The following is a 57,671-nucleotide window of genomic DNA, read 5'->3' as shown; positions in this document are numbered from 1 at the left end:
TATCCTTCCACAATCCTTCATAGGGGCAATTGTGGAAATAGTAATATTCAAGATGCTTGAACTCGGTTTTGATCGCGGAAAACAGTTCTTCGCAGACTTTGATATGGTCATCCATCGACCCACCAATATCGAACAGCATCAAGACCTTGACCGCATTATGCCGTTCGGGGCGCATCTGCACATCAAGCCAGCCCTGGCGTGCGGTTGATGTGATGGTGCCCGGCAAATCAAGCTCGTCTGCCGCCCCGGTGCGGGCCCATTTACGCAGGCGACGCAGGGCAACCTTAATATTGCGCGTGCCAATTTCGACACTGTCATCAAGGTTCTTAAACTCGCGCTTGTCCCACACCTTGACCGCGCGGCGATGACGCGATTTATCCTGTCCGATCCGCACCCCTTCGGGGTTATAGCCATAGGCCCCAAACGGCGATGTTCCGGCGGTGCCGATCCATTTATTACCGCCCTGATGACGGCCTTTTTGGTCCTCAAGCCGCTGCTTTAGGGTTTCCATCAGCTTTTCCCAACCGCCAAGGGCCTCGATCTCGGCCTTTTCGGCGTCGGTCAGGAATTTTTCGGCAAGCTTGGCGAGCCATTCTTCGGGGATATCGGCCTTGGCAACTTCATCCATGCCCTCGGCCAGATCAACCACGCCCTTGAAATGTTCGGAAAAGACCCGATCAAACTTATCAAGGTTGCGCTCATCCTTCACCAGTGCCGCCCGGGCAAGGTAATAGAAATCCTCGACCGCGTAACCGGCCAGACCCTTTTCCACCGCCTCGATCAAGGTCAGATATTCGCGCAAACTGACCGGAACACGGGCGTCTTTCAGCTTATAGAAAAAGCCGGTGAACATGATGGTTTAACGCCCTTCGCGCCGGGCCATAAAGGCAAGCCGTTCAAACAGATGCACATCCTGTTCGTTTTTAAGCAACGCCCCATGTAGGGGCGGCACGGCGGTTTTGGCATCCTTGGCGCGCAGGATTTCGGGCGAAAGGTCTTCGGCCATCAAAAGCTTAAGCCAATCGAGAAGTTCCGAGGTTGATGGCTTTTTCTTCAATCCACCGACGTCGCGGATGTCGTAGAACAGGTTCAGGGCCTCGCTCACCAGACGTTTCTGGATATCGGGGAAATGAACATCGACGATTGCCGCCATGGTTTCCGCATCCGGGAAGCGGATGTAATGGAAGAAACAGCGGCGCAAGAACGCATCAGGCAGTTCTTTTTCATTATTCGAGGTGATGATCACAATCGGACGGTTGACCGCCTTGACGGTTTGCTGCGTTTCGTAAACAAAGAATTCCATCCGGTCGAGTTCTTGAAGCAGGTCATTGGGGAATTCGATATCGGCCTTGTCGATCTCGTCGATCAGCAAGACCGGGGCGCTTTCATCCTCGAACGCTTCCCACATCTTGCCCTTGACGATGTAATTGGCAATGTCATGCACGCGCGCGTCACCAAGCTGGCTATCGCGCAAACGCGAAACCGCGTCATATTCATAAAGACCCTGCTGGGCGCGGGTGGTGGATTTAATCGACCAGGTGATCAGTTTCTTGCCAAGTGATTTTGCAATTTCTTCGGCCAGAACCGTCTTGCCGGTACCGGGTTCACCCTTAACCAAAAGCGGCCTTTGCAAGGTGATTGCGGCATTTACGGCCACCATCAAATCCTCGGTCGCGATGTAATTTTCCGTACCCTGAAATTTCATTTTGCCCTGCAATAGAGGTTGACGTTTACGTCAAGTTAAGGGCAGGAACCGTCCGGGGCAAGGGGTGATTGGTATTAGACCGTAATCAAGGATGCCAAGGGCGCATTTTGGCGGGCAACGGCACTTTTTAGCCCCGCAATGTCCAATTCTTCGTCCTTTACGAACTCGATAAACATCATATTGACGTTGTTAAACACCATTTCCCCCACCGCATCGCAATCAACATCCTTGCGAACAATCCCGCGTGTTTGAAGGTTTCGCACCAGATCACAGACCTGTTTGGACAGGCGATGATCAAGGGCAGTATAGCGCTTTGAAAACGGGGAATCGGGCTGAGCAATTGAAAGCGACATCGCCGTTCGCCACATTTCCTTGGAAAGATAAGTCAGCGAGTGATCATAATATTTGCCGATCAAATCGGCGAATGCCCGGCCAACATCAAGATGATTATGGGCGATGAGGGTTGCACCAGATGTCAGCACCTCCTCGACCTCCATCGAGACGGTCGCCATCAGCATGTCACCCTTGTTTTTATAATAGTTATAGAAGGTCCCGACCGATACACCGGCCATATCGGCAATGTCTTCGATCCGGGCACTGTCGTAACCGACATCGCGAAACAAACTGGTCGCGGCCGCAAGAATGCGGCGGTTCTTATCCGCTTTTTTTTGGGCGCGCAAACCGGTCATTGGGCCTCCGAAAACTGAACGGGTTCAAAATTTACATTGACTCAAAAAATGAACCCATTCAATATTTTTCTCAAGGCGCCGTCATGAGTGCCACCAAGACCCATAAGGGAGGCCTCAACATGTATTCAGGGAGAGCCGAATGTTTCGTCACGTTTCCACGGGAATTACCCGGAAAAAGTTACTGACCGGTGCCGCAACCATTATTGTTGGTGCCGTTGCCGTCGCAACGCAGCCCAACCCGGCACAGGCCACCGAAGAACTGAACGCACTTGTCTGGTGCGACCATACCGACCCGGCCTTGCTGGCGCCGTTCGAAGAAAAATACGACGTCAAAGTCAATCTGAAAGAATACGAAGGCACGGGGGCGGGTCTTTCGATTATCGAACAATCACGCCCCGGCGACTGGGATGTATTTGTGATTGACGGTGTTGATGTGCACCGCGCGGTCGACATGGGATTGCTGGCCGAAATTCCGGCCGATGCCCTGCCGACTTCCGATATCTTTCCCGAAGTTGTGATGGCAGAAAACAACGTGGTTGATGGCAAAACCTATGCCGTGACCGAAAAGTTTGGCTACAACACGATTTCGTTCGACAAGACCAAAGTCGATCCCAAGGACATGGAAGACATGTCGGTGATCTGGTCGGATAAATATACAGGGCGCATTGCGGTTTATGACTATTACCTGCCGGTGATCGGCTTGGTCGGGCTGGGCCTTGGCATTGATACCGCCGATTTGGGCACGGATGATATGCCCGCGATTAAGGAAAAACTGTTTGCGATGAAAAAAGTTGCCAAACAGGTTGGTGAAGTCGTGTCATCGCAAACCGCCCTTGCCACCGGCGAGGTTGATATTCTGGTTGGCGGCGGCGAATGGATTACGGCGGTACTTTCCGAAGACAAACCGAACCTTGACTGGATTATCCCCAAACAGGGGGCGCTTCGCTGGGCACAGTCGATTGGTGTGATGAAAGACAGCGCCAAGCCCGATCTGGCACTTAAATTCGTGCAATATATCCTAAGCCCGGAAGGCCAGTCGAAGCTTGCAACATCGTCTTGTTATTGGGGGATGCCCGCCAATGCCAAAGCGGGTGAACACCTTAATGATGCGCAAAAAGCCGCCCTTCGCTGGAACGATCAGGCGGGTTATCTTAAAAACTCGCAGCTTTATCCGATCCCGGATGAAAATCTGGATGCCCAGATGCAAGATGCCTGGGTCGAGATGCTGCAACAATAATCCGTCCGACACCCCACAGCTTTTGCAAGCCGGAATACTTTGCCTTGCCCCGCTTTGCGCTAAGCTTTGTGATCACCACCGCGTCAATGCCCCCGCGTATGAATGCAGGCGCCAAAGGATAGTGCGATGGCTGCTGCCAGTCTTGAAGATCAGGAAAACCGCAAGGCATGGGGATTTGTCACCCCGGCCCTGTTATGGACGATCTGCTTTTTCGTGATCCCGTTTATTGTCATGACCGCGATCAGCCTTGCGACCCGCACAGGGCGCGAGATCGTCATGGCGTGGAACTTTGACAATTACATCACCTTTTTCGAAAAGGCCCACTTGCTTAAGGGGCTTTTTGTCTCGCTTGAGATCACCTTTACCGTCACGATCATATCAATTCTTCTGGCCTATCCACTGGCATGGATTATTGCCGAACGGGTACCGCAGAAATGGCAACGCATGGCACTTATCCTTGCGGTTTTGCCATTCTGGACCAGCTATGTCGTGCGGTCCTATTCCTGGTTGCTGGTGCTGGCGAAAAACGGGGTGATCAACAATACGCTGATCTGGATCGGTGTCATTGCCGAACCGCTTGAAATGGCAAGTACCCGATCCGCAACAATCATCGGGTTTGTGCATTTCTTTGTGATGCTTTTAACCCTTACGATCTATGCCAATCTGGTTCAGATGCCGCCAAATTATCGTCGTGCAGCGGCTGATCTTGGTGCCAATGGTTTTCAGGTATTTTGGCATATTGTCTTGCCGCTGACATTGCCCGGCATCATGGTCGGGGCGTTTTTGACCTTTGTGCTATGCATCGGGGATTATATCACCCCGCAAATCCTTGGCGGCAATAACGAATTGGCCCTGCCACAGATCATCATGCTGCAACTGGGACGCCGGGCCGATTTCCCGATGGCCGCCACCCTGTCGATTGTGCTGATGGGAGCCGTAACCCTAGCCTATATCGCCTGTGCACGCTGGCTTAAGATGGAAAGGACGTGACATGATTTCATCACGGTTTTCCAAGGTTATTTCCTGGGCCTATCTGATCGCGCTTTATGGCTTTATCTTTCTGCCGGTCATTGTTCTGGTGCTGTTTTCATTTCAGGATGGTCGCCTGCCCGTACCACCCTTTAACGGCGCGACCCTTAAATGGTATGGCGAGGTTTTTGCCGATAACCGCCTGATGGCGGCCCTTGGCAATTCGTTGATGGTTGCGATTGGATCGTCACTCGTAGCCTGCGTTCTGGGATTTTGCGCGGCATATGGATTGGCGCGGTTTGTCCTGCCAGCATCGCGGTTGCAGCGTGGCATCCTGATTGCGCCGATGACGGTCAGCTATCTGATCATCGCCCTTGGCCTATTATCGACGTTTAACTGGATCGGAATTTCACTGTCACTTTGGACGGTCGGCATCGGCCATGTGGTGATCAATCTGCCGTTATGCTTTGCGATTATCTATGCCTCGATGGGGGACCATCAGAAAAACATCGAACGGGCCGCGCGTGACCTTGGCGCCAAGGAATGGCAGGTGATGACACAGGTCACGGCCCCGATGCTGATGCCATCAATCCTTGCGGCATTTTTCCTATCGGTCACGTTTAGCTGGGATGAATTCATCATCGCATTTTTGCTGTCGCGCTTTGACGTGACGCTTCCGGTGGAAATCTGGAGCCTCCTTCGATCCGGGCTTAATCCCAAAACCAATGCGATTGGCAGCGTTGTTTTCTTGTTTTCGATTGCGCTGCTGCTTGTTCTTGAACTGCTTGTTTTCAGAAGGACGGCCAAGAAATGACCGCACCTGTTTCCATCCGCAATGCGACAAAAACCTTTGGCGAGTTTACGGCCCTTAATGATGTCAGTCTGGAAATCGAGGCGGGCGAGTTTATCGTTCTTCTGGGGCCATCAGGCTGCGGCAAAACGACATTGCTGTCGCTTTTGGGCGGGTTTCTGTCACCGACCCGTGGCACCATTGCGATCAATGGCCGGGATATGGGCGATGTTTCGCCGTCCAAACGCCCAACCACGACAATGTTTCAAGATTACGCCCTGTTCCCGCATATGACATTGCGCGACAATGTCGCCTTTGGCCTGAAGATGCGCAAAATTGGCAAGACCGAACGCCATGCCAAGGCCTGCGAACTTCTTGACATGGTCGGGCTTAAGGCATCTGCGCTGAAAAAGCCGCACGAACTTTCAGGCGGCCAGCGCCAGCGTGTTGCCCTTGCCCGTGCATTGGCCGTTGAACCCGATGTTTTATTGCTTGATGAACCGCTTGGCGCGCTTGACCTTAAACTGCGCCGCCAGATGCAGGACGAACTTAAAGCCATCCAAAAACGAGTGGGCACCACATTTGTTCATGTTACCCACGATCAGGAAGAAGCCATGGCAATTGCGGATCGGATCGTGGTGATGAATGCCGGAAAGATCGAAGATGTCGGGCGGCCTGAAGATATCTATATGCGGCCCAAAACCCTGTTTGCCGCCAGTTTCATGGGCGAGGTCAATTTTATCCCCGCCACTCTGAAAGGACGCGACAACGGCATGGCAGAAATTGACAGCATGCTGGGCTCGATTAGCCTGCCTGAAACGATACTTGCCAATGATGCCCTGCCCGATCAGGGCCCCATGACCCTTGCCATCCGCCCCGAACATTTTCGCGGGGTCAGCACCGGGGCGGAACGCATGACACTGGGATCGGCAAAGATTGCAGACGGGGCGTTTTTCGGAACGCATTATCGTGCCCATCTGGCCCCGATTGCAGCACCAGATATGGTCATCACCGCCCATATGCCGCAATCGGCCAATATTGAACCGGGCACCATGGTTGAACTTTCCATTGATCTGGCATCTATCATTGCCCTGCCCGGTCATCCGCAAACGCCCGCTGATCCGGCAACACAGGGATAAGATATGGAACGCGCCAAAGCTCAGGACTGGTATCGCGTCAAACGTCTTGATGACGATATCACCGCGATTTCAGAACCGTTTATCGAAGAATTTTACCGCTGCAATATCTGGCATGTGCGGGGGCGTGATTGCGACATGCTGGTCGATAGCGGCATGGGGGTTGTGTCTCTGACGGAATGGGTGCCTCTTGTCACCGAGAAATCGGTTCAGGCCGTTGCCAGCCATACCCATTTCGATCACATCGGTTGCCATCACGAATTTGATCATCGCCTGTGCCACCGCGAAGAAGCCGAAATTCTGGCCCATCCGAGCCGCAAAAACACACTGGCCGATCCCTATGTTACCGATGATATCTTTAACCGCCTGCCGCCTGAACCCTATTGTGCAAGTTGCTATTCGGTCAAAGGGGCAGCGGCAACACGGATCGTTGACGATGGTGATGTGATTGATCTTGGCGACCGGGTGTTTGAAGTCATCCATACACCGGGTCATTCGCCGGGCGGCATCGCCCTTTGGGAAGCCAAAACCGGCATCCTGTTTTCTGGTGATATCGTTTATGACGGTCCCTTGATCGAAGACACCTATCACGCCAATGCCGCAGATTACCTGTCATCAATGAAACGACTTTATGACTTGCCGGTGCGCATCGTACATGGCGGACATTTTCCAAGCTACGGCGCCAAAAGGCACCGCGAAATCATTGAAAACTGGCTAAAAGACAAGGCCTGAGGCCCGAGAAAGGACGCAATCATCATGCAAGACGCCACCAAATTCTATATCGACGGCCAATGGGTCACGCCGCTTTCATCGGAACGCATGGAAGTCATCAACCCGGCCACCGAAGGCGTGATTGCGAAAATCGCGCTGGGCAATGAAGATGATATCAACCGTGCCGTTGCCGCCGCCAAGCGCGCCTTTGAAACCTATAGCCAAACCAGCCTTGATGACCGTCTTGCCCTGCTGGAAAAACTTCTGCTGATCTATAAGCGCCGCTATGACGAAATCGCCGCCACCATCACAGCCGAACTTGGCGCACCGATCACCATGTCACGCGAACAACAGGCCGATGTCGGTGTCAGCCATCTTGAAGATTTTATCACTGCGCTTAAGAAGTTAAAGACCCGGGATACGCTTTATAACGGTGAAACCCTGTTGCGCGAGCCCATCGGGGTTTGTGGCCTGATCACGCCATGGAACTGGCCGATCAACCAGATCGTGCTTAAAGTCATTCCGGCATTGGCAACCGGGTGCACCTGTGTGTTGAAACCCAGCGAATTCACCCCGCTTAATGCAATACTTTACGCCGAAATGATTGACGAGGCAGGGTTTCCGGCCGGCACATTCAACCTTGTAAACGGGGCCGGGCCGGTGGCAGGATCGGCCATGTCCAAACATCCCGACATTGCCATGATGTCGTTTACCGGATCAACACGCGCAGGCAAGGCAATCACTCGTGATGCGGCCGAAAACGTCAAACGCGTCACGCTGGAACTTGGCGGGAAATCGCCCAATATCGTTTTCGATGATGTCGATATCAAAGATCGGATCACCTATAGCGTCCTTGATGTGTTTAACAATTCCGGCCAAACCTGTGATGCACCAACTCGCATGCTGGTTCAAAAGTCGATCTATGGCGATGCAGTTGCGATGGCCAAACAGGTTGGTGATACTGCGCGCGTCGGTGATCCGACACTTGAAGGCGATCATATCGGCCCACTGGTCAGCCATATCCAGTTTGACCGGGTGCAAAGCCTGATTAAAGCCGGGATCGACGAAGGCGCGACCCTTTTGGTTGGCGGCACGGGCAAGCCCGATGGCATCAACGAAGGATATTTCACCAAACCGACAATCTTTGCCGATGTCAGCCCGGATATGCGCATCGCGCGCGAGGAAATCTTTGGCCCGGTGATCTGCATGATCCCGTTCGAGACCGAGGAAGACGCCATCGCGATGGCCAATGATACGCCATACGGCCTTGCGGCCTATATCCAGACCCAAGATGATGCCAAGGCCGAACGTGTTGCATCAAAACTGCGCGCCGGCATGATCCGCATCAATGGTGCCTTCCCACGCCCGGGCAGCCCGTTTGGCGGATACAAGCAATCTGGCAATGGTCGTGAAGGCGGGCTTTTCGGGCTTGAAGATTTCATGGAAATCAAAATGATCCATCGCCCGTAACGGATTAATCGGGGCGGCAGGAAGATGTCGCCCCACCCCATTGCATAAGCTACCCCCACTATGGATAGTTCCCCCTTTCGAAACAACGCCCTAGAACATTAAGGGGACATTTGAAAAGGGGAACTCGATGATTAAGAAACTGGTCGCAATGGCCGCCCTGATGCTGCTCGCAGGATGCGTGACAGCCACAAGCAAATTTGAAGAAGAAATGCCAGTTGGCACCGTTTTGACCGGTGTTGCCAGTGCGCCGCAGGGGGATATTCTGTTACCACCGGGCAATTGGACCGTTGTCGGGAAGAATATTACGCGCAACAACAGCTATCAGGCGTTCGGCCATGTCGTATTGGCCCGCATCGGCAACGATAAACACCTTGATGGTCTGATCATGTATATGACCGCACTGGAAACCGGCATGGGATATGCGTTTTATTCCTCGTCCTATTGTGATCCGGATAGTGACACGATCTATCACCATAAAAGTTCTAATCAGGAACTCGGCAACCAGAAGTGCTTTTTCATTGAAGACTGGAACTTGAATGTCTCATCACAGGCCAGTCCCGAGATATTACAAGCGGAAGTCTATTTCGACTTACATGATATTAAAAAACCAAGCTCGATGCTGTTCACAAGCTATCGGGTTGCGCGGCGTAACAAACTTCTGATCGCGCAATATGGCTTTAACTATCGCCAAACCGGCGATGAAATGTTGCCGGGTTATACGCCTGCATCTGTTGAAGATTACGGCAAACCGTTCGGTACCGCGCTTTGGAAAGAAAACCTTGAAACCGTGATTGCATGGTCCAAGGAAAACGAAGACCTGATCGCAACAACCTTCCTTGACTAGAACATGTTGCCCAGAATCATATCAAAGCCCCCGGAAATTCACGGGGGCTTTTTTGTGTAACCTTCCCCTGTGATAGCAGTCATTCACAGGTATGGATCAGGGGTGGTAATGAATGGCCCACGGCCTATAATCCCATCGCCATTCGATAGAACCAAAAATTTGGACGTGAAATGACCACCACATCAGGAGACTTTGCATGACCACGATGTCCTTTGCGGATATGGGTCTTGCCGCGCTTAAGAGGCGCCAATACGACGCCGCAATCAATATGTTACGTCAGGCTTTGGGCGAAGATGAAGATAACGCCAAGGCCCGGTTCGGGCTGGCCCGTGCCCTTCATGAAAAAGGATCACTGACCGAAGCACTGAATGAATATCGCACGGTGCTGCAATCTGATGCCGGTCACGAAGAATGCCTGCATCACATTGCACGCGCCTTGCTTGAATATGGCGATGCCCGTTCTGCGTTGAACCATGTCGATATTATCCTGCGCAATCACCCAACCGATCCGGATTTACTGGTGCTGCGCGGACAGGCCTTGCTGGAACTTGGTCAGCCCGACTATGCGCTTAGCGCATTTCAAAATGCGTCCCATCACAACCCGGGCAGCGCAATTATCCACCGCCTGATCGCACGTACGCATCGTGCGAATGACGACATCGAAAGTGAACGCCGCGCCATCGAACAACTTTTGCGGATTAACCCATCATCGTTAATTGCATCAAACGATATTGGGGTAATCAATCTGCGCGAAGGCCATCTGATCGCAGCGTTTGAAGCGTTCGAACTAATCCTGAGCCAGGCCCCCGACAATGCCGAGGCCGCCCTTAACCGGGCGATCACCCTGACCCTGATGGGGGATATGGATGACAAGGCGATCTGGGACCGGGTGATGGAAATTTGTGCTGATCTGGACGGGATTGATGAAACCCGCGCCTTGGCCGACGAATTGGCCAAACTGCCGGGCAAGGACCGCAAAGACAGCAAAAAAGCCCCGGCATTGATTGCGCGTGCGGCCCTTGCACCGATTGATATCTGACCCAGTCAGTTATGCCAGACGTTCCTGTGGTTTTATGCCGTGGGAACGTCTGCTTAAACCTCTGCTGAAACCTCTGCTGCCTTGCGGTCATCAAAACCGGCTGAAGCCTGACGCACGCGTAACCATCCCAAGATGCCAATCACGCACAGCATGGCCGCAATGAAGCCAAGGAAAAATGGCGCATAGCTTGCAATACCGGCCAAAACCCCACCGATCAAAACTGCCACCGCCTCGGCCAGAACATGGGCGGAGCGATACACGCCAAGCGCCTGCCCCTGTTCATGTTTTCCCGCCGCGTTCGAAATAAACAGGCTGGTTGTGACCTCGCACCAGGCAATGCCAAATGCCGCCAGACACATCGGCACGAAAATCCAAACCAATCCATCCGGGATCAGGAAAGTAACAAGGCCGATCCCCAGAAACAAATGCCCAAGCGCCCCGACACCGATCAAACCGCAAATCTTTTGCGCCCGATCCACCGTCAGTCCGGCCAGGATCAGCGGGATCGAAATGATGGCCGAACACATGCCAAGGAAACTGCTGGTGACGTCGTAATTTTGCACCAGATAGACACCGAAAAAGGCAAAGAAGATATAAACCGCGATGTAACTGAAAAACGAAATCACGTAACCGGGCAATAATTCCGGGTCCTTGATCGTTGCCCAGACCGTGCGGGTCACAGGTGCTGTCATGCCCTTTTCCGTCCCCCGTCGACGCGCATATTCGGGAATGCGCAAGACCACAAAAACCACCAGCAAGTTAAAGCCATACATGCCTGCGGCAAAAAAGAATGGCCAGGATACGTTAAAGGATGGGTGAATGGTCGGGTCCGAGAAAAAGCCCCCCATCAGCGGACCAATGATCCACCCCACATTGATCGCCACTGTGATCAGGCCAAAATTGCGCACCTTGGTTTCCGGGCGGCTGATATCGGATGCAATGGATTGGGCAATCGCCATATTGCCCTCGCACAGGCCCGACACAAATCGCCCGGCCAGAACCAGCGGAAGGTTTGCCGTGGCGACACCCCATGCCGTGACCAGATACCCGCTGGCTGCACCAAAAAGCGACGCCATCAAAACCGGACGACGCCCGATCCGATCCGACACCCGGCCCAGCCAGGGCGCCCCGATAAACTGCCCGATGGGATAAAGCGCCATGGCAACGCCAAGCAACATCGTGCGGTACTCGGTCGGCACCGACGGATCCAGAAACCCCAATTCGGGTTTCAGGAACATCGGGCTGAACACCGGATAGGGCAGACTGAAACCGGCAAAACCGAACAGCACGGTCAAAAAGACCGCCGACATGGTTTTGGTTTCCTGGGACATCGGGTGTGAACTCCGTAGGGCGTTTTGGCTGGCGATTATGACGAGTTTAAAAACCGGAATTTATGGCTGATGATCTGCATAGCGTTGGGCAAGGTCGTGCACGATCTGACGGGCATTATCCACATGCCACCCGGCCCCAAAAAGCAAATCAGCCAGACTGTCACAGAAAATATCAATCGCATTCCCGCGCAGTTCGGCACCGTAATGGCGATCGGTAATTTCCGACAGCACCAGCGCATTCATGCCAAATGAAAGCCCCCAACTGCCAAGATTCAGGTTCCGCGTTCGGGCGATTTCTTGGTAGGAAATACCAAGTTCGGCCGCAGCATCGGACAAAAAGCTTTGGAACATTTCGGTAATCCGTCCGATCCCGGCCAGTTGGCTTTGATGATGCGATGGTGTCGCGCGTTTCCAGATCGATGGGGCAAGGGCCAGATATTCTGCCTCAAACAATTGCGGATGCTCGATGGAGAACCGGATATCAAGCAGGCTGGCGACAATGAATTTTTCCATCGCACTGCCATCGTGGGCGCGCGCATGATCGAAAAACACAGCACGTTTTTGCCCTGCCATAATCGCCAGACCCAGCAACAAATCTTCCTTACTGGCGAAATGAACATAAAGCGTGCCGACCGAAATCTCACATTCCCGCGCCAAATCAGACATTTTCAATTCGAAAAAGCCATATTCCGCAATCAATTCACCTGCGCGTTCAAGGATCATCTCCTCGCGCTTTTGGCGCTTTTCGATGCGGTTTATCCGTTGTTTAACGGGCCGGAAATCCGGCTGTTTTTCCGGGGGACTTTGCGGGGGCATATCCCTGCTTTCTTTATTTAATGACGAAAAATCGAATTTGGTTCATTATTTAGAAAAGAGCAATCACCTTTCATGCATGGGTGCCATCCCTGACTTTCTATGCGACAGTCAAGACGCCATTTTTTGGGGAAAAGATGACCGAATTAATCAATCCCGGCCGGAACTGTTAAGCACGAAACACGTTTCCATCATGAGATCACGTACCGCGCCCCGTCATATAAGCCAAGACCAGCAATCGTTACCCACAAAAGGCCACAACCAATATGTTTCAGCGTTTTATCCGCATATGGGAATTTCTGGCCTATAGTCTGTGGCTGTCACCGTTGCTTTTTGCCGCAGGCGGGGCGGTGCTTGCCGTATTGCTGATCCAAATTCCCAATGAGGCTGCAAATAGCATTCTGCCGGTATTTTGGCCCCGTTTTGATCAGTTAGCGACCGTACGTGACCTGCTGGGTACCTTATTGGCAACCCTTGTCACGGTGACGACTTTTGCGCTGTCCATCACCATGGTGGTCCTGACATTGGCGGCCGGGTCGCTTGGCCCGCGCATGATCCGAAATTTCATGGGCGACAGTAAAACCCAAAATGCGCTTGGGATATTTGTCGGCAGTATCCTGTTTTTGATCACATCCCTGATGTTGATGGGGGATGCGTCGGAAATCGCCCCGGCCCTGCAAGTTGTAACAACAGCTGGCATTGCGCTGTTTGTGGTCTGTGTTTTCGTCCTGATCCTGTTTGTTCATCATCTGGGGCGATCCATCGTCGCAGATGAAGTCATCCAGCGGGTTGGAAACAACCTTGAAAAAACAATCGCATCGGCCAGCAACACCTTGAATGATCCAATAAGGGCGGCGGAAAAGGCGCAGATCACCTTACCTGACACATTGGACATTCCGGATCAGGAAGCCCTTTACGCGAACCATTCGGGGTATGTGCAGGGAATTGATTACGAAAAACTGCGTGACGTTGCGCAGATGCAAGATATCTGTGTGTCATTGATGGTGCGCGCCGGACAACACGTGATCAAAGGTGAAATTATCGGTCAGATTTCCACGACATCAACTGCTGAAACACCCCAGACAGCCCCAGCGACCTGCCAATCCAAGATTGGCGACCATATCCTGATCGGCAATTACCGCACCGCCATGCTTGATATTGAATTCGCCCTGCGACAATTGGTCGAGCTTGCCTTGCGGGCATTATCGCCGGGCGTCAATGATCCATTTACGGCCATTGCCGTGATCTATCGGTTGGGCCGGACCCTGCCCCACGCCATGGCATTTCGCTATCCGGTTGGTATTTGGCGTGACGGTGATGACACCATCCGCATTCAGGCCTTGTTATCGGATTTCACCGGTATGCTTGGCGCAGCATTTGATCAAATCCGCCAATCGGCAAGTGCCAAGCCCGATGTGCTGTTGCCGATGGCCGAAATCATTGAAAGCCTTCTGAAACTGGCAAAAACCGACCATCAACGCATCATGTTACGCGATCATGCACGTATGATCCTGCGGGCGGCAAACCGCGACATTCCCGAAAAAGCCGACCGTAACGCGGTTGAAACCGCCATTAACCGTATCCTGCGTTGCCAAGGCAATACGCCCCCCTCGCAATAGCAACGACCATGTCGGTTTTACATGGCAAAACAGCAATATCGTCAGGTTACCTTTTGTGGGTTCTGCCAGAGTAATACCGCCCCCGAACACCGTGTGGGGCGGGGCTTGAACCTTGACTGGCAATTAATCAAACCAAAACCAGATCCGCCTATGCGCAAGCATGCATATTGGCCTCCACACCAAAACAAAAGGAGACCCGAAGGTCCCCTTTTTAAAATTCCATGTCCAATGGATCAGCCCGCAAAAGTTGCCTCGATCGCGGCAAGTGCCGCATCGGCCTGATCGGCATCAGGGCCACCGCCCTGTGCCATATCCGGGCGACCACCGCCACCCTTGCCGCCGAGTTTTTCAACGCCGACACGGACCAGATCAACCGCGCTGAATTTACCCGCAATATCCTGGGTCAAGCCAACCACGATGGATGCCTTGCCACCATCGGTCGAAATCAGGGCGACAACGCCCGATCCCATCTGATTGCGAAGTTCGTCAACCATGCCTTTAAGTTCTTTGGCCGGAATACCGTCCAGAACACGCAGGGCAAGCTTGGTGCCATTGACTTCCTTAAACGCATCCGCGCCCGACGTTCCGCCCGAACCCGCCGTTGCCAGCTTCTTGCGCAGGTCGGAAACTTCGCGTTCAAGCTTGCGACGTTCTTCCTGCAACGATTTGACACGTGCCGGAACGTCTTCGGGGGCTGCTTTCAGATCCGCCGCAATAGTTTGCAGCACACGATCACGGCCAGCCATATAATTGGCGGCATCCGGCCCGGTCAGGGCTTCGATACGGCGTACACCGCTTGAAACAGCGCCTTCGGACACGATCTTGAACATGCCGATATCGCCGGTACGTTTGACATGGGTACCACCGCAAAGTTCCAGCGAATAGGCATGTTCTTTGGCCTCTGGCAGGCCCATCGATACAACACGGACTTCATTACCGTATTTTTCGCCAAACAACGCCATTGCGCCCAGTTCAATCGCTTCGTCCGGGGTCATCAAACGGGTACTGACTTCGCTATTTTCGCGGATCAAACGGTTGACATCAGCCTCGATCACAGCGGCTTCTTCGGCCGTTACGGGCTTGGGATGCGATACGTCAAAGCGCAGGCGATCCTTGGCCACCAACGAGCCCTTTTGGGTGACGTGATCGCCCAGGTGCTTGCGCATCACCGCATGCAAAAGATGGGTTGCCGAATGGTTGGCACGAAGTGCGGAACGGCGCACATTATCAACGCGAAATTCAGCCGCATCACCAACCGAAACTTCGCCCTCGACAATTTTGCCAAGATGAACATGCAGCGCGCCGAGTTTCTTTTGGGTGTCCGTGATGTTAATCACGGCACCCTTTTCGGTTTTGATCACGCCAGAATCGCCTTGCTGACCACCAGATTCGCCAAAGAACGGGGTCTGATTGGCAACAATGGCCACCTCGTCGCCCTTGGAGGCGGTTTTGGCTTCGGCACCGTCCTTGATCAGGGCGGTGATCACACCTTCGGCGGTTTCCGTTTCATAGCCAAGGAACTCGGTCGCACCGTCGCGGTCATTGATATCAAACCAGACTTCTTCGGTGGCGGCTTCGCCCGAACCGGACCAAGCGGCACGCGCCTTGGCTTTTTGTTGTTCCATCGCGGATGTAAAGCCGTCTTCATCAATCGCAATTTTGCGCGGTTTAAGCGCATCCTGCGTCAGATCAAGCGGGAAGCCATAGGTATCATAAAGTTTGAACGCCACGTCACCCGAAAGGGTCGCGCCCTCGTCCATACCATCGGTCGCGTCGTCAAGCATCTTAAGCCCGCGATCAAGCATGGTTTTAAAGCCATGTTCCTCAAGCTTCAGTGTTTCTTCGATCAAGGCCTGAGCGCGGAGCAATTCCGGAAAGGCACCGCCCATTTTACGAACCAGTGCAGGAACCAGTTTGTACATCACCGGATCTTGGCTTCCGATCATGTGCAAATGGCGCATCGCGCGGCGCATGATACGGCGCAACACGTTACCGCGACCGGCATTGGACGGCAAAACGCCATCCGCAATCAGGAAACTGGTTGATCGCAGATGATCGGCAACCACGCGGTGCGACACATTATGCGGACCATCCGGATCGGTATTGGTGGCATCGGCCGATGCTTCGATCAGCGCCCGCATCAGATCAATGTCATAGTTGTCGTGCTTGCCCTGCAAGACAGCAGCAACACGTTCAAGCCCCATGCCGGTATCAATCGACGGCTTTGGCAAATCAACGCGTTCGCCACTGGCCATCTGTTCGTACTGCATAAAGACGAGGTTCCAGATTTCAATGAACCGGTCGCCATCTTCGTCTTTGCTGCCCGGGGGGCCGCCCCAGATTTTGTCACCATGATCAAAGAAGATTTCCGAACATGGGCCACAAGGACCGGTATCGCCCATCGACCAGAAATTGTCCGATGTCGGGATACGGATGATGCGATCATCGGAAAGACCGGCGATCTTTTTCCAAAGACCGTGCGCCTCGTCATCGGTGTGATAGACGGTCACCAGCAGCTTGTCGGCTGACAGGCCGTATTCCTTGGTCATCAGGTTCCAGGCGAATTCAATCGCATTTTCCTTGAAATAATCGCCAAACGAAAAGTTGCCAAGCATTTCAAAGAAGGTGTGGTGGCGGGCGGTATGCCCGACATTTTCAAGATCGTTATGCTTGCCCCCGGCACGCACGCATTTCTGCGAGGTGGTCGCACGTGAATAATCACGGTGCTCCTGGCCGGTGAAAACGTTCTTGAACTGCACCATCCCTGCGTTGGTGAACATCAAGGTCGGATCATTGCGTGGCACCAGCGGGCTGGAAGACACGACCTCGTGGCCGTTCTTGCCAAAGAATTCCAGAAACGTGGTGCGAATATCGTTAACGGTCTGCATCTCTCTCCAACCCGGAAAACGCGGAACAAACACAATCGGCCTTCGACCGATGCGACTGCCCTATTTAGCGGCTCGGCCCTGCTCTGTCCAGTCGGGCTGCGGGGTTCGATGCCTAAAAGACGCGTTTAAAGCGATATCTGTTCATGCTTTTGACGAAATCGCACATCGCAAACCCGTATTTTTCAAGCAATCGGCGTGACGGAATATTCTCGGGATGGGCAAAGGCGGTTAGTTCGGGCAACGCATATTGATGTTCTGCCTGCCAAAGTGCCGTCGTGACCAATTCACCGCCAAATCCACGCCCCCAAACATCGGGATGGAAATAATAACCGATTTCCGGCCCCCATCCTGGATCAAACGGATCGGTATAAATACCGCCCCATCCCACAATCTGATGATCGGATTTCTGTCGGATCACCCATGGGACAAAGCCATCCCGACGACGAAACCATTCATGGACCAAAATACGCTTGCGACAAGCCGCATATGACGGATCAACATGGGTATATCGCATCGCCTGCCGGTCACCCAGAAAGGCATAAAGCCCATCAATATCACCGCCCCGCGATGCGCCCAGCAACAGGTTTTTTGTTTCAATGATCTGTGATGCGGAGGCCTGATATCGCTTTGTCACAAGGCGGCTTTCATCCCGACACGCATTATTTTCAGGGCTTAGTCCAGCACCGGGCGCATGAAGCTCCGGTCATAACTGATGATGCTGCGATTACGCTTTTCAAAGTCCAGCGTTGCGACACAATCGGGGTCATCGGCCATACGGTTGCGGTAATCTTCATAGGCCGCAAGACTTGGAAAACTGAACAGCGCATAGGCGATGTTGCTTGTCCCTTCGTGAGGCAGGAAATACCCATGATGGGTGCCGCCCATGCGGTTAACAATCGGGATCCAGCGCCGGGCATAATCCTCGAACTCGGGGATTTTATGCGCGTCGATGACATATTTCAGATAGCACGTGATCACGTCAGTATCCCTTTAGCCCGATAACACACGCGAAGGCGCACAAAGGGGCGGATGTTCAGTCAGCGCCTTTTTGGATCGTCTTGCCAAGTTTTTCAACATCGCGGCCAAAACCGTCGGCGGTTTCACATGCTGCCAGTGAAAGACCAAAGCCCGCGATCAGGGCCAGTGCCAGAATACGTTTTACATGGGTCGACATTATCAGGTGTCCTTCTGCCTTTAACGACATGTTGATATTAAAGCCCGCCGCTTGCGTGCCGTAACCTGCTGCAACAAAGCAGCGAAAATCAGATGCTATCTTGTCCGGCCCCGATAGTACTGGCAACTGTTTCCTTGTCTATTTGATCATGACAGGACCACAAACAGCAAAACGGGCGCGCCGCAGCACGCCCGTTCCGTTTGCTCGTATTATATATGTCTGCCAATCAAACCGGTGGACGACGGCCACGCAATGCGTTGACCAAAAGCGAGATCACAAACAGCACGATAAAGACAAAGAACAAGATCTTTGCGATCCCGACAAACGTCCCCGCCAAGCCGCCAAAACCAAGGACAGCAGCGGCTAACGCCAAAATGAGACAAAATACAGCCCAACCCAACATGGTGTTATCTCCTTAATTTCAGTTTTGGCCGCTTGGCAGTGGCGAAAACCAGCCTCGCCGTGCCCGCGACAAGCAGAAATACCGTTTAAACTTACTCGTCGGCTTCGTCCTGAATGGCTTCACCGGCATTTTCCATATCCTTGCCAAAACCTTCAGCGGTTTCACAAGCAGCCAGACCAAGGCCCATGCCCGAAATAAGGGCAACAGCAAAAAGCTTTTTCAAAATATCAGACATTTCGGTTTCTCCTGTTTACACAATTTCATTTTGATTACACCAGTATAACGGGAGAACACCAAGCTTGTTCCATACACCATCAGACAAACATCTGATTCGACACGATTAAGGCAGCCGACACGCCTTGTATTTCAAAGGAATTTTGGCAATCGTGATCATTTTGGGGCACTTGCAATTCCCGACTCAAAACACAAAAAAGCGGGCCCCAAATGGGACCCGCTTGATCGTTTAGCCGATACGGTTTTACCGCAAGCAGCAATTATGCATCGTCATTTGACGGTCCATCGTCGCTCATCTTCGTCATCGCCTCGGAAATCAGCCCCGCACTTTCGCGGATGCTGTGTTCGATCTCGGTGGCCATTTCAACATTTTCGCGCAGGAAATTCTTGGCATTCTCGCGGCCTTGACCGATCCGGGTCGAGTTATAAGAGAACCACGAACCTGATTTTTCAACGATGCCTGCCTTAACCCCAAGGTCAAGGATTTCACCCATCTTGGAAATGCCTTCGCCATACATGATGTCGAATTCAACCTGTTTGAACGGCGGGGCCATCTTGTTTTTGACGACCTTGACGCGGGTCTGGTTGCCAACAACTTCATCACGATCTTTAATCTGACCGATGCGGCGGATATCAAGACGCACAGAGGCATAGAATTTAAGCGCATTACCACCAGATGTGGTTTCGGGACTTCCGAACATCACACCGATTTTCATGCGGATTTGGTTGATGAAAATTACCATGCAGTTCGACCGCGAAACCGAACTGGTCAGTTTGCGCAAAGCCTGGCTCATCAAACGGGCCTGCAGGCCAACATGGGTGTCGCCCATTTCGCCTTCAAGCTCGGCACGCGGCACAAGGGCAGCAACCGAATCAACCACCAGAACGTCAATCGCACCAGAACGAACCAGTGTATCGGCAATTTCAAGCGCCTGTTCACCGGCATCGGGCTGGGATATCAGAAGTTCATCGGTATTCACGCCCAGTTTACGGGCATACCCGGGATCAAGTGCGTGTTCAGCATCGACAAAGGCACAGGTGCCGCCCAGTTTCTGGGCCTCGGCAATGGTGTGCAGCGCCAGGGTCGTTTTACCGGAACTTTCCGGGCCATAAATCTCGACGATACGGCCACGCGGCAAACCGCCAATACCAATCCCGATATCAAGGCCGAGCGATCCGGTTGAAATGGCTGAGATATCAACCGCACTATCGCGCTGGCCGAGCTTCATAATCGAACCCTTGCCAAATGCGCGTTCGATCTGCCCAAGGGCGGCTTCTAGTGCTTTCTGCTTATCCATCGTATCCTTATCCACCAAATGCAGCGCGGTCTGAATCATTTTTCGAACTCTCTTATTCCACAGGGCCGGGTCGGATGCAACGCAGGCGGTTCCCCGGTCCAAAATGCGGAACGCCACCGCTAGGTGCCCCGCCGGATAACTGACATCACGCCAACCATTTTCCGGCAAACGCATTGAGAACATAATGCGAACACTGCCACATGAAAACGGATGTTGCAAGTTTGTTCTCATTCCCAAACACAAGAATTCCTGTCCTTTCCGGCAAAGAAAAGGCTGTGCAATCATCAAACCATTGAAATAATTTGGTTTAGGTCGTGATTTTCAAATGTTCGTGCCGATGGGCATGCCCATGGTCATCATCGCCATGACGATGGGTCTCGACGCGCAATTCACCGGGCACGGAATATAACTGACCGTGGCGCACACCGGGCTGGGCCAGAACCTGATCGGCGAATTTGCGAATATCGGAAAGCTTGCCGCGCAGGGTCACGCTTTCAAGACAGGTATCGTGATCGATATGAAAATGCACGGTTGAGACCGTCAGGTCATGATGTTCGTGCTGCACACTCATCAGGCGCGACGCCAGCATGCGTTCTTCATGGTCATAGACATAATTCAGAACCGCAATCCCAACCCCGCCAGTGTCTTCGTCAAGTTTGGTATTCTGAAGCTTTTCACGGATCAGATCCCGAAAACCTTCGGACCGGTTGGTATAGCCACGCGTGTCGAGAAAGGCATCGAAGGCCTCCATCAAATCGTCTTCAATCGATACGGTTACGCGGCTCATGGCATTATCCTGAATAAGGTCTTGATCATCTGTCCGTCCGCCCCAAAGGCAATCGCGGTAGTCTAGCGCATTGGCCCGACAGGCAAAAGGCCGCTATGTCAAAAACAGCAATGCCACCCCACCAAAGGCCATGGCCGTACCGATGACGGCCTGAAGACCAACCGGGCGCCGCAAAACCAAACCTTCATAAACAATCAACAAAACCGGCGGCAACGCCATCAGGGTCGATGCGATCCCGACATTGGCATTTTGAACTGCCACCATAGAGAGCCACACACCGAGTGCCGGGCCAATAAAGGCGCCAAGCATAAGCCATTTGCCTACATCGCGCGCCGTGCAGGCGACAATCGTTCGCCGGGCACGCCCCATGGCAATGGCAATCCCCCACATCACCACAACCGCGACAAGGGTTCTGATCCATGTTGCCGACAGCGCGGAATAACCGCCAATCAGAGCGTATTTCGCCGTGATCAGATTGGCAACCTGCCCGATGGCGCCGCCAAGACCGAACAGAATGCCAATGACATAATTGCGTCCCTCAAGCCCGACCGGCCGCCCCTTTTTCATCAGGATTACCAACAAGATGCCCCCAACACCAAGCGCAATACCTGACATTTCCTGAAGGCTCAGAACCTCGTCAAACAGGAACCACGCCAAAACCGTTCCCATGATCGGAACCGTCGACATCAAAAGCATCGATAACCGCGCGCCCAGCATGACGAACGCCTGAAACAACATGGCATCGCCGATGACCAGCCCCAAGACCGAGGATAACGACAACCAGCCAAACTGTTCCCAAGTGACAGAACTTGGCCAAGGTTGCCCTTCGATGACCCAATGCAGAATTGTCAGACAGGTGATTGAACAGGCTAAACGCCCGCGATTAACCGTCTGCGCACCAACTTTTCCGCCGATATTGGAAAAAATCATGCTCGACATTGCCCATGCAAAGGCAGCAGTAAAGGCGGCGGCTTCGCCGAAGAACGGGATCATGCGGGGCTCTTGTTTGGACGTTATATGGATGATGGATGATTGATCATTTGCCGGATGGTTGCGCAAACCAACCGCGGATCATATTCCCGGTTTTTGATATTTTGGCAATCTCAATCCCCATTGCAGGTAAAGCCTGTATCGGTTTCACCCGGCATTAAACGAACTTTTAGTTTTGAAGCCTAGCCTGCGGCTTTCCCCTATGGTGAAAGGACAATGCCGTGAAATTTACCTATCTGCTTTCAGGCCTTTTCATCATGCTTGCCTTCACAGTAGCCAAGGCAGAAACCACAACGGTTTGCACCCTGATATCGGACGTTCAAACCGCTGAGGTCCTTGTGCAGGAAGGTGATTGCGCCAAACGTGCGACCGCGGCCTCAACCTTCAAAATCGCCATCAGCCTGATGGGTTTTGACAGCGGTATCCTAAAGGATGCACACCATCCTGTCTGGTCATTCAAAGAAGGATATCCCGACTGGCGCAAGGTCTGGCGTAACGATACCGACCCGCAAAACTGGATCAAGCATTCCGTCGTCTGGTACTCCCAACAAATCAATATCAGACTGGGAGAAGAAAAATTTCGCAACTATGTCACATCCTTTGATTACGGAAATGCGGATGTAACCGGGGATGCCGAACAGCAAAACGGTCTGACACGGGCATGGTTAAGCTCGTCACTTCAGATTTCACCCGCCGAACAAGTCGATTTCATTTCCAGAATGATCCGTCGCGAACTGCCGGTCAGTGACGAAGCGACTGAAATGGCCATCGGACTTTTTGATATCGGGCTGCAGACAAATGGATGGCATGTTTTTGGTAAAACGGGTGCCGGGTTATCGCAAAACCCCGATGGCAGCCCGATCAAGGGCCAGCCTTGGGGCTGGTTCGTGGGCTGGGCAAAACGCGGCGACCGAACGATTGCCTTTGCCAGACTGACACATGACAGCCATCGCCCGGCAATACCACCCGGCTTTGCGGTGCGTGATGCCATCCTTGCGGAATACTTTACCCGCGAAAATTCTTTTTGATCCATGGCTTGTTGCCCACAAAGACCACACAGACCGAGATGCTTGTGATTTTCGGTTTGCGCAGTATGTTCATGCAATGATGCCAACAGGGACAAATTGATGCGCCAGACCAACAAAAACGAGCACGAGACCAAGCCGTTTAAAGGCATCCGTCGCCACCTTCATGACGGCGAAGTTGTGATCATGGATCTACCAATTTCGCCGGTATCGATCCTTGTGCCCGGTGTCATCAAGATCATCTGGATTGCGGTTCTGATCTATGCGTCGTATCACTGGCGCGCGATTTACGATTTCCTGATGCCACAGGCACGCGCGCTTTTGACCGGCCCCGAAGCCTTTGCCGCCCTTGATAAAGTCTGGGACGATTACGAGTTCGTCTTTTCGATTGCTCTGTTCGGGGTAATTCTGGCCGCACTTTCAATCATCTGGAAAATCCTGCGCCGTGCGCTTGGCGTTTCAACGCGCGCCGCAAAGGACAGCATCCTTTTGCCATTGACCGCCATTCGCGATCTGTTTTTCTTTGAACGTGTCATCACCAATAATCGCATCATCACGCGAAGCGGCGTTCTGCGCAAGGATCAAGATGATCGCGGGTTCGAGGCCATCAAAAGCACCCAGATCAGCAAAAGCGTGATCGGCAATATCTTTGATTATGGCGACCTGCAGATCACGGATCGCCTTGGCCACAGCTTTACCCTGCAGCAGGTCACTCATCCGGAAACGGTCGCCAAGGAGCTTTCGGATTTCTTTGGTCGTGTCCGCCCTGATAACCACCACGGTGAACCGATCGACATCACCCATCGGGGACGCGACGAAGTAATCGAGGCCGTAAAAACACCGTCTGGGGTAAATGCTCAAGACATCGACGACAAAAACACCTGATCAAACATCAAACAAAATGGCCAAGCCGGGGACACGGAAAAACCGCAGCCCCTAGCATCCACGCTGACGCTCTGAGTTTCAGTTAGATACCGCATCACCAAATCGCTTGCGATAGAGATGGATACCCGCATTGAAGGCTGTCAACTGTGATCGGTGTTCTTCCCGCAGCCAGCTATAGACTTTGTTGTTTTTCAACACAGTGGCCGCGTAATCACTGAGATCAAGCATATGCGAATATGAATATCCATCCACCAGCATTGCATCAATGCGCCCGGCGAAAAGCATTTTTTGCATCATGATCGGGCCACCAGGAATCTCGACAGTATTTTTATGACCATCGCTAACCTTCTTTGCCCAATCAAACCCCAGCCATATGCCAAGGACCTGATCTTTCAAATCCTTAATCCTGCGCACAGACGGGTCACGGGTTATCAATAAAACCGGCACTTCTATCACGGGTATGCTTGACCGCAGCAATGGCACGTTAACCAAGCTGACCAAATCTTCCGTCCAGCCAAAAATGCCGTCAACTGAACCATGATTGGTTTCAAGAACGGATCGACTTAAAGGCATCATCACAGGCTCGATACATAGCCCGGCCTCTGCCATATCCTGCCTGTATATTTCAGCCCCACGGGCAACATCGCTGTTGCCTATGATTTCAGGAAAAGCAATACGAAGACAGACAGAACTCGCCTTCGCCGCAAAAACCTGCCCCACAAAAACAGCTACAAGAAAAAAGAAAAACCCCACCCGCAAGAGCTTCATTTGCTCTTTTAAAGATCGCGGCATATTTGCCCCCAAATCGGCCCCAATAACTTTCTTATCTTTCCCCGCCCCCCGGACGGGCTGCGTCAATTCAGTTCTTACAAGACTTCCTTGACCTTGGTTGCCAATTCTTTCAACGAGAACGGCTTGGGCAGAAAATGCACACCGTTTTCTTCGTCCAATTCATCGCGATAGGTATCTTCGGCATAACCGGAAATAAAGATGACCTTAAGCTCTGGCTTTTTCTCGCGCAGCATCCGCACCAATGTCGGACCATCAATGCCAGGCATGACCACATCAGAAATCACCAGATCAATGGTCTTGTCGGTCTTTGCCAGCACTTCAAGCGCGTTATCACCGTTATTGGCTTCCAACACGTCATAGCCCTTGCCCCGCAAGGCACGCGCGCCAAATGTGCGGACCGCATCTTCGTCCTCAACCAAAAGGATCGCACCGGTGCCTGTCAAATCGCGTGACGGGGCCTCTTCGGCCACAGCGCGGGTTTCGGCCAGTTCTTCCTCGGTCGCCTCGTAATGCGGTAGATAGATCGTAAAGGTCGTGCCAACGCCCGGTTCGGATTGAACCGCAACAAAACCACCGGTCTGTTTAACAATGCCATACACCGTCGACAGGCCAAGTCCGGTCCCCTCGCCGCGCTGTTTGGTCGAGAAGAAGGGTTCGAAAATACGGGTCAGATTATCTTTGGGGATGCCGATACCGGTATCTGAGACCTCGATCCGGATATAATCGCCCGGCGGGATCAGTTCGGTGCCGGTATTGCGCGCTTCATCAACAATTTCAGTCCCCGTCTGAACCGTCAACGTACCGCCATTGGCCGCCATCGCATCACGGGCATTAACCACAAGATTAATGATCACCTGATCAAGCTGCCCCGGATCGACCTTGACCAAGCCAACATCACGCCCGTGACTGACCTTAAGGTCAATCTTCTCGCCGATCAGGCGGCGCAGCAAGTTCGACATTTCTGCCAGCGCATCGGTAATATTGATGATTTTCGGCTGCAATGTCTGACGGCGCGAAAATGCCAAAAGCTGCCGGACAAGATTGGCCGCACGATTGGCATTTTGTTTGATCTGCATAATATCGGCAAAGCTGGGATCACCCGGCCCATGGCGCGACAACAACAGATCGCAGAACCCGATCATCGCGGTCAAAAGGTTATTGAAATCATGGGCAACCCCACCGGCCAATTGACCAACAGCCTGCATTTTCTGCGACTGGGCAAATTGTTCCTCAAGGTTCTTTTGTTCGGTCGTATCAAGGAAGTTCAGCAACAGCGCACCGGCTTCGCCCGAACGGCCCGCCACCCGTTGCAGATGAATCTGGGCCGCCATACCGCGCGACCCTTGCAAACGGGCTTCGATCAATCCGCCCTTGCCCGACCCCATCACGGCGCGCGACAGATAGCGCGCAACCTCGTCACGGTCTTCGGGCACGATCAGTTCAAGAACCGATCGACCGACAACATTTTCATGACGCTGACCGGCCGTTTCAATAAAGGCCCGGTTGGCATCGGTAACCCCGCCTGACATATCAGCAAGCACAATCGACAGGGGGCTATCATCAAAGAACCAGCGCACCCGCCGTTCGGTTTCGGCCAATGCATGTTCCCATTCATGGGCAGGCATCGGATCAGGGAAGACAACGGCCTGGCTGCGAATTGGCCCGGTGCCGGGCGCATTAATCGAATGGGTGACAAAGCATTTGATCGGCTCGCCGCCTTTAACGCGAAGCTTGACCTCGCCGTTCATGCCATCGCCGACAATCAGATCGGCCAGTTCAAGCGTGCCAGACGCAAAGTCTTCGGGCTCACCGCCCAGCCAACTTGCCAGACGACGGTTCAGATAAAGAATGCGGCCTTCTTCGTCCAACCCGCAAACACCAACCGGAAGACGTTCGATCATCTGATCGGCTTGCTCGTTCCCGGCACCGTCGGCCATGCGTGATGCAACACCGCCAACCGTCATTTCATCATCGGAACCTGCGGCAACCAGTGCGCCATAGCCCGATGCTGGCTCGGCCGGAACCAATGATCGGCCGGTTTCGGGCATGGCAGACGGATCAATCCCATCCACCGTCCAAAGCATCTGTCCGGCGCGGGCATTCGCCGCCGTCACCGAAATGCGCAAGCACGCCGTATTATCCAATGGCGCAGCATCATCATGAATATCCGGGGTTCCGCCGTCAATTGCCCCTGTTTCGTGAACCGATGCGGCAATCGCCGCCTGATCACGTTTTCTGGCTTGACCGAAATCGACAAAAATTTCGCCCGCTTCGCCTCTCATGGCGCGCATACGCAGGTCAGCCAATTCGGAACTGCCAACATCAAGATAGCTTAGGCGCGATTCAAGTGCGGCCAGCATATCTTCGCCCGGCTCAATGCCGAGTTTGCGGGGAAAAGCAGGATTGGCATAAAGGGTGCGGCCATAGGCATCAATCAGGGCAACACCGATATCAGAATGTAAAAGGCCGTTTAAAAGCGGCGCCAAATCACGGCCGCCCGCCGATCGCCAGCGCGCAGACAACAACAGGGCGGCCACCGCGACGATCGCCACCCCCGTTACCATGGATCCGATGATCCACATGATCCGCACATCAAGGCCAGCCTTTGCCATGACCTGTAACAGGACATAGACAAAAGCGACAAATGCGACACTTACAGCAAGGATAATTCCCCGAAACAGCACGCGACCGCCTTTAACGCCAATAACTTACAATATTGCTCTATACTTTTAGCTGCTAATGGCCCGACTGGCTACCGACAAGTTTTATCGTGATTGGTTCACCCGTTGTGGCTCTCCAATATGGTCCCACATAAACACGATCATAGGATCGGCAAACGCCAGATCATTGGGGCATGGCGATCAGAACAAACTAACCAAGCTTCTTGCCGCGCTGGCGGAACACGAACGAAATGATTTCCGCCACTGCCTTATAATGTTCGGGCGGCACTTCCTGATCGACCTCGACAGTGGCAAACAAGGCCCGCGCGACCGGTGGATTTTCCATAATCATCACGTTATTTTCTTCGGCCACTTCGCGAATTTTAAGGGCGATATTGTCCTGCCCCTTGGCAACACACATCGGGGCTTCCATCGCCCCGACATCATATTTAAGCGCCACGGCATAATGGGTCGGGTTGGTGATCACAACGTCGGCGGTCGGAACATTTTGCATCATGCGCTGCTGGGCGCGCTGCATCCTGATCTGGCGGACTTTGGCCTTGATTTCCGGGCTGCCTTCGGTCTGTTTGTATTCGTCCTTGATTTCCTGCATGGACATTTTCATCTGCTTGGTAAACTCGTATCGCTGATAAGCAAGATCGAGTCCCGCAATCACCGCCGTCAGGGATACGGCCGCGATCATCAAAATGACGATCATGTCATAAAGCCGTTCAAGCATCAGTTCGACCGGGATTTGCGGATAAAGTTCGACGTCCATCAATTCAGGCACGATGACAAACCCCAACACCGCACCGACCAGAACGATCTTGGAAATGTTTTTAACAAACTCGACCATGTTCTTCATCGAGAACAGGTTCTTAAGGCCTTTCAAGGGATTGAGTTTTTCGGGTTTGGGCGAAATCCGTTCAAGGGCAACCACGATGCCGTTCTGCATCAAATGCCCACCAGCGGCAAAAAACATCAAAATCACAAACGGAATGCCCAGCACATAAAGCATGCCGAGCATCACCTCTTTCATCAGCAGCGGCAACCCGGCGCGGCTGACATCATACATATGCGGATGTTCGATAAAACCAACTGACATATCACGAACGGACCGCGCCATATCAGGCGCCATCATGGTCATGACCAAAGCCCCGCCAAATAACAGCATAAAGTTGCCGACTTCCTTGGAAACCGGCACCTGCCCTTTCTTTCGGGCGTCCTCAAGCTTTTTGCCTGTGGGGTCTTCTGTCTTTTGGCTGTCGTCTTCTTCTGACATTTGCACACCATGTCAGGGCGGCCCGGCACCATTACCGGAACAGGCCCATATATCGCAGTTACGGATTAATGAAACTTTCCAGCCCGTTTTCGTAATATTCCAAAAATACCATCATCATGGTCGGCAAAGCCAGCGTAAGCATCACAAAACCCATTCCGATCTGGATTGGCATCGCAACAAAGAACACCGGCAATTGCGGCATCAGCTTGTTCAAAAGACCCAATGCGACCTGAAGCACGATGGCGACAATCAAGAAAGGTGCCGAAATTTTCATCGCGATGACAAAGCTTTCATTCAGCGCACGGGCGAAAAATTCGCTCATATCGCCGACCGGTAAAATACCACCGGGCGGAAACAGGGAATAACTTTCAAACACCGCCTGAATCATCAGATGGTCAAGCCCGGTCGTAAAAATCAGGACCATACCAATCTGAGTGATCAAATTGCCGGTTACGGCACTTTGCGCCCCGGAAAGCGCATCGCCGCTAAAAGCGTTCGCCATCGACGAGCTATAGGCAATAATCGATCCCGCCGTTTGCAAAGCAGCCATCATCACCTGTCCAAACAGGCCGAAAAAGGCGCCCACCGTCAATTCATAGGACAAATGTACAAAAAGTGTCGGCGCATCGGCCGGTTGTCCCGGGATCAACGGCCCGGCCAACGGCGACACCACCACCGCCACCCAAAAAGCAAACACCAGACGGGCACGCGCGGGCACAACCTTGGCCCCGATGCCCGGCATAAACGCAAACGCCGCCCCGACCCTGGCAAAGGTCATCAAGACCACATAGACATTAAGCGTCAGAAGATCGTCGAGATTCATCTTCTTTCAGGATGTCCTGTTTTGGGTTTATCGTTCTGGTTCGTATCGGGGTCGCGATTTAGGCCGTCTAATTGGGCAAGCCAATAAAGTGATCAACCATGCGGCCCATAAATTCCGTCAATTCCGTCATCATATAAGGCAGCAACACCAAAAGGGCGATAAAGATCACAAGGATTTTGGGCACAAAGGTCAGGGTCATTTCCTGAATCTGTGTCAGGGCCTGAAACAGGGCGATGATCAAACCGACCCCCAACGCAATCAGCATCAAAGGCCCGGTAACCTTCAGCAACGTCCATACGGCATCATAGGCCACATCCATGATTTCCGCTTGATCCATCCGGTCTTCCTGTTTTATCTGCCGCTACGTTATTTTATTCATACAGGATAAGCCCGGTCGGGGGCCATGATTTCCTGCATTTTCAATTGCATCAACCCCAACAAAAAAACCGCACGACAATCGTGCGGTTCGGATATGGGTCGATTTTTGCCTACCGATCAGATCGGCATCGACAAAACGCTCTGATAAGCTTCGACAGCCTTGTCCCGAACGCTGACCACCGTACGCAGCGTGACTTCGGCTGCAGATACCGCCGTTACCACTTCATGCAATTCAGCATCGCCGATGATGGCTTTCTGGGTCATCTGCTCGCTGTTGACCATGGTTGCGCGCGCATCTACAGCCGCCCCCTTGACCATATCGGCAAAACTTTCCCCCGGATTAACCGTTTGACCGGTACCACCAACGCGTTCGGCAACGCTAGCGGTTTTGCCGCTTGCAGCATTCCGATAGGCAGAAATGGCATCGTTGAAACTGGCGACCATGGGTTCGTATCCTTAACAGGTGACGTTTGCAGACCTGATAGTTTGGGATTTATTGCAGAATATCAAGTGTCTTAAGCAGCATGCTACGCGATGATTGTATCACATTCAGGTTCGCTTCATAGCTTCTCTGTGCTTCGCGCAAATCCATCATCTCGACCAGGGGCTCAACATTCGGGGTCTGAACATATCCCTGATCGTTGGCTGCCGGGTGACTTGGTTCGTATTTCAGACCAAAATCAGACTTATCGGTTATGACTTTATTGACCTTGACCAATTCTGCACCGATTTCACGATCCATGACATTTTTAAACGTCAGCAGTTTGCGACGATACGGTTCCTGCCCCTGACCGGTCGGCAAACTGTCTGCGTTGGCAACGTTTTCAGCCGCAACCCGAAGACGGGTACCCTGTGCGCGCATACCAGCAGCAGAGATTTGAAAAGCTTTATAAAGTTCCATTTTCTCTTATCCCTTAATCGCTGCTTATCAGCGGCCCAAAGCCGAAATCATCATGGATTTATGCTTGGCATAAAGTCTGGTCATGGTTTGATAATCGACCTGGTTCTCGTTCATCTTGACCATCTGTTCTTCAAGGATGACGGCGTTTTTACCCGGTGCCGATTCATAGTTCTTGCGGACTTCTTCGTCCTTGAAGTTCTGCGGCTTGTGCAAACCCTGGCTGTGACCCGGTGTCGTCGCCTGCATCGCCAAAATGAACTGGCGGTCACGGCCGATATTCTTCGGGTCGAATTCCTTAAGGTCGCTGGCGCGGTAATTTGGGGTATCGGAGTTGGCAATATTCTGCGCGATGACGTTCTGACGCTGTGTCAGCCAGTCCATCTTTTCTTTCAGATTGGCGAACATGCCGAGTTTGCCGATATCCATTATTACCTGCTCCTGTTATCGCGCCCCCAGTATTGGGCGGGCCGGTAAAGCCGAAGTTAACGCGGTGCCCGGATTGGGCCCCGGGATCTGCAAGATGGCGAAATTTGCCGCCCTGTTTGATCCTGCCAACTACATTGCATGTGCCGTGCCAGAATTTGGAAAAGCCTTAAATTACAATGCGGGGCCAACTTATGATTGCCGGTACTGGACCGCGGGGAACAAAGCGGGCATATTGTGTTTTGTCGGGCGGATTTCTTTCGCCATCTATCGAAACCGGGACATTTAATGCTCTATCTCACACGAAAAGTTGGCGACTCCGTTGTTATTGACGACAACATCGAAGTCACTGTCGTTGAGGTTCGCGGCAAAACCGTAAAACTGGGCTTTACCTTCCCAGAAGACGTGCAGGTCCTGCGACGCGAACTTTATGATCGCATCCAGGAAGAAAACCGTTCGGCAGCAGCCAGTGCGGATCTTGTACGTCAGATGGGCCAGGAAACCAGTGCGGTCGCGGACAAAAAGAAAAGTAGTTCCAACACGGGCGACGACACCGCCAAGGACTGATTTTCCGGTGATGCGACCGGCGGCATGAGCCATCGGCGCAAAACAACCGATAAACGACATGCAACACCGTCATCATCCCGGCAGGTAGCCGGGAAATTGACCTGCCCTGCATGGCAAATATTTCCGCCAACATTTACCAAACCCGATCTGATGATCAGGTCGCAACGATTTGTTGACCATCTTCTGACTATGGTCGAGGCTTGTGATTGAATAATCGCGCTTCGTATCGCAAAGAATCTGGCGGAATGGGCAAAAATGACCGGTAACCGACCAAAGGTCGATATCACCGATCCGCGCGAAACCCGCTCGGAAAACCTTACCGCGCCCGGTTCTCGTGATCAAAAGGCGGTTGCGCTGCGCTATGCGCATGGCAGCGACAATGCCCCGACCCTAAGCGCAAAGGGCGAAGGCAGCGTTGCGGAACAGATCTTGCAAGTCGCCTTTGCCAACGGGATCAAGGTCCGCAAGGACAGCGATCTTGCCGAAATTCTGATGGCTGTCGATGTGGATAGTGAAATCCCGCTTGAAGCATTTGCCGCCGTCGCCGAGATTTTAAACTATATTTACCGTATCAACCGTGTTTTCGGTGATCCGGCGAAAAAGCGGGCGCCATCATCTGATATGGATAGCGTGTCAGCACCCAATATTGAAGATCGCAACCGGGAAGGCCAAAATGAGCCCTGAACACTTCAAACCCGATCAGTTCAAGAAAGACCTTAAGCGCGTTTTGTCTCTGATCACCGCCAGTCAGCGTTTTCTTGACGAGGGAAAGGTGGTTGAACTGAACGCGTTGGAAACAAAGATTTCCGCCCTGTGCGTACAAGCACGGGCGATGAATCCTGAACAACGTCGCAATGTTGCACCGCTTTTAGCCGCTTTGACCGACGACCTTGGGCGGCTGGAAACCACGATGAACAAGGAATATTCCGAGCTGCAACGCCAGCTGCGCGGACTTAGCAACACCACACAGGCAACCAATGCCTATGCTCATGCGGCGCGAACGACCCGCTGATCGGGGGCGCATCCAACCGTTTTGCCATGACACAGGCCGGTCGCAATCCGATGGCGACTTGCCTGCCCGGATTGGGCACGGTAAACAGTATGGGTTCGGCGTAATAAGGTCGGGCCACACAACAGGTCCGTCGCGGGGAAGGTAACCTGATGGAATTCGGCGCTTATTTCCGGTTTGTTGCCGCTCTGGTCTTTGTTCTGGGCATGATCGGGGCGTTGGCCTTGATCGCACGGCGCTTTGTTCCGGGTGCGCGGAATGTCAATCGACGCGGCAAGCAACGCCGACTTTCAATCGTCGAAGTCGTTCCGGTTGACACCAAAAGGCGCCTGATCCTTATCAAACGTGATGATACCGAGCACCTTGTCTTGCTGGGCCCATCGGGCGATTGCGTGATTGAACGCAATATTGGCACCCATTTTTCCGAAGTCCTTGGCGAGGATATGCGGAGCCATCACAATGACCCTGTGCCTGAAACCCCATCCGCAGCACCGATCACCACCGCGGATAACGATCCGACAAAGACCAACGGGAAACAACCCGCATGACCATCGTGTCCCCCCCGAAATCCACACCGCAACAAGCCGGACAACTGACGCAATTGCAAACTCCAGTACCGGCTGAAACGGCAAAAAAACAGTGCGGTGATCGTATGCTGCCACGCTGGTTAACATTGGCGGCGGTCTGGTCACTGGTGCCCCTGATTGCCATTGGGTTTGGCGGCGATGCCGTGCATGCCCAGACTTTTAATTTCGATCTCGGCGAAGGACCCGGCATTACATCATCGGGTCGAATGATCCAGCTTATCGGCCTGATCACGGTTCTAAGTCTGGCCCCGGCCATCCTGATGATGGTGACATCCTTTACCCGTATTGTCGTCGTTCTCAGCCTGTTGCGCACCGCCCTTGGCATTCAGCAATCACCACCTAATCAGGTGATGGTCAGTCTGGCGCTATTTTTGACACTGTTCATCATGATGCCGACCATGGAACGGGTCTGGGACGAAGGCCTGCAACCGATGATCAATGGCGACATTGACGAGTTCCAAGGCATGGATCGTTCAATCAGACCGGTTCATGATTTCATGATGACCCAGGTCCGAGACCGCGATCTGGAACTATTCGTCAATCTGGCAAATGTTGTCGTTACCGGGCCGGAAACCATTCCGTTACGCGCCCTGATCCCGGCATTCATGATCAGTGAATTGCGGCGTGCGTTTGAAATCGGCTTTTTGCTGTTTATCCCGTTCCTGATCATCGACATGGTCGTTGCCAGTATTCTGATGTCGATGGGGATGATGATGCTGCCGCCGGTTATCATTTCATTGCCGTTCAAACTGATTTTCTTTGTGATGGTTGACGGCTGGTATCTGATATCGGGATCGCTGGTCGAAAGTTTCGGTGGATAGCCACACAGCTTTAAAAAGCACCAAAAACGAAAGCCGCCTTGCATAAGCAGGCGGCTTTTTCATGATCCCGAGAACACCCTAAGCGGTGAAACAATCAAACAGACCGTTTCCCGGTCTTGAAAACATCCTTTTCAAGGGATTTCAGGCCAAAGCTGCCACGACGCGGTGCCGGATTGTCGTTGACATAGCGATCAGCCTTTTTGCGATCTCCGTCCTTCATGCGCGCACGCACAGCTTCCATTTCGCGATAGGCCTGACTGTTCGATGACGGGGCGGACATCCGCAGCCAGTAATAGGCCATGATATTATCCTGATCGACGCCAATGCCAATTGCATACAGGCGTCCAAGGGCCGCCTGCCCGTTCGATGATCCCTTGCGGGCTGCGCGTTCATACCAGCTTGCCGCACGTGACATATCCACCGGCACGCCAAGGCCATGTTCGTACATCACCCCGATCAGATGATAGCCCCCCGGATGCCCCAGCTCGGCCAGATCCATCGCAAGATCAAGCGCGGCGGCATAATCGGGTTCCCGATGGGCAACACCAAATATCAGGATTTGCGTCATCTGGTATTTCGCCGAGATATCGCCCTGATCACAGGCGTTCATCAACATCGTCCAGCCGCGATTAAACAGCTTCAGATCCGGGGAATGACAGAAATACATCGCCAGATTGGCCTGAGCATAAGTATCGCCCTCATTGGCGGCCATTTCAAACCAGCTGATGCTTTCGGCAATATTGCGTTCCGCGCCCAGACCAACACCAAGGGCATAGCCAAGCGCCGATGCGGCCTCGACACTGCCCGCGCGTGCGGCGCGCAGGTTATATTCAAATGACTTTGATGGATCGCGTTTTACGCCGCGTCCTTCAAGATAAAGATATGCCAAAACACTGGCAGCCGACGGATCATTGGCATCGCTTGCACGACGCAAAAAATCGACGGCCAATTCATCATCCTGGGGAACACCCCAACCGTTAAGGTAACAAACCCCAAGGTTATACAAGGCCGAAACCGATCCGTTCTCGGCAGCTTGTTCAAACCATCCGGCGGCTGTTTCCGAATTTTCCGGAACGCCCAGCCCCTTGGCATACAGATATCCAAGATTATTGGCCGAAATGCCTTCGCCGCCCAGCGCCTCTTCGCGGAACCAATATGCGGCTTCGCGGTACCACTGGTCACCTTCGCCAAGGTCCTCGGCAACACCGATTCCCTTGGAACGCATAAAGCCATAACAGATGGCAGCAAAGGCGCGACTCTGGCGGTGAATTTGGTCAAGAATTTTACGGGTTGCGACTTCGTCGCGCGGCATCCCGACACCCCGAAAATGCCTGAGCGCAAGCGAAAGCTGCGCAAAGATGTCGCGCTCGACCTTTGCGTCATCGTAATAGACCATTTTAAGTGCACGATCCATCACAGCACTGCTTTCACCAATACAAAAACCGCGTCCTACCCCACCCTAACGATGAAACAGGCCCTACAAAACATATACTCAATGTTAGTTTATAGCACTAAGCTGAGACTTTTCCAACTGATCACGATAGTTCGACAAAAATCCTTGGAAACTTTCAACTTCATCAACCTTATTCGCCAGCGTACGATAATCGATCAACCCCTGAGCTGGCGAAGAGGTTATCAGGCTGAATGCTTCTGCATAGGGGCTTTGAGCCATCACAATACCATAGCGTCGTTTTAACATATTCAGCGTGCGTTCCTGCCCGCCCATCGCCAGATTAACTGCCCAGTTCAGGACATAGCGCGCGCGCTCGTCCCCAAAGTCCTCGACCACATTGCCCTGATCATCGCCAACCAGACGCTGGAACGTTTCCGCCGCCGAAAGATAATCACGCGTCGCACGGTAATAATCCACTCGCAACAATTCGGCGTCCTTGGAAAAATCGCCTTCAAGCGATGCCATGGCCTCGGCACCACGATCCGTATCCAGCAAAGCCCGCGCACGAAGATGACGACGCTGCATTTCAAGTTCCGGCGAAATCCCTGAGTCCGCTGTTTTATCTAGAACCTGAATAGATTCCTCGGATTTATTATCAAGCAGATACACCAAGGCCAATCTGGCACCAACCCGGGCCTTTTCCGGGCCCGACAGTCGGAAATCGACCTGATGTTCCAAAAGTGCTTCGGCCCGGTCAAACAATTCGACATCTACCATACGGTCTGCCAGACGACGGATCAGCTCATCGCCCTTTTCCCCCGCCGGGGTCAGTTCGCGGAACTCGTCATAAAGCGCCACGGCCTTGATCGCCGAAATATTATTGATGTCATCACCAAGATAAATATCGGCAAAGGTTTTATGCATCATATCAGTGACATCAGTTGCCGACGGGCTGTTCGGGAAGAAGATCGCGGCCTGACGCAGCGTATTAAGGCCTTCACGATACTGCTTGTTTTCGATCTGCAATTCACCAAGCCGACGCAACAACGCCATCTCGAACCCATCGCCGCGCCATGCAAATCGCAGCTTTTCAAGCTGTTCGATTGCATCACTCAGGGTCAAACGTTCAAGACGCATCAAAAGTTCGGTCCGGTCAAAGATCGCATGGGCGCGCGCCTTGCGGTTTTCGCCCTCGGCAACCTCGTCCCAAGTCGCGACGGCCTGCTCGAATTCGCCAGCCTCTTCTTCAAATATACCTTTCAGATACTGAATATCCTTGATCTTGCTATCGCTCAGACCTTTGGTCACCAGCATCTGTTCGATCAAATTCATCCCGACTTCGGGGTTCCCGACAATCAACGCCTGTTCTGCCGCAAGCGGACCAAGGCGCCCCATCAGTTCGGGCGGGTAATTATTAAGGATATCGACACTGTCCAAAAGGTCGCTTGCACCATCATTCGGACGACCAAGTGCAGCCAGTGTCACCGCGCGCCACAACTGCATTTCAGGAATGGCGCGCAAACGATCATCTTCAAGCAACCGGGCAGCTTCGCTGTAATCACGGTTCAGGAATTTCACGGCTGCCTTCAACGCCCGGAATTGCATCTTCTGTGCAATCAGCGGATCGTCGCCTTCCATGGCCGACACAACTGCGTCCGCTTCGGGGCCAAGACCATTGGCCATATAATATTCGGCCAACACAAGGCGCGCCTTGTTGCGATGTTCATCACCACTGGCGGTCAAATTGTCACGCAGCTTGCCAATTGCCTTGTTGTAATTATCAAGCCCGCCACGCCCCCAGTCTTCCAATTCAAAGATCAGGCCTTCACGCCCATCCCCGGCACCGGCACGCACCCCGGTTGCCGACGCCAAAAGTCGCGCCCCTTCCGGCGATATATTCAATCCATCTTCGGCTGTCACCACAACTGCCTGCCCATCATCACGGTTGGTGACCTGCACCGTTTCATTAACCGGTGCAACAACGACCCCCTGGATGGATGGCAAAACTTCGAAATCGGGATAACGCAAGGCGGTCTCGATACCATATCCCATCTCGCGGGTTGGCACGACACGCAGGGAATCACCGACTTCGGGGTCTTCGATCGGGACTGTCGGACTGATATTCGTCAACGGTACGACAAGACGCGCACGGGTCTGGTTATCAAGTTCAATGGTCGGCCCCAGCCGTTCAATCGGCTGCATCGTCCCCTGTTGCAGGGTCACGGCCCAATCCCCGTTCTCGGTCGGGGTGGTATATAAACCGATCCCTTCGGGAATGGTCATGCGCAATACCGTGGCATAGGGACTATCGATCTGTTCAATCACCCCGATAATCTGTGCTGCTTCCTGACGCACAGTGCTGAGGTCCAGATTGGCGCGAACATCAAACACCATCCACAGGAAACCCGCACGTGACCATATCGCCGCCCCGCCCGGTTGACCGAATGGGAAACCAAGAACGATTTTTGTCGGGTCCTGATTAACGCTTACCATCAGGTCGCCAATGCTTTCGCGTTCCGGTGCAACCGCATCAGGGATGATTGGCGTATCGGGCGGCTGTGATAAACCCTGGGCAATCGGATCATTGGCAGCAACGGGGCCGCCGTCTGATGCTGCATCATTTTGCGAGGGTACAACCGGGCGCGGTGCGGGTGGTGCAACCGGCGCAGAAGGTGCCGAGGACGCAGATGACGATGCCGGGCGCGATGCCCCCGCCGTGGCATCCACCGGTTCGCCCTGAACCCCCATCAGGTCAACAACGACCTTATTGCCAGATCGAAAATGCCGCAAAGCACGCGGAGGGCTGGTTTCAATATCAACAGCAAGCGGATCAGTAGCACTTTGACGCAGGTTAACCCCTTCGGGCAGACGACGACTGACACCGATCGCATCAATCCGCGCCGGGTTGGTAAAGGCAAGGGTCTGGTTCCCTTGTGCCCCGTCCAGCGTATAATCGGTCCGGTTCGGCCAATCAAAAACCAATCGATAGAATGTCGGATGCCGCCCGACCCGAATTTCAAGTTCGGGTGCAGTTGTCGCCTGCTGAACATTGCCCGAAGATGCCGGGGCCGTGCCCGGACGGGTCAGTGGCGTTGGCAGCGGCTCTGACGAAACTTCACCGGGCGGATTGGGCGCCGGGCGCGGCGGTGTTGGTTCAGATGTCGCGGGGACCGGACTAGGTGCAGGATCCGGGGTTGAAGCAGGTTTATCGAGAATATCGACAACCACATTTGTTCCAACATTGAAAACCCGGGCTTCGAAATCAGCGCGCAAAACAAACGCGATTGTGCGTCCATCCGGATCAAAGAATCCATCGCTTATATAATCAGAAACCGGTCCCAAAACCCCGCGCATCGAGGCAACAAGCGGCTGGTCAAAGCGCACGACAAGTTGATCACCGATGATTTCAGCGGTGTAATTGACGGGCTTGTTCCATTGCAGAACGATACGTCCATAGCCACTATGTGCGCCCGAGCGGATGATCACAGGATCTGCCGCCTGGGCAAGTGCGGGACGCGCTCCCATCACTGGCAATACTGCCAGACTGGCCACCACAACAACGGCGGCCAGCAGGAGACGCGCTACGACCAAAAGCATTCTTACGAACCTCCGATCCCGCTTCCGCTATGGGGTTCAATAACAATGTCGACCCGACGAGCCATCGTAAAACGTTTCTGCTCGTCTGCCATGACCGGAAGCTGGTCGTATCTTGATGACGCAAATCCGTAAATATTTATGTAATCTGTATAACCGGATCGTTTTAACTCGTTGGCAACCGCAGCCGCACGAGCAAGGGACAGTTCCCAATTCGATGCATAAAGTCCGCGGCCGCTAACCGGGCGGGGATCGGTATGTCCCTGAACGCCAATCCGGTTACCGATATTTCGAAGAACGCCGCCCAGAACAAACAACGCCTGGCGGGCCTTGTCAGTCATGTCCGGACTGCCACTGATAAACAAAATGTCGCCGGGCAGGGAAATGACAAGCTTGTCGGCATCACGGCTTAATGTCGCATCGCCAAGCACCTGATTGTCATCAATGGCGTCATCAATCACCGCACTCAGATAGTCAAGGTTCATCGCCGGTTTGCGATAAACACGCGGAATATTAAGCTGGGCAATCGGCTCGTCACTGTCTTCGATCGGCGCGGGTTTGATCGATTGGGACAGCGAATCAACCACCTCGTCCCAACGGTCGATCTTAACCTTCGACATCGCAAACAACATGACAAAAAATGTCAGCAAAAGCGAAATCAGATCCGCAAGGCTAAGCATCCACGGCGGTGGCGGTTTGTTCCCGTCATCGCGCTTTGGTGCATCATCCATCAGCCATTCCCCCCTGCCTGCGGCCCCAGAGGAATGGGCGCATTAATCCCCGAATTGTTTGCCCCAGGCAACGGGATCATCATTTTACCGCTGGTGGTTCCCGACCCTATTCCATTGGATGCCGGCCCGGGTGCCGGTATCGTACCAATTGGTGGGGCGGCACCAGTCGCCGGGGTTACAACCGGCTGTGGCGGTTCCTTGGGTCCAAAGTTCCAGAAGAACCGAAATGTCACAATGAACGGGTCTGCACCAGGATCAATCCCGACATAAAGATGCTGTTCCGGCGCCCCTCGATCAATCAGGTCGCGGGCAAACGCCCCGGCACGGGCAATCTGAAGATTGTTTTCAATTTCGACAGTCCCCTTGGACCCGACTTCGCTTCCCATCACCATTTCCATTTCATAGGAGCTATAGCCCCCATCATCGGACAGCACTTCCGTAAGCTGGTCCATGAAGTCGCTTTGGCGTTCACGAATAAGAATGGAATTGTTATCGAAAAGCTGATCGACATGCATGATGACTTCCATCAGCGTGCCGGGCTGGATCACTTGAACTCGCACGACCTTGATCGCGGTCTTAAACAAAGAACCAAGCTTGTCTTGGGTCGCCTCTGCCGCTGCGACAGGCCCCTCAAGCGAGGTCACTGTTTGCAAGCTGGTTGTCGGGGGCAAAATGGCGGCAAAAGCAGAAGACAGACTTTCCTGTACTTCACGTGTTTTGACCTCTTCAAATGTTGAAATCGTATTCAACAAAATGAAAAACGCCAAAAGCAAAAGATACAGCGCAAGAAACAGCGCCACTGCCCCATTGGCTGGCGGGCTTGGTGGTGTTGGGCCGTCGTCCTCTATTTCTGCCATTGCAGCGCCATTTAGCTAAACATCGCGTCGATGTCAGCCTGCGAAACGCCCTTGCCTTCGAGCTGCGGCCCGTTAAGCAATGCATCGTCGCCTTCAGGCTCGTCTTTCTTGCGCGGATTGGATGCGGCATATTTGGCGATTTCATCCCCAAATGCCTTGACCAATCCCTCTACTCTTTCCTCAATCGATTTAAGGGCCTTAATCACCTTGGTCGTACGCTGACCGGTGATATCCTGGAAATTACAGGCCTGATAAACACGCATGGTCGCACCTGTTACGATTTCAGCCTGTTCAGGCGGAAGAGTCGCAGCATATTCTTCAAGCGCATCCATCGCATCGAGGATTTCATGTGTGGCACCGGCGGTGGCATCGACAATTGCGTCAAGTTCGTCGGTGGCATTAGGGATGTATTCCGCCTTGATATCGTCCGGTCGCAACGAGGCGATTTCGGATTTCATCTGGCGGATGATGCCCGAAAGTTCGTCCAGTTCACCAAACAGGCGTTTTTGATCATCAGACGGTTTGTCGCCTTCACTCATGAAACGCGACAACTGATCCATCAGATCAGACAATTGCTCAACCTTCAGGTCATCGCCATCAAGGCGTGCCTTAAGATCCAGTAACAACTGCCGAAGTTCATCTTTAGACGTTTTGGACATCGTGGTATCGCGGGACTATTGTCCCGCGCCCCTCATCAGAACTCACCAATAACGGTGGTGAGTTTACCCTTCAACGTCTCAGCATTGAACGGCTTGACGATGTAATTTGAAACACCGGCTTTTTTCGCCATCACGACGTTTTCGGTTTTCGCCTCGGCGGTGATCATGATGAAGGGCATATCCTTCAGCTTTGTATCAGCGCGCACTTCCTTCAGAAGCTGAAGACCGGTCATCGGCTCCATATTCCAATCGGAAATCACAAGACTAAACGGCTGTTCACGCAACTTGCGCAACGCCATGCTACCATCCGACGCTTCTTCGATATTGGTAAAATTCAGCTGCCGCAGGAGATTGCGGATGATACGCAACATGGTTTTGTAGTCATCCACAATCAGGATCGGCATATTCGGATCGACGGCCATTCACCACTCCATCATGCTATCTAATCTCTCATCCCTACCTTGTGAAACCCTGTGCACAAAGTAAGGCCCCTATAATCGTGATGTACCTATTTAACAATGGTTAATCAAGGCTTTTCACAATTCGCTAATAACGTCCATCATGTTGATGATGCTCAAATAATCACCTGATTGGCAATCGATGCCCAAACCTGATGTCATGTCACCAGATCGCCAATCATGCCTTATTATTGCAACGGCAACATGTTTATATCCTGCTTATAGGCCAGTTCCGTTGTCAGTGCGCGCGCCCGGTCAGCATCCATATCGGCCAGCACTGCGGCGGTATTAGCTTCACGCATCCCAAGAGCAACCTGCAGCAAAATATCCATATCCAGATCGTTCCAAATCCGTGCAGCATCCTTAGGTTTCATTTTTTCGTAAACGCTAACCAGCTTCTTGATCCGGTCGGTTTCCTGCTCTTGCTTGGCTTCGACCAATGTTTCAATCGCCGTTTTCAGCGATTTCATTTCTTCGATCTTCGCATCAATCCGGGCTTCGGCAGCGGCCAAAAGGCTTTCGCGCTCATCAAGGCGCTGCTCCTTGCGATCCAGATCGGCGCGGCGCACCGAAAGGTTTTGCAGCAGATCAATCTCTTCCTGTGTAAACAGGGTCGGATCCCCACCCAACATCGGCGGCGCATCATCAGAACCGTCTACCGGACCGGTGTCTTCCATCATGCCCATCGGGTTATCAAGCCCCGGCCCCGCACCAGCCGGATCTCCCGCCGCCGCCGGTTGCTCCTGAGCTTGCGCACTGGCCACTTGAACAACGCTGACACTGGGCGCAGTCGTAACATCGGTCCCTTTCGGCTTATCGGAAAACAGCCCGACGACCTTGACCGTCAAGACCAAAAAACCAACAAGAACGACCAAAGGCAGGATACGCACAGCAGACATTCATTCACCCGGTAGACGGGGCACTTGCGCGCCCGCTTTGAATTTCAAACCATATACTAACAGGTAGGTACGCGTTTTGTTTAAAAAAGCTACCCGACCTATTTTTTATCAAAACAACGCAATTATTTTCACATATAGCTATCGAACAGAACGTAACGCGGCAAGAAGTTCGCGCTCTGCCTCGGAACGACCTGCATCTTCATCCTGATCATAGGAAGATGAAACCGGCTTGGATACACTCGCTGCGCCAGCCCGCATTGCCTCAGACAAATCAGCACGTACACCGCCATCTGACGAATTGACAGGCCCGCGTTCGACATCACGAACCAAACGTGCGGCCAACTCCTCGGCCCGGGTTTCAACGCCTTGACGATCATCAATAATATCGTTGCGGTCAGCACGCTCGTTGTTACCAGAATTACCGCCCCCGGCAAAGCTTGCCGCCCCGCCGCCAAGGCCACCACCGGCACGACGCGTGGCATTGGCGTCACTTGCCGCCTTTTCCAACCGGTTGGCGATGCTTTCACCGCGATCAACCATAAAGGAAAGATCCTCGTTCAACGCAGTTGCCTGCTCGATATCCTCGCGCAGTTTCTCGCCTGATTGTTCGGCCATATCCTTTAACGCGCGGATCGATATTTCTGCGCGCTCATTCGCAGCATTGAATGCCGTCAGGAAATTCTGCATTTCTTCGCGATTGCGCCGGAAGGCCGCCAAACGACGGCTCAGGATCATGGCATAGGTGATGGTCGCAATCAGCAACACAATCATCACCAAATCAAGATAGATGGCATAGTCCATCAACTGTCATCCTCGTGCATGCGCGCCCGTTCACGAACCTGAATCGCGATCCGGTCGCCCTTGCGCCCCATCATCCCCCTGAATAAGGGGACATCCCCGCATCGCACCTCGACAGGCGAGGTCGGACTGGTATTAAGGACCAAACGGTTACCAACTTCCAGATTAATCACATCCCCCAGCGACATGACCTGTTCATCAAGCACCGCCAGAAGGTTTACATGGGTCTGCCACAACTCGTTCGCCAAGTGGTTTTCCCAGATCGAGTCACGGCCGAATTTCTCGCCCATGAACATCTGCAGCAACAGTTCACGAACCGGCTCCAGCGTTGCATATGGGATCAAAAGTTCCAGACGACCACCGCGATCTTCCATATCAATGCGCAGCTTTGCCACGATGGCCGCATTCGCATGTCGGGCGATGGTCGCAAAACGCGGATTGGTTTCAAGGCGTTCGAACCGGAAGGTCACAGGACTTAGCGGATCAAATGCCGCCGACAAATCGCCCAAAACCACATGGATCATACGCTCAACAAGGTTGCGTTCAATCGTGGTATAGGGGCGCCCCTCAATACGCATCGCCGCCGTCCCGCGACGCCCGCCCAGCAACACGTCCACGATGGAATAAATCAGCGCCGAGTCAACAGTCAGCAGCCCATAGTTATCCCATTCCTCGGCCTTGAAAACACCAAGCATCGCCGGCAACGGGATCGAGTTCAGATAATCACCGAAACGCAAAGACAGAATATTATCGAGCGAAACCTCGACGTTGTCAGAGGTAAAGTTACGCAACGAAGTCGACATCATGCGCACAAGCCGGTCGAAGACAACTTCGAGCATCGGCAAGCGTTCATAGGCCACCATCGACGAGTTGATGATCGCCTGGATACCCGACTGATCACCCGCGCCCGATCCGTCATCAAAACCAAGCAGACTGTCGATTTCGTCCTGATTTAGAACACGCGCGGATCCGGGGCCGACGGGTTCTTCCTCGCCGCCCTCGCCATCCTCATCGTCACCAAGCATGGATTCCCATTCGGCGGCCATATCATCGCCGCCGTCGTCTCCATCATCACCGCCTGCCATGGCTTCCCATTCAGCAGCGAGTGCATCATCATCGTCTTCATCTGCCATCGGCGATTTGTCCCTGGCTCTTTGCGCAGCGGCTCTTTGGCCTGTGACTTTTTGGTTCGTAACTCTTTATTTCGCAGGCTTTACATTGTCGCCAGTACACTATTGTACCAGCATTTCCTTAAACAGAACGTCGTTAATTTTTGCCGGCTTCGCGGCCGCACTTACCCGGATCAACAATTCCTCGCGCAGGCGGAACATACCTTCCGATCCGGCGAGATCCTCGGGCCTTAATTCCCGCAGATACACCTGAAAGTTATCAACAATGCGCGGCATCATCTGTTCAATTTGCGGCAGCATTGCCTGATCGGCAACCTCCAGACTGACACGGATTTTAAGATAACTTTGCTTACCGCCGCCCGCATTGAGGTTAACCAGAATTTCCGGCAAATCGACAAAGCCGACATTTTCCGGAACGCCCGGGGCTTCTTCGATCGCACTTTCGGAAATCACTTCCTCGGTCTGGTCATGCTCACCACCACCCGTCAGCATATCGATCACCGGCTGCAAAAGCCCGGTGAAATACGCCGCCGCCGCACCGCCCAGCAACAACAGCACCAGCATAATGATAACGACCGGCAATTTCTTGCTGCGTCCGCCACCACCGCCATCCATTTCTACTTCGTCGACGTCGTCACCCATTGATCTGCACTATCCTGCATTCAACCCTGAAAGCCTGTTACCCAGCAAACACTATGCCGGAATGATCAGACATAACGGCTTGACGTTAAAATTCCGTTTCCCCGTTCATGTCCATCTTTACATCATCGAACGGCGAAACGAGCGCCCCGCACCTTAACTAGATACCTAACCTAATATAGGAATGCTCGCGTGCCACTCTATCATGTCGCGCACCCATCTGTGCTTTTGGAAATTCACCCGGCAAGTTCTGGCGGCAAGTTCTGCCAGATCAGGCATAGATCCGCCCCGGCAATAAATGCCTGATCAATTTTTATCATTTACTTTCATGCACTTAACATAACTGGCACGCCATTCGCAATTAGCTTGTCCAGATCACTGACCCGACTTGGGAAGTTAGAATATGGAAAACGTTACCTACATCGCTTTGTCGCGCCAAAAGACGCTTCGCAGCATGATGAACAATATCTCCCAGAACCTGGCGAACATGAACACGACCGGGTACAAGGAAGAAAAGATGATGTTCACCGACTGGATTGCGAAGAATAAAGATGCGCCGTTCCGCGGAGAGCGTGAGATATCGCTTGTCCAGGACATTGCGCAGTATCGCGACACCACCGTAGGGAACATCGAACATACCGAACGCCCCCTTGATGTGGCATTGAGCCAACCGGACATGTTCTTTGCTGTTGAGACACCAAGCGGCACCCAATATAGCCGAAATGGTAATTTCAGCCTTGATCCGGGCGGCCAATTGATCACCAACGAAGGTTTCCCGGTGCTCAGCGATGCCGGGCAGCCCATCTTCTTTAACGAAGCGGATGGCCAGATCGAAATCAAGGGTGATGGCAGCATTTCAACCGATATCGGTCAGATCGCGAAATTACAGGTCGTGACCTTTGACAATATTCAGTCAATGAATGTGACTGGCAATTCACTTTACAGCATCCAGAAAGATGACCCGAACGCCGGTGATGGTGCACAACCCGTCAACAATCCGGGAATTGTTCAGGGTGCGCTTGAAAAATCCAACGTTAACCCGATCAGTTCGATGACCCAAATGATCGAAGTGCTGCGGACCTATCAGTCGGTTACGCGCACACTCGAAAGCGAAAATGAGCGTCAACGTAACATGATCAGCAAGCTGGGCGATATTCGCGCCTGATGAACCGGGCGCCCGCCCCTGTACTAAAGAATTCAAATGCGCCAATGGCGCAGACCCAGGAGACAGAAGATGCGCTCACTTGATATCGGAGCCCTTGGCATGCAGGCACAATCCACCAACGTGGATGTGACCTCGCACAACATCGCCAACATGACCACCACCGGCTACAAACGTCAGCGCGCGGAATTCCAGGATTTGCTCTATCAGGATTTGCGCCGCGCAGGATCGCCATCATCAGATACCGGCACAATCGTCCCTACCGGCGTTCAGGTTGGCCTTGGTGTCAAAACTGCGGCAATCGGTCGTTATATGGGTCAAGGCACGCTGTCCCTGACGGAAAACGAACTTGATATGGCCATTCAGGGCCGGGGCTATTTCCAAATCGATTTGCCAAGCGGCGAAACCGCCTATACACGCGATGGCACGCTCAAACTTGATGCCGCCGGTCAGCTGGTTACCAAGGACGGCTTTGCCGTTCAGCCGGGGATCACTGTTCCGGCCAATGCAACATCGGTCACAATCAATTCGTCGGGCGAGGTATATGCCGAAATCGACGGGCAGGTCGCCCTTCAGAACCTGGGTCAGATTCAGCTCGCCACATTCATCAATCCGGCCGGCCTTGACGCCCTTGGCGACAACCTGTTCCTTGAAACCGAGGCATCCGGCAACGCTAATACCGGTGTTCCCGGTGCTGTCGGCTTTGGCTCGGTTCAACAGGGATATCTTGAATCATCAAACGTCAACGTGGTTCAGGAAATCACCAACCTGATCAAGGCCCAGCGTGCCTACGAGATGAATTCAAAATCGATCTCGACCACTGATGAAATGATGAGTGCCGTTAGTAACCTGCGATAATTTTCCACACGATTAAGGCCGGGACTTTGGCCCCAAAAGCATTCGGAAAACAATTGCGCGGGCACCTTTGAAAAAAACGGTTGCCCGCGCAACGCGCATTTACGCGTTTTACACAGTTCCATGCTATAGTTGGCGGATGAAAATACAGAAAATATTCCTTGCCCTTATCCTGATGCTGCCGGCGCTATTGTCGGACCCAGCAAGGGTGCAGGCCCAGTCGTCAGCCATCCAGCAGGACATGACATCAAATATCCTGCTGCGGCCCGATGCAATTGTCGAAGGACAATATGTAACACTGGGGGATATTTTCAGCGGAATCGATCCGCAAATAAGTGATCTTGCTGTCGCACACGCGCCTCAGCCCGGTCGACAGACGGTCCTTGATTATCGCTGGCTTTACGGCATAGCCCAACGACACAATGTGCCGTGGCGCCCCCGCACAACAGCCGATCAGATCGTTATTACCCGTGCCAGCCAGACAATCTCGATCGATGAAATTTCCGATGCCGTCAAAGACGCACTGGTCCAGCATGGCATCAAGCCACCCTTTGCCGTCGATCTTTCCGGCGAAACCTTTCAAATCCACTTACCTGTCGATGTGCCTGCCATGGTTGAAATCACCGGGCTTGACGTTAATCAGCGCACCAATCGCTTCATCGCCAATGTCACAACAGGATCCCAAACAGCCCAGCGCCGCACCTACCGCATGAGCGGCAGATATTACCCGCTGGCTCAGGTTCCTGTTATTATCGAACCGATCCGGCGCGGCGCTATCGTTCGCCCCGATCAGGTTGAATATCGCGACATGCGCGCCGAACGCGTTCCCGCCGGGACCATTCGCGACATAGATGACGTGATTGGCAAAGAAGCCCTGCGGCCAATCAAATCCGATGAGCCCCTGCTGTTTCGTGATTTTTCCAACCCGATCCTTGTCCGGCGCGGAGCACTGGTCGTCATTCGGCTGGTAACGGCCAATATGTCACTGACGGCACGCGGCAAAGCCCTTGAAGACGGATCTAAGGGATCAGTCATCCGGGTCATGAACTTGGCGAGCAACAAAACCATCCAGGTAGAAGTTGTCGCCGAGAACGAAGTCCGCGCCCTTCCTGCAATGTCGCAGTAAATCATCCGTCCCTTGAAATATTACTGTAAAACAATTCACTAGCGACCAGGCAAGCTTTACCCGCCTGCCATGTCACAATCTGGCATGACGATTGCGTATATACCGGCAGGAATCCCAGGAGGAATAAATGCCCGGTAATCATTTCCCTATATCGATGCGCCACATGGCGCTCGTTGCCAGTTTGATCGGTGCGACTGCGCTGCTGTCAGGCTGCAACGCAATGAAACGCCTTTCCGAGGTCGGCGAAGCACCGAAACTGTCGTCGATTGACAATCCGACACAATCAGAAAGCTATCGCCCGGTCAGCCTTCCAATGCCTGCCCCGCAGGTTGCTGAAAGCAATCCGAACTCACTTTGGCGCAGCGGTGCCCGATCGTTTTTCAAGGATCAGCGCGCCAATCAGGTTGGCGACATCCTGACCGTCGTTGTCGATATGGATGACAATGCAGCATTGGCCAACACGACAGAGCGGTCGCGCGCCAACGCCGAAGACCTTGGCGTTCCAAATCTGTTTGGTCTGGAATCCGAATTTTCCAAGGTCTTGCCTGAAGCAATCGATCCATCCGCAATGGTCGGCCTTAGCAGCAACACATCAAATAAGGGCAGCGGCACGCTGGATCGCAACGAAGCCATCAATCTGCGTGTTGCAGCAATCGTCATCCAGGTTCTGCCAAATGGCAACTATGTCATCCACGGGCGTCAAGAAATCCGGGTGAACAGCGAAGTTCGTGAGGTCCAGATTGCCGGTGTCATCCGTGCTGCCGACATCACATCCGCAAACGAAGTTCAGTACGACAAAATTGCCGAAGCGCGCATTTCCTATGGCGGACGCGGCACGATTTCCGATGTTCAACAGCCGCGCTATGGCAGTGAGGTCCTGGACATCATTCTGCCATTCTAAATGGCATTGCCAATCTGCCCTTTCCGGGATTCCGACAGGTTACAGGCAATAAAACAAAGGCCAGCCATATCAAGGCTGGCCTTTCATGTTTCCACGGTCCGATACCAAACACACGAACAAACACCCCGAAACAGAAAAGACCCGGCCGCTGATTGCAACCGGGTCTTTAATCTTGGTTATCCCTAACCAGTATTCCCCAACAGAGCCTTGGCTTTTACCATTTGGCCGGATCTGTGCATGCGGCACGATCCTTTTGATACCCAACGCGATCAGTCGTCGCGGCGGGTTCGCTCCATCCGTTCGTGGCGTTCCTGTGCTTCAATGCTCAGGGTCGCAATCGGACGAGCTTCAAGTCTTTTCAAGCTGATCGGCTCGTCGGTTTCTTCGCAGTAACCATATGATCCGTCTTCAATTCGACGCAAAGCAGCATCAATTTTTGAAATCAGCTTACGCGCCCTGTCTCGGGTACGGAGTTCCAGTGCCCGGTCTGTTTCGGCCGATGCTCGGTCGGTCAGATCCGGTTCCTGAAGTCCCCCGCCATCCTGCAGGCTCGCTAATGTTTCCGAAGATTCTTGCAGCAGTTCAGCCCGCCAGGCCAAAAGCTTCTGTCGGAAATATTCCCGCTGGCGCGGGTTCATAAACTCTTCGTCCTCGGCGGGACGATAGTCAGGTGATAGCGTGATAGTCATGTACGCCCTCTATACAGGACTCATCGAACGCGCGGCAATATAGAGGGCGCGCGCAATGGGTGCAAGCTGATTGACAAAATAAATCTGATTTAGCCCGAAAGCCTTTATAACCTTCAGGTTTCAAGACATAGCCAATAATGAAATCATAACCTCAGGCAAGCCCCGAAACTTCAAGCTTCGCCAGCTCAACCTGCGCACGAAGATCGATTTCATCAAGCACTCCGGACAAGGCCGGGTCGGAAATGTTTTCTCGTTGTTGATCCAGCAACCCAACAAGCTCACGCAAACGCCCGGCTGGAATAACACCGCCAAGCAAGGCATCACGTAAACCTTCAAGCTGCTCAAGCAAACTTTCCGCGCGCAAAATTCCATGCTTTTCAGGAGAATCAAGTGCATCGCCGCTTTGCTGCAACGCCAGCAAAGCATCAAGCGCGCTGACCGTTCCCGTACTATGCACCCCACCAGCACCACTTGCACCACCCGCAGAATCGAGCGACCGAATAGCGTCGGAAAATCCACCGGCACCACCGCTGCCAGACGACTTTTTACGTGCCGTGCTGCTTGTACCTGTTGCCTTCGATCCGCTGACCTTCATTTTTCACTTCCGCCTGCTATGTGGTAAGCTTTCCGGATCCAGCCTCGCGCCCTGCCCCGGCATCAATCGGGGCCAAGCTGGCTTTTGATCTCATCCGATCTGCCATACGGCAACAATCCGGATGGTTCGAGTCTCCACCAAAGCGTGGATTGGCGCAACGGGAAAAAAATGCCGGGTTGGACGGGCACGACCACAATGACGGGGCCTTTTGCCTCCAAAAACCGTCCGCACCTCAATATTTTTCCTACATGCACCGCAAAACACACCTGTTTCCGCCATCTGGCACGATTTTCGCAAAGTTTCAGCACAAGTCATTAGCAAATTGCGTTGGGCGGCATGGCTGTCCTTCGAAAGCGGAACAAAGAACATGATCAAACGTCTTGGCAAATATGTAGTGAAGGCAGCGACGATTGCAGCAATGAGCATGATTGCCCTGACGCACGTCGCCCCGGCACATGCCCAGTCGCGGATCAAGGATATTGCCGACTTCGACGGCGTGCGTGACAACATGCTGGTCGGTTATGGCCTTGTTGTCGGCCTGAATGGCACAGGCGATGACCTTGGTGATGCCGACTTCACACGCCAAAGCCTTGTCGCAATGCTTGAACGCCTTGGTATCAACGTCCGCGACCAAATCGATGATCTTGATTCCGACAATATCGCCGCTGTCATGGTCACCGCCACCCTCCCGCCATTCTCACGCCAGGGATCACGTCTTGACGTTGGTATCAGCGCAATCGGGACGTCAGAAAGCCTTCAGGGCGGGACACTTTTGGTCACCCCAATGGTTGGTGCCGACGGCGAAGTTTATGCTGTCGCCCAAGGCAATCTTGCCGTCGGCGGGTTTTCTGCCGGGGGGGCCGCCGAAACCGTCGTTAAAGGTGTTCCGACATCCGCGCGTATCGCCAATGGCGGTATCGTTGAACGCGAAATTGATTTCAACCTAAACTCTATGCAAGACATGTCGGTGATTTTGCGCAACCCGGATTTCACCACTGCGCGCCGCATCGCCGAAGCAATTAATGCCTATCTTGGCGAAGTCTCAGCTCGCCCCAGCGACCCTGGCACCGTCCGCATCACTATTCCGGAACGCTACGACCAGAATGTCGTCGCATTGCTGACCGATATCGAACAGCTGCGCGTTGAACCCGACCAGATCGCCCGCGTTGTAATTGACGAAAACACCGGCACCATTGTTATGGGTGAAAATGTTCGCATTAACCGGGTCGCTATCGCACAGGGCAACCTAACCATCCGAGTGACCGAAACCCAGCAGGTATCACAGCCTTCTCCCTTCTCACAAACCGGCACGACCCAAACTGTGGATCGAACCAATGTGCAGGTTGATGAGGGTACAGACAATCAGCTTGGCGTCCTTCAAAGCGGTGTCAGTCTTCAGGAATTGGTCAATGGCCTTAACAGCCTCGGCGTCGGCCCGCGTGACATGATTACCATTTTGCAGGCGATCAAAACATCCGGTGCCCTGCAAGCTGAAATCGAGGTGATGTAATGTTGATGGATGGCACCAACGCCTTGATGGCGCAAGCCCAGGCATCCGCCCAATACGGCACACAAAACAATGTTGCTGATCGCGCAAGCCAGCTAACCGATGGCCATATCAAATCAGCCTCTGCAGCCAAGGAAGCCGGCAAAGAATTTGAATCGATGTTCCTCAGCCAGATGCTGAGCCACATGTTTGAAGGCATCAAAACCAACGAGACATTTGGCGGTGGCCATGGCGAAACCATGATGCAATCGCTGCTTGTTGATGAATACGCCAAGGAAATGACCCGCGCAGGTGGCATCGGAATTGCAGATGCCGTTACACGCGAAATCCTCAAGGTGCAGGAAGGACAATGACCATGACCACCGAACAGATGGTGATCGAACTGAAAAGCGTCACTTATGACCTCATTTCCCTGCTGGAACGCGAGACTCAAGGGTTACGCCAGCTCGAAATTTCCGAGTACGAACAATTCGTGTCGGAAAAATCTGCCCTGTCGATGCAGTACGAGCAGCTTGTCGTCAAATTGCGCACCCGTGGCACCGAACTCCGCCAACTGGCCGAGAAAGACAAAGCGGAGCTTCGCGAACTGCAAGCAGAATTCCAGCATGCCGCACGACGCAATATGACAGCACTTCAGGCCGCCAAATCGACCAACGAACGCATGGTCAATGCGATCGTGCGCGCCGTCAACGACAAGGCCAATGAAAATTGCACGACCTATAACCGTTCGGGCCAGACCGGCAAGGCCTCTCTTGGGGGCTACGGCCGCCCGACCAGCAAACCCGGCACGTCTTACAGCGTTAACGAAACGCTCTAGGGGCAAAGGCGAAGATCATGTCACTGACCCAAGCACTCAACTCCGCAATTTCCGGCCTCAATACGGCACAGTCCCGTATTGCGATCACGTCGTCGAATATTGCGAACGTGAACACGCCCGGCTATTCCAAAAAAATTGCGGGTCAGGAAACGCTGACACTTGGCGGACAGGGTGCCGGCGTTCAGGTCGCTGACGTTTACCGCAATGTGAATGAAGGTCTGGTCCGTGAATTGCGCGGCGAGCTTGGCAAAGCAGGGCGCGAAGAAGTCCGTTTTGAATTCTTCCAACGCATCCAGACACTGTTTGGCACACCACAGTCAACAGCTGCGATCAGCCAGCGCATCAGCGATCTTGCCGATTCATTTGAACAATTAGGTAATACACCGGAACAGAACTCTCCGCGTGTTGAAGCCATCGAAAGCGCCTTGCAGGTCATGGAGTCCTTCGGCAATCTGTCGGATCAGATTCAGGACATGCGAGATGACATTGACGATACCATCTCGGATGAAGTCGATACGGCTAATACGTTACTCAGCGAAATTTCTGAACTGAACACCGATATTGTCCGTCTGAACAACCTGGGTCAGCCGACCACCGAAGTACAGGATCAGCGCGACCAAAAGATCAACGCACTGTCTAAAATCATCGATCTCACCACCTTTACAAGGAGTGATGGTGCAGTGGTTTTGTTCACGGCAAATGGCGCAAACACCCTTTTGGATCGCACACCATCCAAGCTAGAGTTTCAGGAAACCTCAGGGTTTGAGCCGGGCACGGGTGGTTCGGGCATTACATTAAACGGCACGGATATTACAGACACACTGCGCACAGGATCACTTAAAGGCCTTTTCGAAATGCGCGATACCGAATTGCCACGCCTTAACGATCAAATCGTCGAACTGGCCGGTGAATTGCGCGACGCCATCAACGAAGAACACAACAAGGGCACGGCCTTCCCGCCGCCCACCAACCTGTCGGGCACACGTATGGTCGCCGCAAACGATCCACTGACCGCAACCGGAACATTCCGCATTGCAGCTTTGGACGAAAACGGCGAATTAACAGCCTCTGACAGCTGGTCGGATATCACACTTCCCACGACACCAGCCACCGTTCAGGGCATGGTAAACGCAATCAATGCATCCGATGCGGGCACCTATCTGACGGCATCACTTGTTGATGGTCGCATGGTGGTCGAAGGCATCGACGGCAGTCGCATTTCAATTAACGAAATGACCAGCGCCATCACAACCAGTGACGGACGCACCCAAGGCATGTCGCAATATTTTGGCCTCAATGATTTTGTTGCGACGGTCAGACGCTCCGACACCCTGACATCTTCGGCACGCGACAGTGCAACTGAAACTATTGGCGCAACTGCCAGCTCTTTTGTGATCAGTTCTGGCAGTGGTGTTCTGACCACACCGGGGATTACCGTCAACTATACGGCAACAGATAGCCTAACAGATGTACGAGATTCAATCCGCACAGCCCTTCAGGGAGCGGGGATGACGGCAGCCGATGCAGCAGAAACTGCCTATCTGGTTGAAGACGGCGACCGTTTTCGCCTTGTGATCAGCTATACATCAAACATGACCATCACCGACTCTGGCACAATGGCAAATAAAATTGGCATGACCGAAGATATGCCCACCCTTGCCGGAGACATGGATGTGGCTGCCAATATTAAAAATGACCCGGCACGCATCGTGCGCGGACAAATGAATGCCGATGTTTATGAAACGACGACCCCGGTCATCAATACAACAACGGCAATTCCCGATCTCGGCCCGCTTGTCCCACCGCCGATCAACTATACACTGACCGTCAATGGCGCATTCACAAGCGTGAATATCGACTACGACAGCAACACGTCGCTCGAAGACATTGCCAATGCGATCAATAACAGTGCGACCCTGACGGATAACAACATTACTGCCGAAATCGTTTTTGATAGCAATCTTGGCGGTTATCAGTTGCGTGTTACAGATGCTGATGGCGACCCGTTCTTCTTCCAGGATAGCGGCGCGGGTGTCGGTGACAGCCTGACCGAGGTTCTTGGCTTGGGCATACAATATGGTGTTCATGAAGGCGACAACAGCGCCGCCCTGGCACTGAGCAACACCTTCGAGCGGACCGATATCAACTTCGAAGCGGCTGGTGGCTTATCCGCCGAACGCACGTCACTGACCGATTTTGCAGCTGGCCTCATCGCGACGACCGCCACCAAAGCATCTGTTGCCGAAAGTAGCTATGAGTTCCAGTCAAGCCTTGTCAGTGATCTGAGCAACCGAATTCAGAACGAAGCCGGCGTCAACCTTGACGAGGAAATGTCGGATCTGATCATCTTTCAACGTGCTTACAGCGCATCCGCCCGTGTTATATCCACGGTTGATGAATTATTTGATGCATTGCTGAATGCAGTTTAAACTGTCGCAGGACATTGTGAGGATAAAATGGTAACCCGCGTAGCGACATACACCAGCCATACATTGCTGTCCAACCTGGCGCTCAGGAATGCTGCCAATGTGACGGACCTGAACACGCAGGCATCAAGTGGATACAAGTCGCGCAATTATTCCGGCATTGCCGATAGTTCCCAGCGGCTTTTGAACCTTGAAGCGGAATATACCCGCACGGAACAGTATCTGCGCAACACGACTCAGGCCAAACTGCGTCTGCAGAATATGGAAAGTGCTGTCGACACCATATCATCGATCGCCGTCAAGATTAAGTCCCTGCTTGTCCAGTCGCTCAGTGCGAATCAGGCCGACGACGTCAATCTGGACAACGAAGCAAAGCAAGCGATGGAGCAGATTTCCAATCTGCTCAACACCAATCTTGACGGGCGCTATCTGTTCGCGGGCGGCCGGTCAGAACTTCCTGCCGTTGATATTGACAAGATGTATGCCCCGGACAATTACATGAGTGAATCGGGCGTAACCCTTACGGATGCAACCACACTGGCATCTCTTGGCGTTACCGATGGTGAAATTCAGATTGTCAGTACCGATGTCAATGGCGCCAGTTCAACATCGACGGTCGATTATGATCCAACGACATGGACGATTGCCGACCTACGAAATGCGATCAACGGCAATACAACAGATGGTGCAATTGCGACATTACGCGGCCTTGACGAACATGAAGGCCCGCGCCTGAATATCGAGAATGTCGGAAACGGTACGATTACAATCACCGAAATTGCCGGTGGCAACATTCTTAATGCGCTGGGAATGACAAAGATTCCCAATCCGCGCCCCGACACATCTTACTATACCGGCGATCAGCAGATCCTCGAAGCACGTATAGATGACCAATATGATGTCTCATATGGTATCCTTGCCGACGACCCCGCATTTCAAAGCTTGATCCAGGGACTTGGTATTGCCGCTGCAACAACCGACCAAGATGCTCTTAATGTGGCAATGGGCCACATCTCGGATGCCATAAACAATTTGCCTAATATCCAGGGTAAAATCGGCCTGGATATCGCAAATATCGAACGCTTCGAAACCCGACACGAAGATTACAAAATTTTTGCCGCACAGGCGATCTCGGACATCGAAACCGTAGACGTGCCGCTTACGCTTGCAGAGTTATCTCAATACGAAACCGCCCTGCAGGCAAGTTTCATCACGATATCGAAATCGTCAGATTTATCATTGGCTAACTATTTGCGGTAATTATCTCTTCTTGGGGTGATGCTAAAGCCTAACCAAACAGGGCCGCTTTAGGCCGACATTTTATAAAGCCGGAGAAAATCGGTCATGGATTCCGACAAAGTCGCCAAAAAAGAAGCTCCTGAGTCTGTACTCGTAGAAACACGCTTTGGCGACATAGAGTTTAGCTGGGACAAAGGCATTTATATGCCGATAGGCCTGCTCGGCTTCCCTGAACATCATGTGTTCGGAATTGCCAGCATTCCCAACACATCACTGGATCAGTTCAAGCTTTACCAAAGCCTGACCGACGCGAACCTATCCTTTATTGTCGCCCCCTATAACATGGAAAGTGGCGTCTATTCCGATAAAGACTTGGAAATCGCTATGAAAAGTCTGGCGATCGAGCAAAAGGATGCTGCGATCATCATGGTCGTAACCGTGCGCAGCGCGACCGACGGCAAAGGCATCACAATGTCAACAAACCTTCGCGCGCCCGTTCTCATCGATACGGTTCGCCAGGTTGCCTGGCAGCACATCATGCCAAACGACAAATATTCGGTCCAACACGACCTGTAATTTTTGCCTAGTTCAACTGGCACGATCTTTGCTCATTAGGTTTTCAAGGCAATGACGCCGACGGATCGGATGGCTTAGAGCCATTCTTTTAGATCCATGTAGGAGGGAAAAATGGCTCTAAATATTATTTCCAACTATGCCGCCAACGTTGCTCATCGTAACCTGGCGGCTTCGGATGAAATGGCGACCCGTTCGCTATCCAAACTGTCGTCTGGTACGCGTGTGGTTTCGGCGCGTGACGATGCTGCCTCGATGGCCATCGGCGCGCGTCTGAACGCAACGACCCAGGCTTTGAAAACAGCAACAGTTAACGTTGGCCAGGCCAACTCGATGTTGCAGA

Annotated in this window: 62 protein-coding genes (1 of these 62 running past the window's edge); 28 read left to right on the top strand and 34 right to left on the bottom strand. The window is 53.0% G+C overall.

Annotated features, from left to right (window positions below; translation table 11 throughout):
- From TALK_RS19735 to TALK_RS19725, 3 genes are all read right to left on the bottom strand, one after another.
- Nucleotides 1–853, bottom strand: the 5' portion of a protein-coding gene (locus TALK_RS19735) for a vWA domain-containing protein (RefSeq protein WP_085620879.1). Its footprint begins 335 nt before the window's first position; 853 of the gene's 1,188 nt are visible here — the first part of the coding sequence; its start codon is at nt 851–853; its stop codon lies beyond the left edge, outside the window.
- Nucleotides 854–859: 6 nt separating this feature from the next.
- A complete protein-coding gene (locus TALK_RS19730) occupies nt 860–1,705 on the bottom strand; it encodes an AAA family ATPase (RefSeq protein ID WP_085620878.1) in 846 nt (281 codons plus the stop codon).
- 74 nt (nt 1,706–1,779) lie between these two features.
- Nucleotides 1,780–2,394, bottom strand: a complete 615-nt coding sequence (locus TALK_RS19725; RefSeq protein ID WP_085620877.1) for a TetR/AcrR family transcriptional regulator — start codon at nt 2,392–2,394, stop codon at nt 1,780–1,782.
- Nucleotides 2,395–2,533: 139 nt separating this feature from the next.
- On the opposite strand from TALK_RS19725, the gene TALK_RS19720 reads away from it, so the two are divergent.
- The 8 genes from TALK_RS19720 (at nt 2,534) to TALK_RS19685 (ending at nt 10,590) form a co-directional block, all read left to right on the top strand.
- Nucleotides 2,534–3,631 (top strand): ABC transporter substrate-binding protein, encoded by a 1,098-nt coding sequence (locus tag TALK_RS19720; RefSeq protein ID WP_085620876.1) that lies wholly within the window; start codon nt 2,534–2,536, stop codon nt 3,629–3,631.
- 126 nt (nt 3,632–3,757) lie between these two features.
- Nucleotides 3,758–4,621, top strand: a complete 864-nt coding sequence (locus TALK_RS19715) for an ABC transporter permease (protein WP_085620875.1) — start codon at nt 3,758–3,760, stop codon at nt 4,619–4,621.
- A gap of 1 nt (nt 4,622) precedes the next feature.
- Complete coding sequence (locus TALK_RS19710; protein ID WP_085620874.1) at nt 4,623–5,414, top strand: ABC transporter permease; 792 nt, start codon at nt 4,623–4,625, stop codon at nt 5,412–5,414.
- Nucleotides 5,411–6,529 carry an ABC transporter ATP-binding protein gene (locus TALK_RS22445; RefSeq protein ID WP_085620873.1) on the top strand — a complete coding sequence of 373 codons (1,119 nt, stop codon included), beginning with the start codon at nt 5,411–5,413 and terminating at the stop codon, nt 6,527–6,529. The genes TALK_RS19710 and TALK_RS22445 overlap by 4 nt, the downstream gene beginning before the upstream one ends.
- 3 nt (nt 6,530–6,532) lie before the next feature.
- Nucleotides 6,533–7,258 (top strand): MBL fold metallo-hydrolase, encoded by a 726-nt coding sequence (locus tag TALK_RS19700; RefSeq protein ID WP_085620872.1) that lies wholly within the window; start codon nt 6,533–6,535, stop codon nt 7,256–7,258.
- A 24-nt stretch (nt 7,259–7,282) separates the two neighbouring features.
- Nucleotides 7,283–8,707 carry an aldehyde dehydrogenase family protein gene (locus TALK_RS19695; RefSeq protein ID WP_085620871.1) on the top strand — a complete coding sequence of 475 codons (1,425 nt, stop codon included), beginning with the start codon at nt 7,283–7,285 and terminating at the stop codon, nt 8,705–8,707.
- Nucleotides 8,708–8,834: 127 nt separating this feature from the next.
- A complete protein-coding gene (locus tag TALK_RS19690; RefSeq protein ID WP_085620870.1) occupies nt 8,835–9,551 on the top strand; it encodes a hypothetical protein in 717 nt (238 codons plus the stop codon).
- 196 nt (nt 9,552–9,747) lie between these two features.
- Nucleotides 9,748–10,590: a tetratricopeptide repeat protein gene (locus TALK_RS19685; protein WP_085620869.1), complete on the top strand. Its 843-nt coding sequence runs from the start codon at nt 9,748–9,750 to the stop codon at nt 10,588–10,590.
- A gap of 53 nt (nt 10,591–10,643) precedes the next feature.
- Here the strand turns inward: TALK_RS19685 and TALK_RS19680 are convergent, their stop codons facing one another.
- Nucleotides 10,644–11,921: an MFS transporter gene (locus TALK_RS19680; protein ID WP_085620868.1), complete on the bottom strand. Its 1,278-nt coding sequence runs from the start codon at nt 11,919–11,921 to the stop codon at nt 10,644–10,646.
- Between the two features lie 60 nt (nt 11,922–11,981).
- Nucleotides 11,982–12,737 carry a TetR/AcrR family transcriptional regulator gene (locus TALK_RS19675; protein WP_085620867.1) on the bottom strand — a complete coding sequence of 252 codons (756 nt, stop codon included), beginning with the start codon at nt 12,735–12,737 and terminating at the stop codon, nt 11,982–11,984.
- 263 nt (nt 12,738–13,000) lie between these two features.
- On the opposite strand from TALK_RS19675, the gene TALK_RS19670 reads away from it, so the two are divergent.
- A complete protein-coding gene (locus TALK_RS19670) occupies nt 13,001–14,353 on the top strand; it encodes a DUF2254 domain-containing protein (RefSeq protein WP_085620866.1) in 1,353 nt (450 codons plus the stop codon).
- Nucleotides 14,354–14,586: 233 nt separating this feature from the next.
- On the opposite strand, the gene alaS is transcribed toward TALK_RS19670, so the two are convergent.
- The 9 genes from alaS to TALK_RS19625 form a co-directional block, all read right to left on the bottom strand.
- Nucleotides 14,587–17,241: an alanine--tRNA ligase gene (alaS, locus tag TALK_RS19665; protein WP_085620865.1), complete on the bottom strand. Its 2,655-nt coding sequence runs from the start codon at nt 17,239–17,241 to the stop codon at nt 14,587–14,589.
- 112 nt (nt 17,242–17,353) lie between these two features.
- Nucleotides 17,354–17,875, bottom strand: coding sequence for a GNAT family N-acetyltransferase (locus tag TALK_RS19660; protein ID WP_211274854.1), 522 nt, complete (start codon nt 17,873–17,875; stop codon nt 17,354–17,356).
- 38 nt (nt 17,876–17,913) lie between these two features.
- Nucleotides 17,914–18,219: an NIPSNAP family protein gene (locus TALK_RS19655; protein ID WP_085620864.1), complete on the bottom strand. Its 306-nt coding sequence runs from the start codon at nt 18,217–18,219 to the stop codon at nt 17,914–17,916.
- Nucleotides 18,220–18,274: 55 nt separating this feature from the next.
- The gene (locus tag TALK_RS19650; protein ID WP_085620863.1) at nt 18,275–18,415 is read right to left on the bottom strand and encodes an entericidin; all 141 of its coding nucleotides are present in this window, start codon (nt 18,413–18,415) and stop codon (nt 18,275–18,277) included.
- 226 nt (nt 18,416–18,641) lie between these two features.
- Nucleotides 18,642–18,818, bottom strand: coding sequence for a DUF1328 domain-containing protein (locus TALK_RS19645; protein ID WP_085620862.1), 177 nt, complete (start codon nt 18,816–18,818; stop codon nt 18,642–18,644).
- Between the two features lie 91 nt (nt 18,819–18,909).
- Nucleotides 18,910–19,053 (bottom strand): entericidin A/B family lipoprotein, encoded by a 144-nt coding sequence (locus tag TALK_RS19640; RefSeq protein WP_085620861.1) that lies wholly within the window; start codon nt 19,051–19,053, stop codon nt 18,910–18,912.
- A 259-nt stretch (nt 19,054–19,312) separates the two neighbouring features.
- Nucleotides 19,313–20,389 (bottom strand): recombinase RecA, encoded by a 1,077-nt coding sequence (recA, locus tag TALK_RS19635; protein WP_085620883.1) that lies wholly within the window; start codon nt 20,387–20,389, stop codon nt 19,313–19,315.
- A 268-nt stretch (nt 20,390–20,657) separates the two neighbouring features.
- Complete coding sequence (gene nikR, locus TALK_RS19630; protein WP_085620860.1) at nt 20,658–21,137, bottom strand: nickel-responsive transcriptional regulator NikR; 480 nt, start codon at nt 21,135–21,137, stop codon at nt 20,658–20,660.
- A 93-nt stretch (nt 21,138–21,230) separates the two neighbouring features.
- Nucleotides 21,231–22,130: a DMT family transporter gene (locus tag TALK_RS19625; protein ID WP_085620859.1), complete on the bottom strand. Its 900-nt coding sequence runs from the start codon at nt 22,128–22,130 to the stop codon at nt 21,231–21,233.
- A gap of 218 nt (nt 22,131–22,348) precedes the next feature.
- Between TALK_RS19625 and blaOXA the strand changes: the two genes are divergently transcribed.
- Together blaOXA and TALK_RS19615 are read left to right on the top strand one after the other, a co-directional pair.
- On the top strand, nt 22,349–23,155 hold the full coding sequence (gene blaOXA / locus TALK_RS19620; protein WP_139833891.1) for a class D beta-lactamase: 807 nt from the start codon (nt 22,349–22,351) through the stop codon (nt 23,153–23,155).
- A gap of 99 nt (nt 23,156–23,254) precedes the next feature.
- Nucleotides 23,255–24,037, top strand: coding sequence for a PH domain-containing protein (locus tag TALK_RS19615; RefSeq protein WP_085620858.1), 783 nt, complete (start codon nt 23,255–23,257; stop codon nt 24,035–24,037).
- Nucleotides 24,038–24,115: 78 nt separating this feature from the next.
- On the opposite strand, the gene TALK_RS19610 is transcribed toward TALK_RS19615, so the two are convergent.
- From TALK_RS19610 to flgB, 8 genes are all read right to left on the bottom strand, one after another.
- Nucleotides 24,116–24,895, bottom strand: coding sequence for a type 2 periplasmic-binding domain-containing protein (locus TALK_RS19610; protein WP_085620857.1), 780 nt, complete (start codon nt 24,893–24,895; stop codon nt 24,116–24,118).
- Nucleotides 24,896–24,903: 8 nt separating this feature from the next.
- Complete coding sequence (locus TALK_RS19605) at nt 24,904–27,513, bottom strand: hybrid sensor histidine kinase/response regulator (protein ID WP_085620856.1); 2,610 nt, start codon at nt 27,511–27,513, stop codon at nt 24,904–24,906.
- A 187-nt stretch (nt 27,514–27,700) separates the two neighbouring features.
- The gene (gene flhB, locus TALK_RS19600; protein WP_085620855.1) at nt 27,701–28,771 is read right to left on the bottom strand and encodes a flagellar biosynthesis protein FlhB; all 1,071 of its coding nucleotides are present in this window, start codon (nt 28,769–28,771) and stop codon (nt 27,701–27,703) included.
- A gap of 58 nt (nt 28,772–28,829) precedes the next feature.
- On the bottom strand, nt 28,830–29,594 hold the full coding sequence (fliR, locus tag TALK_RS19595) for a flagellar biosynthetic protein FliR (RefSeq protein ID WP_085620854.1): 765 nt from the start codon (nt 29,592–29,594) through the stop codon (nt 28,830–28,832).
- A 67-nt stretch (nt 29,595–29,661) separates the two neighbouring features.
- Nucleotides 29,662–29,931: a flagellar biosynthesis protein FliQ gene (gene fliQ, locus TALK_RS19590; RefSeq protein WP_085620853.1), complete on the bottom strand. Its 270-nt coding sequence runs from the start codon at nt 29,929–29,931 to the stop codon at nt 29,662–29,664.
- A 158-nt stretch (nt 29,932–30,089) separates the two neighbouring features.
- Nucleotides 30,090–30,416, bottom strand: a complete 327-nt coding sequence (gene fliE, locus TALK_RS19585; protein WP_085620852.1) for a flagellar hook-basal body complex protein FliE — start codon at nt 30,414–30,416, stop codon at nt 30,090–30,092.
- Nucleotides 30,417–30,465: 49 nt separating this feature from the next.
- Complete coding sequence (gene flgC / locus TALK_RS19580; RefSeq protein WP_085620851.1) at nt 30,466–30,873, bottom strand: flagellar basal body rod protein FlgC; 408 nt, start codon at nt 30,871–30,873, stop codon at nt 30,466–30,468.
- Nucleotides 30,874–30,900: 27 nt separating this feature from the next.
- Nucleotides 30,901–31,299: a flagellar basal body rod protein FlgB gene (gene flgB, locus TALK_RS19575; protein WP_085620850.1), complete on the bottom strand. Its 399-nt coding sequence runs from the start codon at nt 31,297–31,299 to the stop codon at nt 30,901–30,903.
- A 94-nt stretch (nt 31,300–31,393) separates the two neighbouring features.
- On the opposite strand from flgB, the gene TALK_RS19570 reads away from it, so the two are divergent.
- The 6 genes from TALK_RS19570 to fliP all read left to right on the top strand — a co-directional run bounded on the left by TALK_RS19570 (nt 31,394) and on the right by fliP (nt 34,280).
- Nucleotides 31,394–31,585, top strand: a complete 192-nt coding sequence (locus tag TALK_RS19570) for a hypothetical protein (protein WP_085620849.1) — start codon at nt 31,394–31,396, stop codon at nt 31,583–31,585.
- Nucleotides 31,585–31,863, top strand: coding sequence for a carbon storage regulator CsrA (csrA, locus tag TALK_RS19565; protein WP_085620848.1), 279 nt, complete (start codon nt 31,585–31,587; stop codon nt 31,861–31,863). The genes TALK_RS19570 and csrA overlap by 1 nt, the downstream gene beginning before the upstream one ends.
- A 255-nt stretch (nt 31,864–32,118) precedes the next feature.
- Nucleotides 32,119–32,547: an EscU/YscU/HrcU family type III secretion system export apparatus switch protein gene (locus tag TALK_RS19555; protein ID WP_085620846.1), complete on the top strand. Its 429-nt coding sequence runs from the start codon at nt 32,119–32,121 to the stop codon at nt 32,545–32,547.
- A complete protein-coding gene (locus TALK_RS19550) occupies nt 32,537–32,875 on the top strand; it encodes a hypothetical protein (protein WP_085620845.1) in 339 nt (112 codons plus the stop codon). Before TALK_RS19555 ends, TALK_RS19550 begins: the two co-directional genes overlap by 11 nt.
- Nucleotides 32,876–33,024: 149 nt before the next feature.
- Complete coding sequence (locus TALK_RS19545; protein WP_085620844.1) at nt 33,025–33,420, top strand: FliO/MopB family protein; 396 nt, start codon at nt 33,025–33,027, stop codon at nt 33,418–33,420.
- A 104-nt stretch (nt 33,421–33,524) separates the two neighbouring features.
- Entirely contained in the window at nt 33,525–34,280 is a 756-nt protein-coding gene (gene fliP, locus TALK_RS19540) for a flagellar type III secretion system pore protein FliP (RefSeq protein ID WP_085620881.1), read from the top strand.
- 94 nt (nt 34,281–34,374) lie between these two features.
- Here the strand turns inward: fliP and TALK_RS19535 are convergent, their stop codons facing one another.
- The 10 genes from TALK_RS19535 to TALK_RS19490 form a co-directional block, all read right to left on the bottom strand.
- Nucleotides 34,375–35,694, bottom strand: a complete 1,320-nt coding sequence (locus tag TALK_RS19535; RefSeq protein WP_085620843.1) for an SEL1-like repeat protein — start codon at nt 35,692–35,694, stop codon at nt 34,375–34,377.
- A gap of 84 nt (nt 35,695–35,778) precedes the next feature.
- Nucleotides 35,779–39,270 (bottom strand): tetratricopeptide repeat protein, encoded by a 3,492-nt coding sequence (locus TALK_RS19530; RefSeq protein WP_085620842.1) that lies wholly within the window; start codon nt 39,268–39,270, stop codon nt 35,779–35,781.
- Nucleotides 39,271–39,272: 2 nt separating this feature from the next.
- Nucleotides 39,273–39,998 carry an OmpA/MotB family protein gene (locus tag TALK_RS19525; protein WP_085620841.1) on the bottom strand — a complete coding sequence of 242 codons (726 nt, stop codon included), beginning with the start codon at nt 39,996–39,998 and terminating at the stop codon, nt 39,273–39,275.
- A complete protein-coding gene (locus tag TALK_RS19520; RefSeq protein ID WP_085620840.1) occupies nt 39,998–40,855 on the bottom strand; it encodes a flagellar motor protein MotB in 858 nt (285 codons plus the stop codon). The genes TALK_RS19525 and TALK_RS19520 overlap by 1 nt, the downstream gene beginning before the upstream one ends.
- 11 nt (nt 40,856–40,866) lie before the next feature.
- Nucleotides 40,867–41,514 (bottom strand): protein phosphatase CheZ, encoded by a 648-nt coding sequence (locus TALK_RS19515; protein WP_085620839.1) that lies wholly within the window; start codon nt 41,512–41,514, stop codon nt 40,867–40,869.
- Nucleotides 41,515–41,549: 35 nt separating this feature from the next.
- Entirely contained in the window at nt 41,550–41,936 is a 387-nt protein-coding gene (locus tag TALK_RS19510) for a response regulator (protein ID WP_085620838.1), read from the bottom strand.
- Nucleotides 41,937–42,160: 224 nt separating this feature from the next.
- Nucleotides 42,161–42,871, bottom strand: a complete 711-nt coding sequence (locus tag TALK_RS19505) for a MotE family protein (protein ID WP_085620837.1) — start codon at nt 42,869–42,871, stop codon at nt 42,161–42,163.
- Nucleotides 42,872–43,009: 138 nt separating this feature from the next.
- Nucleotides 43,010–43,672 (bottom strand): DUF6468 domain-containing protein, encoded by a 663-nt coding sequence (locus TALK_RS19500; protein ID WP_085620836.1) that lies wholly within the window; start codon nt 43,670–43,672, stop codon nt 43,010–43,012.
- A complete protein-coding gene (gene fliM / locus TALK_RS19495) occupies nt 43,672–44,802 on the bottom strand; it encodes a flagellar motor switch protein FliM (protein ID WP_085620835.1) in 1,131 nt (376 codons plus the stop codon). The genes TALK_RS19500 and fliM overlap by 1 nt, the downstream gene beginning before the upstream one ends.
- Before the next feature lie 99 nt (nt 44,803–44,901).
- Nucleotides 44,902–45,441 (bottom strand): flagellar basal body-associated FliL family protein, encoded by a 540-nt coding sequence (locus TALK_RS19490; RefSeq protein ID WP_085620834.1) that lies wholly within the window; start codon nt 45,439–45,441, stop codon nt 44,902–44,904.
- Between the two features lie 400 nt (nt 45,442–45,841).
- On the opposite strand from TALK_RS19490, the gene flgF reads away from it, so the two are divergent.
- From flgF to flgH, 4 genes are all read left to right on the top strand, one after another.
- The gene (flgF, locus tag TALK_RS19485) at nt 45,842–46,603 is read left to right on the top strand and encodes a flagellar basal-body rod protein FlgF (RefSeq protein ID WP_085620833.1); all 762 of its coding nucleotides are present in this window, start codon (nt 45,842–45,844) and stop codon (nt 46,601–46,603) included.
- Nucleotides 46,604–46,672: 69 nt separating this feature from the next.
- Complete coding sequence (flgG, locus tag TALK_RS19480) at nt 46,673–47,458, top strand: flagellar basal-body rod protein FlgG (RefSeq protein ID WP_085620832.1); 786 nt, start codon at nt 46,673–46,675, stop codon at nt 47,456–47,458.
- Nucleotides 47,459–47,663: 205 nt separating this feature from the next.
- Nucleotides 47,664–48,581: a flagellar basal body P-ring formation chaperone FlgA gene (gene flgA / locus TALK_RS19475; RefSeq protein WP_245830053.1), complete on the top strand. Its 918-nt coding sequence runs from the start codon at nt 47,664–47,666 to the stop codon at nt 48,579–48,581.
- Between the two features lie 127 nt (nt 48,582–48,708).
- Nucleotides 48,709–49,482 carry a flagellar basal body L-ring protein FlgH gene (flgH, locus tag TALK_RS19470; protein ID WP_085620830.1) on the top strand — a complete coding sequence of 258 codons (774 nt, stop codon included), beginning with the start codon at nt 48,709–48,711 and terminating at the stop codon, nt 49,480–49,482.
- A 269-nt stretch (nt 49,483–49,751) separates the two neighbouring features.
- On the opposite strand, the gene dksA is transcribed toward flgH, so the two are convergent.
- Both dksA and TALK_RS19460 read right to left on the bottom strand, forming a co-directional pair.
- Nucleotides 49,752–50,171, bottom strand: coding sequence for an RNA polymerase-binding protein DksA (dksA, locus tag TALK_RS19465; protein WP_085620829.1), 420 nt, complete (start codon nt 50,169–50,171; stop codon nt 49,752–49,754).
- Between the two features lie 151 nt (nt 50,172–50,322).
- On the bottom strand, nt 50,323–50,766 hold the full coding sequence (locus tag TALK_RS19460; protein WP_085620828.1) for a flagellar assembly protein FliX: 444 nt from the start codon (nt 50,764–50,766) through the stop codon (nt 50,323–50,325).
- A gap of 367 nt (nt 50,767–51,133) precedes the next feature.
- On the opposite strand from TALK_RS19460, the gene TALK_RS19455 reads away from it, so the two are divergent.
- The 7 genes from TALK_RS19455 to TALK_RS19425 all read left to right on the top strand — a co-directional run.
- Nucleotides 51,134–52,276 (top strand): flagellar basal body P-ring protein FlgI, encoded by a 1,143-nt coding sequence (locus tag TALK_RS19455; protein WP_085620827.1) that lies wholly within the window; start codon nt 51,134–51,136, stop codon nt 52,274–52,276.
- Nucleotides 52,277–52,281: 5 nt separating this feature from the next.
- Nucleotides 52,282–52,626 carry a rod-binding protein gene (locus tag TALK_RS19450; protein ID WP_342746151.1) on the top strand — a complete coding sequence of 115 codons (345 nt, stop codon included), beginning with the start codon at nt 52,282–52,284 and terminating at the stop codon, nt 52,624–52,626.
- Nucleotides 52,623–53,090 (top strand): hypothetical protein, encoded by a 468-nt coding sequence (locus TALK_RS19445; protein ID WP_085620825.1) that lies wholly within the window; start codon nt 52,623–52,625, stop codon nt 53,088–53,090. The genes TALK_RS19450 and TALK_RS19445 overlap by 4 nt, the downstream gene beginning before the upstream one ends.
- A 17-nt stretch (nt 53,091–53,107) precedes the next feature.
- Nucleotides 53,108–55,519 (top strand): flagellar hook-associated protein FlgK, encoded by a 2,412-nt coding sequence (gene flgK / locus TALK_RS19440; RefSeq protein ID WP_085620824.1) that lies wholly within the window; start codon nt 53,108–53,110, stop codon nt 55,517–55,519.
- Nucleotides 55,520–55,546: 27 nt separating this feature from the next.
- Nucleotides 55,547–56,776, top strand: a complete 1,230-nt coding sequence (locus TALK_RS19435; RefSeq protein WP_085620823.1) for a flagellin N-terminal helical domain-containing protein — start codon at nt 55,547–55,549, stop codon at nt 56,774–56,776.
- Between the two features lie 84 nt (nt 56,777–56,860).
- Nucleotides 56,861–57,331, top strand: a complete 471-nt coding sequence (gene fliW, locus TALK_RS19430) for a flagellar assembly protein FliW (protein WP_085620822.1) — start codon at nt 56,861–56,863, stop codon at nt 57,329–57,331.
- Nucleotides 57,332–57,442: 111 nt separating this feature from the next.
- A partial coding sequence (locus TALK_RS19425) for a flagellin N-terminal helical domain-containing protein (RefSeq protein ID WP_483887652.1) occupies nt 57,443–57,671 on the top strand: 229 nt, incomplete at its 3' end.

Source organism: Thalassospira alkalitolerans, from assembly GCF_002115745.1.
Lineage (GTDB): Bacteria > Pseudomonadota > Alphaproteobacteria > Rhodospirillales > Thalassospiraceae > Thalassospira > Thalassospira alkalitolerans.
The sequence above is the reverse complement of the archived record's forward strand: the minus strand, read 5'-3'. Positions and strand labels throughout refer to the sequence as shown.

Bases quoted from the DNA above. Each gene is read 5' to 3' on its own strand.
- TALK_RS19730 (WP_085620878.1), bottom strand. From the start codon at position 1,705: ATGAAATTTCAGGGTACGGAAAATTACATCGCGACCGAGGATTTGATG.
- TALK_RS19725 (WP_085620877.1), bottom strand. From the start codon at position 2,394: ATGACCGGTTTGCGCGCCCAAAAAAAAGCGGATAAGAACCGCCGCATT.
- TALK_RS19720 (WP_085620876.1), top strand. From the start codon at position 2,534: ATGTTTCGTCACGTTTCCACGGGAATTACCCGGAAAAAGTTACTGACC.
- TALK_RS19715 (WP_085620875.1), top strand. From the start codon at position 3,758: ATGGCTGCTGCCAGTCTTGAAGATCAGGAAAACCGCAAGGCATGGGGA.
- TALK_RS19710 (WP_085620874.1), top strand. From the start codon at position 4,623: ATGATTTCATCACGGTTTTCCAAGGTTATTTCCTGGGCCTATCTGATC.
- TALK_RS22445 (WP_085620873.1), top strand. From the start codon at position 5,411: ATGACCGCACCTGTTTCCATCCGCAATGCGACAAAAACCTTTGGCGAG.
- TALK_RS19700 (WP_085620872.1), top strand. From the start codon at position 6,533: ATGGAACGCGCCAAAGCTCAGGACTGGTATCGCGTCAAACGTCTTGAT.
- TALK_RS19695 (WP_085620871.1), top strand. From the start codon at position 7,283: ATGCAAGACGCCACCAAATTCTATATCGACGGCCAATGGGTCACGCCG.
- TALK_RS19690 (WP_085620870.1), top strand. From the start codon at position 8,835: ATGATTAAGAAACTGGTCGCAATGGCCGCCCTGATGCTGCTCGCAGGA.
- TALK_RS19685 (WP_085620869.1), top strand. From the start codon at position 9,748: ATGACCACGATGTCCTTTGCGGATATGGGTCTTGCCGCGCTTAAGAGG.
- TALK_RS19680 (WP_085620868.1), bottom strand. From the start codon at position 11,921: ATGTCCCAGGAAACCAAAACCATGTCGGCGGTCTTTTTGACCGTGCTG.
- TALK_RS19675 (WP_085620867.1), bottom strand. From the start codon at position 12,737: ATGCCCCCGCAAAGTCCCCCGGAAAAACAGCCGGATTTCCGGCCCGTT.
- TALK_RS19670 (WP_085620866.1), top strand. From the start codon at position 13,001: ATGTTTCAGCGTTTTATCCGCATATGGGAATTTCTGGCCTATAGTCTG.
- alaS (WP_085620865.1), bottom strand. From the start codon at position 17,241: ATGCAGACCGTTAACGATATTCGCACCACGTTTCTGGAATTCTTTGGC.
- TALK_RS19650 (WP_085620863.1), bottom strand. From the start codon at position 18,415: ATGTCGACCCATGTAAAACGTATTCTGGCACTGGCCCTGATCGCGGGC.
- TALK_RS19645 (WP_085620862.1), bottom strand. From the start codon at position 18,818: ATGTTGGGTTGGGCTGTATTTTGTCTCATTTTGGCGTTAGCCGCTGCT.
- TALK_RS19640 (WP_085620861.1), bottom strand. From the start codon at position 19,053: ATGTCTGATATTTTGAAAAAGCTTTTTGCTGTTGCCCTTATTTCGGGC.
- recA (WP_085620883.1), bottom strand. From the start codon at position 20,389: ATGATTCAGACCGCGCTGCATTTGGTGGATAAGGATACGATGGATAAG.
- nikR (WP_085620860.1), bottom strand. From the start codon at position 21,137: ATGAGCCGCGTAACCGTATCGATTGAAGACGATTTGATGGAGGCCTTC.
- TALK_RS19625 (WP_085620859.1), bottom strand. From the start codon at position 22,130: ATGATCCCGTTCTTCGGCGAAGCCGCCGCCTTTACTGCTGCCTTTGCA.
- TALK_RS19615 (WP_085620858.1), top strand. From the start codon at position 23,255: ATGCGCCAGACCAACAAAAACGAGCACGAGACCAAGCCGTTTAAAGGC.
- flhB (WP_085620855.1), bottom strand. From the start codon at position 28,771: ATGTCAGAAGAAGACGACAGCCAAAAGACAGAAGACCCCACAGGCAAA.
- fliR (WP_085620854.1), bottom strand. From the start codon at position 29,594: ATGAATCTCGACGATCTTCTGACGCTTAATGTCTATGTGGTCTTGATG.
- fliQ (WP_085620853.1), bottom strand. From the start codon at position 29,931: ATGGATCAAGCGGAAATCATGGATGTGGCCTATGATGCCGTATGGACG.
- fliE (WP_085620852.1), bottom strand. From the start codon at position 30,416: ATGGTCGCCAGTTTCAACGATGCCATTTCTGCCTATCGGAATGCTGCA.
- flgC (WP_085620851.1), bottom strand. From the start codon at position 30,873: ATGGAACTTTATAAAGCTTTTCAAATCTCTGCTGCTGGTATGCGCGCA.
- flgB (WP_085620850.1), bottom strand. From the start codon at position 31,299: ATGGATATCGGCAAACTCGGCATGTTCGCCAATCTGAAAGAAAAGATG.
- TALK_RS19570 (WP_085620849.1), top strand. From the start codon at position 31,394: ATGGCGAAATTTGCCGCCCTGTTTGATCCTGCCAACTACATTGCATGT.
- csrA (WP_085620848.1), top strand. From the start codon at position 31,585: ATGCTCTATCTCACACGAAAAGTTGGCGACTCCGTTGTTATTGACGAC.
- TALK_RS19555 (WP_085620846.1), top strand. From the start codon at position 32,119: ATGACCGGTAACCGACCAAAGGTCGATATCACCGATCCGCGCGAAACC.
- TALK_RS19550 (WP_085620845.1), top strand. From the start codon at position 32,537: ATGAGCCCTGAACACTTCAAACCCGATCAGTTCAAGAAAGACCTTAAG.
- TALK_RS19545 (WP_085620844.1), top strand. From the start codon at position 33,025: ATGGAATTCGGCGCTTATTTCCGGTTTGTTGCCGCTCTGGTCTTTGTT.
- fliP (WP_085620881.1), top strand. From the start codon at position 33,525: ATGCTGCCACGCTGGTTAACATTGGCGGCGGTCTGGTCACTGGTGCCC.
- TALK_RS19535 (WP_085620843.1), bottom strand. From the start codon at position 35,694: ATGGATCGTGCACTTAAAATGGTCTATTACGATGACGCAAAGGTCGAG.
- TALK_RS19530 (WP_085620842.1), bottom strand. From the start codon at position 39,270: ATGCTTTTGGTCGTAGCGCGTCTCCTGCTGGCCGCCGTTGTTGTGGTG.
- TALK_RS19525 (WP_085620841.1), bottom strand. From the start codon at position 39,998: ATGGATGATGCACCAAAGCGCGATGACGGGAACAAACCGCCACCGCCG.
- TALK_RS19520 (WP_085620840.1), bottom strand. From the start codon at position 40,855: ATGGCAGAAATAGAGGACGACGGCCCAACACCACCAAGCCCGCCAGCC.
- TALK_RS19515 (WP_085620839.1), bottom strand. From the start codon at position 41,514: ATGTCCAAAACGTCTAAAGATGAACTTCGGCAGTTGTTACTGGATCTT.
- TALK_RS19510 (WP_085620838.1), bottom strand. From the start codon at position 41,936: ATGGCCGTCGATCCGAATATGCCGATCCTGATTGTGGATGACTACAAA.
- TALK_RS19505 (WP_085620837.1), bottom strand. From the start codon at position 42,871: ATGTCTGCTGTGCGTATCCTGCCTTTGGTCGTTCTTGTTGGTTTTTTG.
- TALK_RS19500 (WP_085620836.1), bottom strand. From the start codon at position 43,672: ATGGACTATGCCATCTATCTTGATTTGGTGATGATTGTGTTGCTGATT.
- fliM (WP_085620835.1), bottom strand. From the start codon at position 44,802: ATGGCAGATGAAGACGATGATGATGCACTCGCTGCTGAATGGGAAGCC.
- TALK_RS19490 (WP_085620834.1), bottom strand. From the start codon at position 45,441: ATGGGTGACGACGTCGACGAAGTAGAAATGGATGGCGGTGGTGGCGGA.
- flgF (WP_085620833.1), top strand. From the start codon at position 45,842: ATGGAAAACGTTACCTACATCGCTTTGTCGCGCCAAAAGACGCTTCGC.
- flgG (WP_085620832.1), top strand. From the start codon at position 46,673: ATGCGCTCACTTGATATCGGAGCCCTTGGCATGCAGGCACAATCCACC.
- flgH (WP_085620830.1), top strand. From the start codon at position 48,709: ATGCCCGGTAATCATTTCCCTATATCGATGCGCCACATGGCGCTCGTT.
- dksA (WP_085620829.1), bottom strand. From the start codon at position 50,171: ATGACTATCACGCTATCACCTGACTATCGTCCCGCCGAGGACGAAGAG.
- TALK_RS19460 (WP_085620828.1), bottom strand. From the start codon at position 50,766: ATGAAGGTCAGCGGATCGAAGGCAACAGGTACAAGCAGCACGGCACGT.
- TALK_RS19455 (WP_085620827.1), top strand. From the start codon at position 51,134: ATGATCAAACGTCTTGGCAAATATGTAGTGAAGGCAGCGACGATTGCA.
- TALK_RS19450 (WP_342746151.1), top strand. From the start codon at position 52,282: ATGGATGGCACCAACGCCTTGATGGCGCAAGCCCAGGCATCCGCCCAA.
- TALK_RS19445 (WP_085620825.1), top strand. From the start codon at position 52,623: ATGACCATGACCACCGAACAGATGGTGATCGAACTGAAAAGCGTCACT.
- flgK (WP_085620824.1), top strand. From the start codon at position 53,108: ATGTCACTGACCCAAGCACTCAACTCCGCAATTTCCGGCCTCAATACG.
- TALK_RS19435 (WP_085620823.1), top strand. From the start codon at position 55,547: ATGGTAACCCGCGTAGCGACATACACCAGCCATACATTGCTGTCCAAC.
- fliW (WP_085620822.1), top strand. From the start codon at position 56,861: ATGGATTCCGACAAAGTCGCCAAAAAAGAAGCTCCTGAGTCTGTACTC.